This is a genomic window from Jeotgalibaca porci (assembly GCF_011299095.1).
GTDB classification, from domain to species: domain Bacteria; phylum Bacillota; class Bacilli; order Lactobacillales; family Aerococcaceae; genus Jeotgalibaca; species Jeotgalibaca porci.
This window is the reverse complement of sequence record NZ_CP049889.1, coordinates 983,529-1,040,486: the sequence shown is the minus strand read 5'-3', so window position 1 is coordinate 1,040,486 and position 56,958 is coordinate 983,529. Positions and strand designations below refer to the sequence as shown.

At 40.9% G+C, this 56,958-nt stretch carries 65 protein-coding genes and 1 riboswitch (1 of these 66 cut by a window edge); of the genes, 45 read left to right on the top strand and 20 right to left on the bottom strand.

Annotated features, from left to right (window positions below; translation table 11 throughout):
* From glmS to G7058_RS05280, 6 genes are all read left to right on the top strand, one after another.
* Nucleotides 1-567, top strand: the final stretch of a protein-coding gene (glmS, locus tag G7058_RS05305; RefSeq protein WP_166062582.1) for a glutamine--fructose-6-phosphate transaminase (isomerizing). The gene continues 1,230 nt to the left of window position 1, outside the view; the window shows 567 of its 1,797 coding nt (coding positions 1,231-1,797); its start codon lies off the left edge, out of view; its stop codon occupies nt 565-567.
* Nucleotides 568-704: 137 nt separating this feature from the next.
* Nucleotides 705-1,433: an alpha/beta hydrolase gene (locus G7058_RS05300; protein ID WP_227004505.1), complete on the top strand. Its 729-nt coding sequence runs from the start codon at nt 705-707 to the stop codon at nt 1,431-1,433.
* 15 nt (nt 1,434-1,448) lie between these two features.
* Entirely contained in the window at nt 1,449-1,799 is a 351-nt protein-coding gene (locus tag G7058_RS05295; RefSeq protein ID WP_166062581.1) for a DUF2200 domain-containing protein, read from the top strand.
* A gap of 18 nt (nt 1,800-1,817) precedes the next feature.
* On the top strand, nt 1,818-2,585 hold the full coding sequence (locus G7058_RS05290) for a tryptophan-rich sensory protein (RefSeq protein WP_166062580.1): 768 nt from the start codon (nt 1,818-1,820) through the stop codon (nt 2,583-2,585).
* Between the two features lie 78 nt (nt 2,586-2,663).
* Nucleotides 2,664-3,203, top strand: a complete 540-nt coding sequence (locus G7058_RS05285; protein WP_166062579.1) for a cysteine hydrolase family protein — start codon at nt 2,664-2,666, stop codon at nt 3,201-3,203.
* Between the two features lie 11 nt (nt 3,204-3,214).
* Entirely contained in the window at nt 3,215-4,138 is a 924-nt protein-coding gene (locus G7058_RS05280) for an alpha/beta hydrolase (protein WP_166062578.1), read from the top strand.
* Here G7058_RS05280 and G7058_RS05275 read toward each other — a convergent pair.
* Nucleotides 4,135-4,731 carry a trimeric intracellular cation channel family protein gene (locus G7058_RS05275; protein WP_166062577.1) on the bottom strand — a complete coding sequence of 199 codons (597 nt, stop codon included), beginning with the start codon at nt 4,729-4,731 and terminating at the stop codon, nt 4,135-4,137. The genes G7058_RS05280 and G7058_RS05275 overlap by 4 nt on opposite strands.
* Nucleotides 4,721-5,215, bottom strand: a complete 495-nt coding sequence (locus tag G7058_RS05270) for a GNAT family N-acetyltransferase (protein ID WP_166062576.1) — start codon at nt 5,213-5,215, stop codon at nt 4,721-4,723. The genes G7058_RS05275 and G7058_RS05270 overlap by 11 nt, the downstream gene beginning before the upstream one ends.
* 74 nt (nt 5,216-5,289) lie before the next feature.
* Between G7058_RS05270 and G7058_RS05265 the strand changes: the two genes are divergently transcribed.
* The 4 genes from G7058_RS05265 to G7058_RS05250 all read left to right on the top strand — a co-directional run bounded on the left by G7058_RS05265 (nt 5,290) and on the right by G7058_RS05250 (nt 9,445).
* On the top strand, nt 5,290-5,724 hold the full coding sequence (locus G7058_RS05265; protein WP_166062575.1) for a VOC family protein: 435 nt from the start codon (nt 5,290-5,292) through the stop codon (nt 5,722-5,724).
* A 27-nt stretch (nt 5,725-5,751) separates the two neighbouring features.
* Nucleotides 5,752-6,726 carry a diaminopimelate dehydrogenase gene (locus G7058_RS05260; protein WP_166062574.1) on the top strand — a complete coding sequence of 325 codons (975 nt, stop codon included), beginning with the start codon at nt 5,752-5,754 and terminating at the stop codon, nt 6,724-6,726.
* Nucleotides 6,727-7,124: 398 nt separating this feature from the next.
* Nucleotides 7,125-7,880: an NAD-dependent protein deacylase gene (locus G7058_RS05255; RefSeq protein WP_166062573.1), complete on the top strand. Its 756-nt coding sequence runs from the start codon at nt 7,125-7,127 to the stop codon at nt 7,878-7,880.
* Between the two features lie 128 nt (nt 7,881-8,008).
* A complete protein-coding gene (locus G7058_RS05250; RefSeq protein WP_166062572.1) occupies nt 8,009-9,445 on the top strand; it encodes an FAD/NAD(P)-binding protein in 1,437 nt (478 codons plus the stop codon).
* 35 nt (nt 9,446-9,480) lie between these two features.
* On the opposite strand, the gene G7058_RS05245 is transcribed toward G7058_RS05250, so the two are convergent.
* Complete coding sequence (locus G7058_RS05245) at nt 9,481-10,317, bottom strand: AraC family transcriptional regulator (RefSeq protein ID WP_166062571.1); 837 nt, start codon at nt 10,315-10,317, stop codon at nt 9,481-9,483.
* A 489-nt stretch (nt 10,318-10,806) separates the two neighbouring features.
* On the opposite strand from G7058_RS05245, the gene G7058_RS05240 reads away from it, so the two are divergent.
* The 10 genes from G7058_RS05240 to G7058_RS05195 all read left to right on the top strand — a co-directional run bounded on the left by G7058_RS05240 (nt 10,807) and on the right by G7058_RS05195 (nt 21,715).
* A complete protein-coding gene (locus G7058_RS05240; protein WP_166062570.1) occupies nt 10,807-12,552 on the top strand; it encodes a DUF4153 domain-containing protein in 1,746 nt (581 codons plus the stop codon).
* Between the two features lie 98 nt (nt 12,553-12,650).
* Nucleotides 12,651-13,469, top strand: coding sequence for an undecaprenyl-diphosphate phosphatase (locus G7058_RS05235; RefSeq protein WP_166062569.1), 819 nt, complete (start codon nt 12,651-12,653; stop codon nt 13,467-13,469).
* Between the two features lie 47 nt (nt 13,470-13,516).
* A complete protein-coding gene (locus tag G7058_RS05230; protein ID WP_166062568.1) occupies nt 13,517-14,236 on the top strand; it encodes a glycosyltransferase family 2 protein in 720 nt (239 codons plus the stop codon).
* 12 nt (nt 14,237-14,248) lie between these two features.
* Nucleotides 14,249-14,950 (top strand): lysophospholipid acyltransferase family protein, encoded by a 702-nt coding sequence (locus tag G7058_RS05225; protein WP_166062567.1) that lies wholly within the window; start codon nt 14,249-14,251, stop codon nt 14,948-14,950.
* Nucleotides 14,951-15,282: 332 nt separating this feature from the next.
* Nucleotides 15,283-15,864 carry a CDP-archaeol synthase gene (locus tag G7058_RS05220; protein ID WP_405002863.1) on the top strand — a complete coding sequence of 194 codons (582 nt, stop codon included), beginning with the start codon at nt 15,283-15,285 and terminating at the stop codon, nt 15,862-15,864.
* 18 nt (nt 15,865-15,882) lie between these two features.
* Nucleotides 15,883-16,488 carry a CDP-alcohol phosphatidyltransferase family protein gene (locus tag G7058_RS05215; protein WP_166062566.1) on the top strand — a complete coding sequence of 202 codons (606 nt, stop codon included), beginning with the start codon at nt 15,883-15,885 and terminating at the stop codon, nt 16,486-16,488.
* Between the two features lie 2 nt (nt 16,489-16,490).
* The gene (locus G7058_RS05210) at nt 16,491-17,357 is read left to right on the top strand and encodes a phosphatidylserine decarboxylase (protein ID WP_166062565.1); all 867 of its coding nucleotides are present in this window, start codon (nt 16,491-16,493) and stop codon (nt 17,355-17,357) included.
* Entirely contained in the window at nt 17,350-18,234 is an 885-nt protein-coding gene (locus G7058_RS05205; RefSeq protein WP_166062564.1) for a UbiA family prenyltransferase, read from the top strand. The genes G7058_RS05210 and G7058_RS05205 overlap by 8 nt, the downstream gene beginning before the upstream one ends.
* A gap of 15 nt (nt 18,235-18,249) precedes the next feature.
* Nucleotides 18,250-20,649: a PEP/pyruvate-binding domain-containing protein gene (locus tag G7058_RS05200; protein ID WP_166062563.1), complete on the top strand. Its 2,400-nt coding sequence runs from the start codon at nt 18,250-18,252 to the stop codon at nt 20,647-20,649.
* Nucleotides 20,639-21,715: a hypothetical protein gene (locus tag G7058_RS05195; RefSeq protein WP_166062562.1), complete on the top strand. Its 1,077-nt coding sequence runs from the start codon at nt 20,639-20,641 to the stop codon at nt 21,713-21,715. The genes G7058_RS05200 and G7058_RS05195 overlap by 11 nt, the downstream gene beginning before the upstream one ends.
* 113 nt (nt 21,716-21,828) lie before the next feature.
* On the opposite strand, the gene G7058_RS05190 is transcribed toward G7058_RS05195, so the two are convergent.
* Nucleotides 21,829-22,734 (bottom strand): exonuclease domain-containing protein, encoded by a 906-nt coding sequence (locus G7058_RS05190; RefSeq protein WP_166062561.1) that lies wholly within the window; start codon nt 22,732-22,734, stop codon nt 21,829-21,831.
* A 148-nt stretch (nt 22,735-22,882) separates the two neighbouring features.
* On the opposite strand from G7058_RS05190, the gene G7058_RS05185 reads away from it, so the two are divergent.
* The 3 genes from G7058_RS05185 to G7058_RS05175 all read left to right on the top strand — a co-directional run bounded on the left by G7058_RS05185 (nt 22,883) and on the right by G7058_RS05175 (nt 25,150).
* Complete coding sequence (locus G7058_RS05185; RefSeq protein ID WP_166062560.1) at nt 22,883-23,506, top strand: flavin reductase family protein; 624 nt, start codon at nt 22,883-22,885, stop codon at nt 23,504-23,506.
* Between the two features lie 85 nt (nt 23,507-23,591).
* Complete coding sequence (locus tag G7058_RS05180; RefSeq protein ID WP_166062311.1) at nt 23,592-24,302, top strand: helix-turn-helix domain-containing protein; 711 nt, start codon at nt 23,592-23,594, stop codon at nt 24,300-24,302.
* Complete coding sequence (locus G7058_RS05175; RefSeq protein WP_227004395.1) at nt 24,209-25,150, top strand: IS3 family transposase; 942 nt, start codon at nt 24,209-24,211, stop codon at nt 25,148-25,150. Before G7058_RS05180 ends, G7058_RS05175 begins: the two co-directional genes overlap by 94 nt.
* A 109-nt stretch (nt 25,151-25,259) precedes the next feature.
* Here G7058_RS05175 and G7058_RS05170 read toward each other — a convergent pair whose 3' ends face one another.
* Together G7058_RS05170 and G7058_RS05165 are read right to left on the bottom strand one after the other, a co-directional pair.
* Complete coding sequence (locus tag G7058_RS05170; protein ID WP_166062559.1) at nt 25,260-25,745, bottom strand: LURP-one-related/scramblase family protein; 486 nt, start codon at nt 25,743-25,745, stop codon at nt 25,260-25,262.
* A 6-nt stretch (nt 25,746-25,751) separates the two neighbouring features.
* A complete protein-coding gene (locus tag G7058_RS05165) occupies nt 25,752-26,444 on the bottom strand; it encodes a YjjG family noncanonical pyrimidine nucleotidase (RefSeq protein WP_166062558.1) in 693 nt (230 codons plus the stop codon).
* Nucleotides 26,445-26,569: 125 nt separating this feature from the next.
* Between G7058_RS05165 and G7058_RS05160 the strand changes: the two genes are divergently transcribed.
* Nucleotides 26,570-27,037, top strand: coding sequence for an S-ribosylhomocysteine lyase (locus G7058_RS05160; protein WP_166062557.1), 468 nt, complete (start codon nt 26,570-26,572; stop codon nt 27,035-27,037).
* 51 nt (nt 27,038-27,088) lie between these two features.
* Here G7058_RS05160 and G7058_RS05155 read toward each other — a convergent pair whose 3' ends face one another.
* Nucleotides 27,089-27,529 carry a VanZ family protein gene (locus G7058_RS05155; protein ID WP_166062556.1) on the bottom strand — a complete coding sequence of 147 codons (441 nt, stop codon included), beginning with the start codon at nt 27,527-27,529 and terminating at the stop codon, nt 27,089-27,091.
* Between the two features lie 64 nt (nt 27,530-27,593).
* Here G7058_RS05155 and G7058_RS05150 point away from each other — a divergent pair, with 64 nt between their 5' ends.
* The 4 genes from G7058_RS05150 (at nt 27,594) to G7058_RS05135 (ending at nt 29,385) form a co-directional block, all read left to right on the top strand.
* A complete protein-coding gene (locus tag G7058_RS05150; RefSeq protein ID WP_166062555.1) occupies nt 27,594-27,923 on the top strand; it encodes a thioredoxin family protein in 330 nt (109 codons plus the stop codon).
* A 13-nt stretch (nt 27,924-27,936) separates the two neighbouring features.
* Nucleotides 27,937-28,191 (top strand): DUF6718 family protein, encoded by a 255-nt coding sequence (locus G7058_RS05145; RefSeq protein ID WP_166062554.1) that lies wholly within the window; start codon nt 27,937-27,939, stop codon nt 28,189-28,191.
* A 50-nt stretch (nt 28,192-28,241) separates the two neighbouring features.
* A riboswitch (adenosylcobalamin (AdoCbl) riboswitch) is annotated at nt 28,242-28,392 on the top strand.
* A gap of 67 nt (nt 28,393-28,459) precedes the next feature.
* Nucleotides 28,460-28,837, top strand: a complete 378-nt coding sequence (locus G7058_RS05140) for a DUF4430 domain-containing protein (protein WP_166062553.1) — start codon at nt 28,460-28,462, stop codon at nt 28,835-28,837.
* A 2-nt stretch (nt 28,838-28,839) separates the two neighbouring features.
* On the top strand, nt 28,840-29,385 hold the full coding sequence (locus tag G7058_RS05135; protein WP_166062552.1) for an ECF transporter S component: 546 nt from the start codon (nt 28,840-28,842) through the stop codon (nt 29,383-29,385).
* Nucleotides 29,386-29,412: 27 nt separating this feature from the next.
* Here the strand turns inward: G7058_RS05135 and G7058_RS05130 are convergent, their stop codons facing one another.
* Nucleotides 29,413-30,603, bottom strand: a complete 1,191-nt coding sequence (locus G7058_RS05130; RefSeq protein WP_166062551.1) for a coenzyme F420-0:L-glutamate ligase — start codon at nt 30,601-30,603, stop codon at nt 29,413-29,415.
* Nucleotides 30,604-31,024: 421 nt separating this feature from the next.
* Nucleotides 31,025-31,654, bottom strand: coding sequence for a YczE/YyaS/YitT family protein (locus G7058_RS05125; RefSeq protein WP_166062550.1), 630 nt, complete (start codon nt 31,652-31,654; stop codon nt 31,025-31,027).
* 134 nt (nt 31,655-31,788) lie between these two features.
* Here G7058_RS05125 and G7058_RS05120 point away from each other — a divergent pair, with 134 nt between their 5' ends.
* Together G7058_RS05120 and G7058_RS05115 are read left to right on the top strand one after the other, a co-directional pair.
* Nucleotides 31,789-33,141 (top strand): MATE family efflux transporter, encoded by a 1,353-nt coding sequence (locus tag G7058_RS05120; protein ID WP_166062549.1) that lies wholly within the window; start codon nt 31,789-31,791, stop codon nt 33,139-33,141.
* Nucleotides 33,142-33,212: 71 nt separating this feature from the next.
* A complete protein-coding gene (locus G7058_RS05115; RefSeq protein ID WP_227004503.1) occupies nt 33,213-33,986 on the top strand; it encodes a helix-turn-helix domain-containing protein in 774 nt (257 codons plus the stop codon).
* Between the two features lie 49 nt (nt 33,987-34,035).
* Here the strand turns inward: G7058_RS05115 and G7058_RS05110 are convergent, their stop codons facing one another.
* On the bottom strand, nt 34,036-35,079 hold the full coding sequence (locus G7058_RS05110; RefSeq protein ID WP_227004502.1) for an aldose epimerase family protein: 1,044 nt from the start codon (nt 35,077-35,079) through the stop codon (nt 34,036-34,038).
* Nucleotides 35,080-35,154: 75 nt separating this feature from the next.
* Nucleotides 35,155-35,340: a DUF4083 domain-containing protein gene (locus G7058_RS05105; RefSeq protein ID WP_166062547.1), complete on the bottom strand. Its 186-nt coding sequence runs from the start codon at nt 35,338-35,340 to the stop codon at nt 35,155-35,157.
* 141 nt (nt 35,341-35,481) lie between these two features.
* Here G7058_RS05105 and G7058_RS05100 point away from each other — a divergent pair, with 141 nt between their 5' ends.
* From G7058_RS05100 to G7058_RS05085, 4 genes are all read left to right on the top strand, one after another.
* Nucleotides 35,482-36,390, top strand: a complete 909-nt coding sequence (locus G7058_RS05100; protein ID WP_166063717.1) for a Gfo/Idh/MocA family protein — start codon at nt 35,482-35,484, stop codon at nt 36,388-36,390.
* A 62-nt stretch (nt 36,391-36,452) separates the two neighbouring features.
* A complete protein-coding gene (tkt, locus tag G7058_RS05095; RefSeq protein WP_166062546.1) occupies nt 36,453-38,456 on the top strand; it encodes a transketolase in 2,004 nt (667 codons plus the stop codon).
* 308 nt (nt 38,457-38,764) lie between these two features.
* Nucleotides 38,765-39,133 carry a YccF domain-containing protein gene (locus tag G7058_RS05090; protein ID WP_166062545.1) on the top strand — a complete coding sequence of 123 codons (369 nt, stop codon included), beginning with the start codon at nt 38,765-38,767 and terminating at the stop codon, nt 39,131-39,133.
* Between the two features lie 70 nt (nt 39,134-39,203).
* The gene (locus G7058_RS05085) at nt 39,204-39,842 is read left to right on the top strand and encodes an SGNH/GDSL hydrolase family protein (RefSeq protein ID WP_166062544.1); all 639 of its coding nucleotides are present in this window, start codon (nt 39,204-39,206) and stop codon (nt 39,840-39,842) included.
* A 71-nt stretch (nt 39,843-39,913) separates the two neighbouring features.
* Here the strand turns inward: G7058_RS05085 and G7058_RS05080 are convergent, their stop codons facing one another.
* Together G7058_RS05080 and G7058_RS05075 are read right to left on the bottom strand one after the other, a co-directional pair.
* Entirely contained in the window at nt 39,914-40,774 is an 861-nt protein-coding gene (locus G7058_RS05080; protein WP_166062543.1) for a DegV family protein, read from the bottom strand.
* On the bottom strand, nt 40,761-41,327 hold the full coding sequence (locus tag G7058_RS05075) for a DUF1836 domain-containing protein (RefSeq protein ID WP_166062542.1): 567 nt from the start codon (nt 41,325-41,327) through the stop codon (nt 40,761-40,763). The genes G7058_RS05080 and G7058_RS05075 overlap by 14 nt, the downstream gene beginning before the upstream one ends.
* Nucleotides 41,328-41,455: 128 nt before the next feature.
* Here G7058_RS05075 and G7058_RS05070 point away from each other — a divergent pair, with 128 nt between their 5' ends.
* Nucleotides 41,456-41,731 (top strand): DUF503 domain-containing protein, encoded by a 276-nt coding sequence (locus G7058_RS05070; protein ID WP_166062541.1) that lies wholly within the window; start codon nt 41,456-41,458, stop codon nt 41,729-41,731.
* A gap of 70 nt (nt 41,732-41,801) precedes the next feature.
* Here G7058_RS05070 and G7058_RS05065 read toward each other — a convergent pair whose 3' ends face one another.
* Entirely contained in the window at nt 41,802-42,233 is a 432-nt protein-coding gene (locus tag G7058_RS05065; protein ID WP_166062539.1) for a universal stress protein, read from the bottom strand.
* Between the two features lie 163 nt (nt 42,234-42,396).
* On the opposite strand from G7058_RS05065, the gene G7058_RS05060 reads away from it, so the two are divergent.
* Nucleotides 42,397-42,852: a hypothetical protein gene (locus G7058_RS05060; RefSeq protein WP_166062538.1), complete on the top strand. Its 456-nt coding sequence runs from the start codon at nt 42,397-42,399 to the stop codon at nt 42,850-42,852.
* 315 nt (nt 42,853-43,167) lie between these two features.
* Nucleotides 43,168-44,607, top strand: a complete 1,440-nt coding sequence (gene proS, locus G7058_RS05055; protein ID WP_193567971.1) for a proline--tRNA ligase — start codon at nt 43,168-43,170, stop codon at nt 44,605-44,607.
* A 303-nt stretch (nt 44,608-44,910) separates the two neighbouring features.
* Here proS and G7058_RS05050 read toward each other — a convergent pair whose 3' ends face one another.
* Both G7058_RS05050 and G7058_RS05045 read right to left on the bottom strand, forming a co-directional pair.
* Complete coding sequence (locus G7058_RS05050) at nt 44,911-45,213, bottom strand: DUF896 domain-containing protein (RefSeq protein WP_166062536.1); 303 nt, start codon at nt 45,211-45,213, stop codon at nt 44,911-44,913.
* A 57-nt stretch (nt 45,214-45,270) separates the two neighbouring features.
* Nucleotides 45,271-45,882, bottom strand: coding sequence for an alpha/beta hydrolase (locus tag G7058_RS05045; protein ID WP_166062535.1), 612 nt, complete (start codon nt 45,880-45,882; stop codon nt 45,271-45,273).
* 148 nt (nt 45,883-46,030) lie between these two features.
* Between G7058_RS05045 and G7058_RS05040 the strand changes: the two genes are divergently transcribed.
* On the top strand, nt 46,031-47,509 hold the full coding sequence (locus G7058_RS05040) for a UDP-glucose--hexose-1-phosphate uridylyltransferase (protein WP_166062534.1): 1,479 nt from the start codon (nt 46,031-46,033) through the stop codon (nt 47,507-47,509).
* A gap of 56 nt (nt 47,510-47,565) precedes the next feature.
* Here the strand turns inward: G7058_RS05040 and G7058_RS05035 are convergent, their stop codons facing one another.
* A complete protein-coding gene (locus G7058_RS05035) occupies nt 47,566-47,769 on the bottom strand; it encodes a CsbD family protein (RefSeq protein ID WP_166062533.1) in 204 nt (67 codons plus the stop codon).
* Nucleotides 47,770-47,947: 178 nt separating this feature from the next.
* Between G7058_RS05035 and tsaB the strand changes: the two genes are divergently transcribed.
* From tsaB to tsaD, 4 genes are read left to right on the top strand one after another with little or no spacing between them, the layout of a single operon-like run.
* On the top strand, nt 47,948-48,673 hold the full coding sequence (tsaB, locus tag G7058_RS05030) for a tRNA (adenosine(37)-N6)-threonylcarbamoyltransferase complex dimerization subunit type 1 TsaB (protein ID WP_166062532.1): 726 nt from the start codon (nt 47,948-47,950) through the stop codon (nt 48,671-48,673).
* The gene (rimI, locus tag G7058_RS05025) at nt 48,657-49,247 is read left to right on the top strand and encodes a ribosomal protein S18-alanine N-acetyltransferase (protein WP_166062531.1); all 591 of its coding nucleotides are present in this window, start codon (nt 48,657-48,659) and stop codon (nt 49,245-49,247) included. Before tsaB ends, rimI (G7058_RS05025) begins: the two co-directional genes overlap by 17 nt.
* Nucleotides 49,247-49,705, top strand: a complete 459-nt coding sequence (rimI, locus tag G7058_RS05020) for a ribosomal protein S18-alanine N-acetyltransferase (RefSeq protein ID WP_166062530.1) — start codon at nt 49,247-49,249, stop codon at nt 49,703-49,705. The genes rimI (G7058_RS05025) and rimI (G7058_RS05020) overlap by 1 nt, the downstream gene beginning before the upstream one ends.
* A 4-nt stretch (nt 49,706-49,709) precedes the next feature.
* A complete protein-coding gene (gene tsaD / locus G7058_RS05015; protein WP_166062529.1) occupies nt 49,710-50,726 on the top strand; it encodes a tRNA (adenosine(37)-N6)-threonylcarbamoyltransferase complex transferase subunit TsaD in 1,017 nt (338 codons plus the stop codon).
* A 248-nt stretch (nt 50,727-50,974) separates the two neighbouring features.
* On the opposite strand, the gene G7058_RS05010 is transcribed toward tsaD, so the two are convergent.
* The gene (locus G7058_RS05010; protein WP_166062528.1) at nt 50,975-52,921 is read right to left on the bottom strand and encodes an ABC-F family ATP-binding cassette domain-containing protein; all 1,947 of its coding nucleotides are present in this window, start codon (nt 52,919-52,921) and stop codon (nt 50,975-50,977) included.
* Nucleotides 52,922-53,224: 303 nt separating this feature from the next.
* On the opposite strand from G7058_RS05010, the gene G7058_RS05005 reads away from it, so the two are divergent.
* A complete protein-coding gene (locus tag G7058_RS05005; RefSeq protein ID WP_166062527.1) occupies nt 53,225-53,860 on the top strand; it encodes a redox-sensing transcriptional repressor Rex in 636 nt (211 codons plus the stop codon).
* 51 nt (nt 53,861-53,911) lie between these two features.
* On the opposite strand, the gene G7058_RS05000 is transcribed toward G7058_RS05005, so the two are convergent.
* Together G7058_RS05000 and G7058_RS04995 are read right to left on the bottom strand one after the other, a co-directional pair.
* Nucleotides 53,912-54,115: a YdiK family protein gene (locus tag G7058_RS05000; RefSeq protein ID WP_166062526.1), complete on the bottom strand. Its 204-nt coding sequence runs from the start codon at nt 54,113-54,115 to the stop codon at nt 53,912-53,914.
* Nucleotides 54,116-54,139: 24 nt separating this feature from the next.
* Nucleotides 54,140-54,811 carry a CPBP family intramembrane glutamic endopeptidase gene (locus G7058_RS04995; RefSeq protein ID WP_166062525.1) on the bottom strand — a complete coding sequence of 224 codons (672 nt, stop codon included), beginning with the start codon at nt 54,809-54,811 and terminating at the stop codon, nt 54,140-54,142.
* A gap of 178 nt (nt 54,812-54,989) precedes the next feature.
* Between G7058_RS04995 and groES the strand changes: the two genes are divergently transcribed.
* Entirely contained in the window at nt 54,990-55,274 is a 285-nt protein-coding gene (groES, locus tag G7058_RS04990) for a co-chaperone GroES (RefSeq protein WP_166062524.1), read from the top strand.
* 33 nt (nt 55,275-55,307) lie between these two features.
* The gene (gene groL / locus G7058_RS04985) at nt 55,308-56,924 is read left to right on the top strand and encodes a chaperonin GroEL (protein WP_166062523.1); all 1,617 of its coding nucleotides are present in this window, start codon (nt 55,308-55,310) and stop codon (nt 56,922-56,924) included.
* The last annotated feature ends 34 nt before the right edge of the window (nt 56,925-56,958 follow it).

Here is a 56,958-nt window from a genome sequence, read left to right as displayed (position 1 = left end):
TTGGCAATTCTTGCGGCGACTCTTTCTGAAGAAAAGGACTTTGCTCTTATCCATGAACTTGGGATTGTAGCGAATGCCATGGATAGCATCATTGCTGAAAAAGAGCAGATTGCAGAACTGGCGGAAGCGTATCTGACTGACAAACGCAGTGCCTTTTATATTGGCCGCGGGTTGGATTACTATGTTTCGATGGAAGCTGCTTTGAAACTGAAAGAAATTTCTTATGTTCAAACGGAAGGATTTGCTGCCGGCGAATTGAAGCATGGAACCATTGCCTTGATTGAAGAAGGTACGCCGGTTATTGCGCTTATTACGCAAGCTGAAAATGCGAGCCATACCCGGGGAAATATTGAGGAGGTCCGTTCGCGCGGTGCGCATACTTGTGTATGTGTAATGGAAGGGTTACAGCAAGAAAGTGACCAATTAGTGTTGCCGGCGGTACATCCAATGCTGACACCATTATTGGCTGTTGTACCAACACAGCTTTTGGCTTACTATGCCACACTTCAACGTGGGTTTGACGTTGATAAGCCCCGTAATTTAGCAAAATCAGTGACAGTTGAATAAAATAGAGATTATGTAGTAGAGCAGACAAGCTGGGAAAAGATTTCCAGCCTATCTGCTCTATTTTTCGTACTGAGAGTGCGCGCAACTATATGTTTTATCGTTCGATAGGTATAATAGAAATAAGGGAGGTGTACGTAGTGAGTAAAACCCAAAAAGTAATCAGCTTTCTGACGATGCTCGTACTCGTTGTGATAGGTGCATTCTTAATTTATGTGAATGATGATTACGATGCAAATAATCAAGCGTTGGAAGCTATGAAGTCGGACGATAAGGTTCAAGTGACGGGTGATGATCCGCTTTATTTTTATCCCATCGACCGTACAGAGAATCAAACAGGTATTATTTTCTATCCCGGTGGAAAAGTAGAATATGAAAGCTATGCGCCGTTGATGCGTCAGATTGCGGAAGAAGGCTATGCAACATTTTTATTAGATGTACCTTTTGGCTTAGCTGTCTTTGATATTAACGCTGCTGAAAAGATAATGGCCGCAAATCCTGATATTTCAGAATGGTATGTAGCGGGGCACTCTTTGGGCGGTTCGATGGCGGCAATTTATGCTGAGGGTGCAAATGAACAGCTTTCTGGTTTAATTCTATTAGCTGCGTACTCAACAGCAGATTTATCTGGAACGGATTTGAATGTCTTGAGTATTTATGGCAGTGAAGATGGCGTGTTAAATACTGAAAGTGTACAAGAAAACCGCTCGTTACTGCCAGATAATCACAAAGAAATCATTATTGAGGGCGGGAACCATGCCCAATTCGGAAATTACGGCGAACAGGCAGGCGACGGAGATGCAACTGTTTCAACCGAGGAACAGCAAAAGCTAACGGTAGAAGCAATTACTGATTTGTTAGCGGAATGAAAAGGAGCGTAGCGCATGGGTAGACAGCATATTTACGAGATGACGATGGCACGCATCTATCCGCTTTATATTACTAAAGCGGAAAGGAAAAATCGGACAAAAGAAGAAGTCGATACGATTATTCAATGGCTGACCGGCCATGATGCGCCGAGCTTTAGCTTGGTTTTAGAAAATGAAGTGACGTTGAAAGATTTTTTTGCAGAAGCACCACAGCTAAATCCCGCCCGGCACTTGATTAAAGGGGTAGTATGCGGCGTGCGCGTAGAAGAAATCGAAGAGCCATTGATGCAAGAAATTCGTTATATGGATAAATTAATTGATGAATTAGCTAAAGGAAAGAAGATGGAAAAGATACTTAGGGCTTAAAGGATTGGGGCGTTTGAGATGCAAACAAAGAAAAAAGCGTGGATAAATTTAATCGTTTTGATTGCGACACTAGTTGTGAACGGCTTGGGAGGAACGGGATTAATTAATGATTCGTCTCAAAGTGAGGTTTCCGGTGAATTCCAAACGTTAATCACGCCGGCGGGATTTGCTTTTAGCATTTGGAGTCTTATTTACGGGCTATTGGTAATCAGTATGATTGTCATGATTGTAAAAAGTGAGGATGGCTATTATCGAAAAGCAATTGAAAAAATCACACCTCTCTTTTGGTTAAGTTCGGTGTTAAATATGGCTTGGATTGTCGCTTTTTCTTACTATCAAATTGGGCTCTCAACCCTTTTTATTTTTGGTTATCTGTTAAGTCTGACACGTATCGTCCAAATTTTGTTGGCCATGCATGAACCGAAACGCTGGCTCTTACCAGTGACGTTTGGCCTGAATGCTGGCTGGTTATTCATCGCAACGGTTGTAAATATCTCTGCTTTCTTGGTTCAGATCGAATGGAATGGCTTTGGTATCGCGGATACAACGTGGGCTATCTTGATGTTAGTCATTTCGGTGGCTCTCTGCGCGTTTGTTTTGTGGCACTTGAAAAACGCAGCCTTTCCGTTACCAATCGCATGGGCTTACTTTGCGATATTCAGTGAAAGAATGAATGCGGGGAATGCAAGCGCAGTTGGCTACGTATCCATTGGGGGCATGGTTGTCTTATTGTTGTTAGCTGGTCTTACCTACAAAAAAAACAATCATTCTCTGTTTCCAGAATAGTTTATTGAACCGCAACTTCGTGTTGTGGTTCTTTTTTTTATTGAGGTATAATAGGGAAAAAGTTGGAGGTGTTGAAAATTGAATGAAGCACTACTGATAGTAGATATGAGTAATGATTTTGTAGCAGATACGGGTACCTTAACTGTTGGAAAACCGGCACAGGACATTATTCCGTATATTATTAAAATGGCGAATCAGTTTCTGGAAAGTGGTCAATTGGTTGTGATCGGGATGGATGCGCATGAAGAAAATGATCCGCATTTTGACTTATGGCCTGCTCATAACGTAAAAGGCACAGAAGGCCAACAATTATACGGTGACTTGGGGAAATGGTACGAGGCGAATAAGTCGCATGACCAGGTTCTTTACGTGCCGAAAACAAACTATAATTCCTTCTTCAAAACGGATCTAGCAGACACCTTACGTGCTAAAGGAATTGAAAAAGTTCATGTGGTTGGTGTCACAACCGACATTTGTGACTTCTTAACCGTTGCAGGTGCAGATGCAGAAGGATTCAAAACAGCCATTCATAAACGTGGTGTAGCCACATTTACAAACTTAGGCGATACCATGTTAGATCATATGTTTCGGTGTTTCCATACAGAAATTATTGCATAAGGGAGTCCGCTATGAAAAAGAAAATGCTAGCTATAGCAACCGTTTCAAGTTTAGCAACTGCTGCTTACTTGGCGATTGGCAATTATTTTTATGAATACGCATTGAAATCCAAACGAAAACAAGGAACAGTACAAGAAATAATGGATATGAGTCATACAGATGATGACTTTTTGGCGAAAAATCCGTCCAAAGAAAAATATATAGATTCTACTGACGTCCCTACATTGAAATTACATGCAGAAGCCTATCTTCATCCTGAAGCAGGACATAAATGGGTAGTGGCTGTGCACGGTTATACGAGCCATAGTCGGGAAATGACGCAGTGGGTACGTGGTTTTTATGAAAAAGGCCTTAACGTTTTGACGCCCGATTTAAGAGGGCATGGTTTGAGTGAAGGGGAGTATATCGGTATGGGTTGGCATGACCGTTTAGACGTCTTGGCTTGGGTCAACGCGTTAATTGCCGAGGATCCTGAAGCGGAAATTGTCCTGTTTGGGCTGTCCATGGGCGGCGCAACGGTTATGATGTTAGCAGGAGAAGACTTGCCAGACAATGTTAAGGTTGTTGTTGAAGACTGTGGTTTTGCTAGTGCACGTTCTATTCTATCTTACCAACTAAAGGAACGTTTTCAGTTACCGGCATTCCCCGCTCTTCAAGCTGCCAATACTGTGGCAAAACTTCGCGCAGGTTACGGAATTTTTGAAGCTTCCGCTGTAAAGCAACTGGCTAAAGCAACGGTGCCTATTCTTTTTATTCACGGTGAGGCTGATACGTTTGTTCCTTTTGAAATGATAGAAGAGGTATATGCAGCTACAAATACGGAAAAGAAAAAATTGACGATTCCTAGTGCAGAACATACCGAATCCATCAACGTGAATCCTGAATTATACTGGAAGACTGTCTGGGAATTTGTAGGCAGATTTATGGCAGTTTAACGCCGTCTGCGTGGCAATCGCCAATTATAGTGAGCGGAAATAAGTCGCAGAAAAACAATAGCGGCAAATAATATTCCTGCTTGAGCCAAGCTGTTAATCCATTCTAAACCAATGATTAACCCACCCAGGGCAGCCCAAAGCGCATAAATATCTGAATGCAGAATCATCGGTTCTTTACGCGCAAGGATGTCACGAATGACCCCGCCGCCAGAACCGGTTAAAGTGGCTGCCACAATAATTCCTGCTAAAGGTATTCCAGCGTTTAGGGCAGCGAAAGCTCCTTGAATAGCGAAAACAGCTAATCCAATCGCATCAAAGAAAACAGCACCACGGTCCCAACGATTGATCCATTGTTTCGGGATGAAAAAAACCAATGTAATAGTTATAAACGCTGCAATAAAGTGCGCATTTTGCGACCAAATCAGTTGAATCGGCGTACCGATTAATAAGTTTCGAATCGTACCCCCGCCAAATGATGTGATGAAGCCCAGAACATAAAAACCTAAAATATCATAATCTTCGTCCAAAGCCGTAATGGCACCACTCGCAGCGAATGCAATAATTCCGACGATATTAAATAATTCAATAACCATGGAGAGCCTCCTTTTCTTGGAGTTCTAATAAGTACCAGGCATCCATCGCGGTATGCTCGGACCCGGGTAAAGGGTGGTCCAATAAGGCAAACCCACATTTTTCATAGAGGCGACAAGCTGCAGAGAGTTCTTTCAAAGTTTCCAAATAGCAGGCTTGGTAATGGAGAGCCGCAAAAGTCAACGCATGCGTCATCAAAAGCTTGCCGTAACCGTGCCCGTGAGCGGAATCTTTTAAGTAAAGTTTTTGTAACTCACAGACGTTGTCTTTCCAAGGCGCAATACCGACGCCGCCGACTATCTCGTCGTTTATTTCCAATACCCAATAAGCAGCATTGGGAATAGTGGTATAGTAGGAAGTTAAGTCATTCAGCTGCGGGTCGAAGTATGCTGTTCCTGGCAGATCAAAGCCGCGTGATTTCAATGATTGTTGGATAATCTGCTTCACTGCCAAATTGTCCGGATGGGAAATAGTTCGTATCAGCATGTCACGCCTCCTTTTTTCATCAGTCTAACCAAATGATTCTTGGAGGTCAAACTTATTAGATTGGAGGAGCTCAAATGAATCGTATTAACTTAATTGCTTTAGGTGTCCGGGATATGGAAAAGTCACTCGCGTTCTTTCGTACGCTTGGTTTTCAGACAAAAACAGAGGAGAAAAACCCCGGGATTGTTTTCTTCAATAACGAAGGTTCGAAATTAGAGTTATTTCCCTTGGAAGAGTTAGCCAAGGATATTAATTTCGAAAAGCCACCTGCCTTGCCGCAAGGTGGCTTTCCAGGGATGACACTCGCTTGCAACATGAAATCACGTGAAGAGGTCGACCACACGATGAAAAAGGCAGTGGCGGCCGGCGCAACACTAGCTAAAGAACCCCAAGAACTCTCGTGGGGCGGTTACGGCGGCTACTTTATCGACCTTGATGGTTATTATTGGGAAGTTGCCTATGGTCCAGATTGGAAATTTGATGAGCAAAATATGTTAGTGATTGAATAAATGTAATGTTAGGAAAAGGGGGATTTTATGTCGAAAATTAAGTTAGGTATCATAGGCTACGGAAATTTGGGGAAAGGTGTTGAAGAACAACTTCAATTTAATACTGACATTGAATTGATTGGTGTTTTTTCACGACGTGATCCTAAAACAGTTAGTGCGTCTTGTCCGGTTTTTCATATGGATGATTTAGTCGGAATGAAAAAGGACCTTGATGTCGTTCTTCTTTGCGGTGGTTCGGCGACCGATATTCCCGAGCAGGCGCCTGTTTTACAAGAACATTTTACGACTGTAAATGCATATGATAATCACGCGGCAATTCCCGCACACTTTAACAGTTTGGATGAAATTGCACGTCGTCAGAAAAATGTTGCGATTGTAGCGACAGGATGGGATCCGGGGCTTTTTTCCCTAAACCGTCTCATTGCCGAAGCGATTTTGCCAAAAGGTGAAACCTACACATTTTGGGGAAAAGGTGTCAGTCAGGGGCACAGTGATGCAATTCGCCGTGTTGCGGGCGTGAAACGTGGGGTACAATATACAATCCCGAACGAAGCGTTGATTCAAAAAATTCGAGATGGTAAAGAAGTTGTGTATACTAAAACCGCTTCGCATAAACGCGTGTGTTATGTGGTTGCAGATGAGGGAGCAGATGAGGCTGCTATTACCCACACTATTTCCACTATGAAAGATTACTTTGCAGATTATGAAACAGAGGTTCATTTTATTGATGAGGCAACGTTTGATCGCGATCATAGCGGTATTCCGCATGGTGGACATGTTTTACGCCGCGGCTATACAGGAGAAGATACGCAGGCTGTGTATGAATTGAATGTGAATCTAGGAAGTAACCCCGGCTTTACGGCCGCTGTCATGGTGGCGTATGCGCGAGCAGCATTCCGCTTGGCAAGAGAAGGAAATTATGGAGCGAAATCAGTATTTGATGTGGCTCCGAGCTACTTATCTCCAAAAACACCAGAAGAATTACGGAAAGAGTTGCTTTAAAAAATGATAAGTGACGATGGGACTGTTACGTTACAGTCTCACGTCTTTTTTTTCAGAAAAACGCTGACTCAGCCGTCAATTTCGATTTGAGCCGTCGTTATTCCCGCAAAACGCTGACTCAGCCGTCAAATTCAATTTGGGCCGTCGTTATTCCCGCAAAACGCTGACTCAGCTGTCAAATTTGGTTTGAGCCGTCGTTATTCCCGCAAAACGCTGACTCAGCCGTCAATTTCGATTTGAGTCGTCGTTATTCTCGCAAAACGCTGACTCAGCTGTCAAATTCAGTTTGAGTCGTCGTTATTTAATTTATAACAAACCGTAGCTGGTGATTGGTGATATTCCTACGTGATGGTATAATTATATTGAATAAATAAGCTTCGTAACAAGGAGGATGAGCTGTGGAACAAAAGGCGAAAGAATTAGCGATGATTATTGAGCAAGCGCAAAACATTGTGGCTTTTACGGGCGCCGGAATTAGTACGGGCAGTGGTATTCCTGACTTCCGCTCTTCGGGAGGCGTTTTTGATCAAATTAGCGGGCGACATTATTCAGGAGAAGAAGCCTTAAGTGCACCATTCTTTGAACGCAATCCGGCTTTATTTTATAAAAACTTTTCTGAAACACTTTCTTTTCCTGATGCGAAACCGAATTTCAGTCACTCTTTTTTCTATGAACTAGAGAAAATGGGGAAAAATGTGACTATTGTTACTCAGAATGTGGATGGGTTGCATGAAATGGCGGGAAATTCCCGTGTCTTAGATTTACATGGGAGTGCGACCAGATGGCTGAGGGTGGCAGATAAACAAGAAGTAGCATTTGAAACGATTCATACAGATGATAAAGGAATCATGGTGGATGCGACGGGTGAGCGCGTGCGACCGGACATTGTTTTGTATGGGGAACAATTGGATTATAACGTCATCACGGACTCAATTCGGGCTATTTCAGAAGCGGATTTATTAATTGTAGTGGGGACGAGCTTACAGGTGTCGCCGGCAAATACATTTGTTGAAACATTCCGTGGTAAACATGCAGTTTTAATTAATCGTACGAAAGTACCAATGATGGATCGTTTTACCCTGATTGCTCAAACTGACAGCGATACATTTTTGAAAGAAGTATGGAACGTGCTTGAAAAAGGAGCGCGGGCATAAAGATTCGGAAAGCCAAGGAAGAGGGGCTTCGTTTTGGGAGAAGCGAGTAGCGATGAAGCAATAGAGGAAACGCAATACCGAATGATTTGGAAAAAGAACAAAAGTGAGACAGAGAAAGAGGGAAGTACGTGAAAAGGATTGCGATAATTGGGATGGGAGCAGCCGGCGTCAGCGTTTTGAATGCTATGGCGAAATTCCCGGAATATACCCAAATGGAGATTATGCTATACAGTGACAGCGAGACGTTCGGAACAGGCCTGCCTTATCAAGCGGATGATACGAGCCTGTTGTTGAATCAAACTGCTGATACGATGAGTATCGATCCCGAAGATCCAAACGATTTCGTGAGCTGGATAAGTGAAAAGAAAGCAATTGAAGGTGCGAAAAAAATGCACTTCCCGAGAACGTGGTATGGTGAATATTTACAGGATGTATTAGAAGAGGCCTTAGCGTTTTTGAATCCCAAAGTAATAAAAGCAGAAGTAACGGACTTATCTATTCAAGCAGATGGGAAGATTCTTTTGGCCTCTGCTCAAGGTGAGGAGGTTGTGGATGCGGTTCATCTCTGCATGGGTCATTTGGCTTATCAGGATCCGTATCATTTGAAAGGGAATCCGGATTATATTTACCATCCTTATCCGACATATAAAAAATTAGACCAAATCAAAAACGACTCGCGGGTAGGTATCATCGGCACAGGTTTGACCGGCATTGACATGATGCGTTACCTCGTTCGCAAACGTACCGGTGTCCAGATTCATTTCTTTTCAGATAGGGGGACCTTCAGTTCTGTTCGTGGCGTTGAACCACAACTTCAACTACAGTATTTAACACGGGAACACTTGGAAAAGGAACGCTTGAATAGTAGCGGCTTTGTTTCACTTTCAAAAATGATTGACTGGTTTCGGTTGGAATGTCAGGAGCACGGAGTTGATTTAGACAAACTCTTGACAACCTATCCCGAAGGAACAAAAGAGGAACTGGAAATGCAATTGGAAGACCCCGGCGACTTGGAGAAGCTACAAAGTATTATTCATGCCATGGATTTTGATTTACCGGAGTACTGGCTGGCTTTAAACGAGGCCGATAAGACACGCTATGTCCATGAATACCGTTCGCTGTTCGAGCGCTTTCGCAGCCCGATGCCACGCGAAACCGTTACGGAACTACTGGAATTGTCGGCATCAGGTGAGGTTCGTACCCATCAGGAGATTAAAGCCATCAATGGCGCCCAACCTGGCTTTTACGTATCTTTGGAAAATGGGAAAGATGTAGCCGTGGATTATATCATCAATGCGACCGGCCAGAATAAACGGGTAGAAGTTTCGTATTTGAATAGCCCTTTGTTAAACAATTTATTGAATAAACGTATCCTGCAGCCGGAAGTATCCGGAGGTATTCAAGTTATTTGGCCGACATCGGAAGCTGTGAGTCAACGCTATGGCATTCTAAGTAATTTGCGTGTACATGGACAACTCATTACCGGGATTCAATATGGAAATAATACAGTGGGGCTCATTCAGAAGCATGCTTACAAAGTTGTGGATGAGATGCGGAAGCAATAAAAAAAAGAGCTTCCGCTTCGGAAACTCTTTAGATCTTAATATGTTTGTGGTGGTGTTGGTGGCATGTTGCCTTGACGACGGTATTGAGAAGGTGTCATATTAGATAACTCACGGAACGTTTTTGAGAAGTGCGAAGGTGATTGGAAACCAACCAAGTGGGCGATGTCGGCAATAGCAATATTTGTATTGCGTAACATTTTTTGTGCTTCATCGATACGAACGTGGATCAAGTAGTCAATAGGTGACATACCCACTTCTTGTTTGAAAATACGGATTAAGTAGAATTTATTGATGTGAATCAGTTCTACTAAGTCATCCAACGTAATATTTTTATGATAGTTTACCTTCATAAAGTTCTTAACTGTTTGGATTTCTTTGTGGTTTTTCTTGTTCAGTGAATTGCGAATAGAGAATTCTTCGTCACGAAGGAGATGAATCAAGATGATTTCGATGTAGCGTTTTGCTACTTCTTCATACCCAGATTTCTTTGCATCCATTTCTTTTGTAATGAATGTAATGAATTGATTGGTATCTGCTTCTTTTTCATCGTGGACGTAATAGGTGAATTCACCATCAGATTCGCTCACCGCGGAAAATTCCAAACCGTGAATACCTACTTCTGTGATATCAACGCTGGTATTATTTTCTAAATCCCAGTAATGTTCAACATTGGGATTAATTAAAATAATTTGGTTTTTCTTAACAGTCCTAGAAGCATCCTTAAATGTTAAAGTTGCTTCACCGTTATGGATGTAAACCATCTTAACGTGTGGTTGTTTTTGAAAAGAAGTTGTTAGATTAGTTGTAACAGTAGACTTTACTGCAGAAACGATTTTAAGTGACAGATTTTTAAAATTAGACATAGTGTACATAAATTGCCTCCTTTGAGCTTACTTGTATAATATCTATATAAATTTCATGTGAATTTTACCGACTACTATATATGATAATACAATATAATTATTTGTCTAGTAATTTATCTTATTTATAACAAAATAAAATAGTAAAATTGACAATAGTGTTAAAAAGTAATCTTTCACGCTTTCAACTTGTCTACTCTCTTTCAATATTGTACATGATAAAAATAAAAAAGGAAGTACAAAAAAGCGATTCTTGAAAAAATAAACTTTTGATTATTTCGATAGTCCAGTATAACATTATGAAATTAAATTGTCACTATTAATTCTCAGAAAAATGCTAGTTTCTATATTAGACGTTGTATTGACAAGGGATTCGCAAATAGGGCGGCGCCAAAATAAAAATAAACTTTTGTTTGACATTTTTAGAGAAGTGGATGTCTAGACAATTCGGCCGCAGGGTTGTTGTGACAAGGTCCATCCATATAAAAGGAGGTAAGGAAAATGCGTATATTAAACAACTTTAAGAGCAGTATGGCTGGTATTATGCTTTCATTAAGTCGTTATCCTATCGTTATAATCTGGCTAATGGCGGTAACGGTCATGAATGCTCTCCAAATTCATGAAGCCTTCGACTTGTACAGTCGGTTCCTATTTACCGGATTGACTGGGACAATGTTCGCATTGGTAGGGCAACATAGCTATGAACGTTTTACAAGCAAGGGCACGAATCACTGGTTATTGGCAATCGGTTCGCTTATTCTGGCAATATTATATTATTTCACGATGCCTGATAACAATGAATATGCACTCATCTATCCTATTCGGACGATTGTGCTACTTTTTTCATTGTTTATTGCTTTTATTTGGATTCCGACCATTAAAAGAGAACGGATACCGTTCCATGTAAATTTTTTAGCGATATTTAAAGCATTAATGACCACAATCTTAATGAGTATTGTATTGGCCGCTGGGGTAGCAGCGATATTAAGCAGTGTGGATTTTCTGCTATTTAGTATTGATTACCGGGTTACGCTTCAGGCCTTAAATATAATTGGTTTTCTTTTTGCGACGATTTACTTTTTAAGTCTTGTTCCGAATTATTCCCAAGAAAATCCGGAAGTCCTGGCGCGTGCTTCTGAAGTTCCGAGGTTTTTGGAAGTTCTGCTTGTCTTTATCATTATTCCAATCGTAGCCATCTACACATTCGTCTTAGCTGCGTATGTCGCAATCAATATCGGAGGCGATTTTTGGACGAATAATCTACTTGAGCCGTTATTAGTTTCTTATGCGATTATTGTCACGGTTGTCTACTTATTGGTCTGTAACGTTCAGCATAAATACAGCGAGCTGTTCCAGAAGATATTTCCAAAGATTATGTTGGCGGTTGTTTTATTCCAAACAGTTGCCAGTGTGTTACGGATTCAAGACTACGGCATCACGCACGGTCGCTACTATGTCATCCTGTTTGGGATATTTTCGACTATCACAGCGATCATCTTCAGCTTTTATCAAAAGAATAAGAGTGGGTTAATCGCTCCTATCCTTATCGTCCTTTCATTGCTTTCAGTGGCGCCTTTCGTCAATGCATTTACGGTTAGTCGCCATAGCCAAGAGAATATACTGGAAAAAACACTGATGGAAAATGGGATGGTGGTTGCCGGTGAAGTGGTTCCTAACGGTGAAATAACAATTGAAGATAAAGTTGCGATTACGCGAAGCGTTGAGTATTTGACGACGTGGACGGATGGTGAATCAATTCAGTACGTACCGGATAATTTCAATATTTATTCTGATTTTAATACGGTATATGGCTTTGGACCTGTGTACTACATTACGGATGGAGAAAATCCGCAAGAACCAGTCGGTAATTATGTGTACTTGGATTGGGAGGCAACGCCGATTATTCCTTTAGATGGTGCGGATTACTTGTTGAAAGTTAATTTTTATTCAGAAGAAGAAGTGACCTATCCTATAACCGAAGCGGTCACATTAACCTTGGTAGATTCCGCTTTGCTTATTCTGGAAGATAATTCTAAGGAAGAATTCCTTCGTTTTGATTTGACCGACTTATTTGAAAAAGCATTCGCAGAGTCAGGCGAAGTGCAAAAAGGCGCACCTGCCGCTCTTACAGCGCTGATGGAAACAAAAGAAAATGAACAAGCTAAAATGACAGTCATTGTGACACAGCTGGATAAATATGAAGAAGAAATCAGTGGAGAAGTCTTCATTGCAATTACGCTGAAGTAGAAACAGCCCATTAACAAACACTTAATAATTTACTTGTTCATAATTGTGAGTTGTTTTAGTAGAATGGGAGTATTGTGAAAAAGGAGGATATAAAGTAAATGATAGAAGTTTTGAAAGCTATAATACTTGGGATTGTAGAAGGAATTACCGAATGGTTACCAATCTCAAGTACAGGCCATATGATTTTGGTCGAAGAATTTATCCAGTTAGATACAACAGCTGCGTTTAAAGAAATGTTTTTCGTGGTGATTCAATTGGGGGCCATTTTAGCAGTTGTGGCCCTGTATTTTCACAAACTGAACCCCTTTTCTCCTAAGAAATCGCGTCAGGAGAAGAAAGACACAATGGCAATTTGGTTCAAGGTTGTTGTAGGTATTCTGCCAGCCGGCGTCTTGGGGCTTTTGTTTGATGATTGGTTGAATGATAATTTCTACAACTATTTCGTCGTTGCCATTATGTTGATTGTTTATGGGGTTCTGTTTATCTTTATCGAAAATCGAAATAAAGATAAAAAAGCGACAATTACTAGTTTTGCCGAATTGTCATATAAGACAGCTTTAATGATTGGTCTTTTCCAATGTTTGGCTTTGATTCCAGGAACGTCCCGTTCGGGCGCAACCATTTTGGGTGCGATTATTGTCGGCACATCCCGCTACGTTGCTGCTGAGTACTCATTCTTCTTATCTATCCCTATTATGTTCGGGGCTAGTGCTCTGAAGTTAGTTAAATTTGGTTTTGATTTTACAAGTATGGAATTGACAATATTAGTTACCGGAATGGTTGTTGCGTTCTTTGTTTCAATCGTTGCGATTAAGTTCTTAATGAAATACATCCAAAATAATGACTTCAAGGCATTTGGCTGGTACCGCATTATTTTGGGTCTGCTCGTAATCGGATATTTCTTCTATTTCGGATAAAGATGCTATCATAGGTGTAACAACGAGTGAGAGAAGAGGTCTGTGAATTGAAAAAGTCTATAGTAGTCATTCCAACTTACAATCCTGATCAAAAGTTTATACCCTATGTGGAAGAATTAATTGCAGCTGGCATCGCAACGATTATTATCGTCGATGATGGAAGTAGTGAAGAAACACAACACATCTTCCGAAATATCGAAGCTGTACCGGCATGTACACTCCTTGTTCACGAAACGAATCGAGGGAAAGGTGCGGGATTGAAGACGGCTTTCCGTCATATTCAAGCAACGTTTGTTGAAGAAACAGCCATTGTAACAGCAGATGCGGACGGTCAACATGCGGTACAAGACGTTGTTCGCCTGTTAGAAGAACTAAAAAAAGAGGCCCATGGTATTGTGTTAGGTGTCCGTGATTTCGACTTGGAGCATGTTCCGAGGAAGAATGCGTTTGGAAACAAGTTGACGAGTCGGGTGTTTAAATGGTTATTTGGCACCTATATTTCCGATACCCAAACAGGTTTGCGCGGCTTTCACAGTTTAGACATTCCGTGGTTAGTGGCTATTAAGGGCGAACGCTTTGAATATGAAATGAACATGCTGATGGTGGCGGTTCATGACGACATGCAGCTTGTTGAAGTGCCCATTCAAACCCTCTATTTTGGTGAAGAGCGCGTAACGCATTACAAAACATTTCGTGACTCAGGGCGTATTGCCAAACAACTCTTTGTTGGGCTGACCATGAAAAAAAAGTTAGTCGAACATAACTAGGAGGGATGAGAAGTGCCGACTGATTATGGAAATTTTTATAAGTTCATAAGAGGGTTGTTGCGTCTATCATCCAAACGAGCGACTGTTCGGACGTTCCCCAAGACTGTTGCGGGCCCTGTTGTATATGTTTCGCACCACCGTAATATGTACGGACCGGTAACTATTTTAAAATGGCATCCGGAATTTGTTCGCACGTGGATTTTTAGTGCTTTCATGGATTATCGAACGTGCTACGATCATTATGTGGCGTACACGTTGACTGAAAGACTCGGACTCTCGAAAGGGGTTGCTAAGGTAGTGGCAGCACCGCTGGCTTGGTTCATGACAACGTTAACCAAATCTGCTCGCGGAATACCGGTTTATCGACAGTCGCGTAAAGTCATTGAAACGATGCAGCAATCGGTAGAAACACTCGAACAGGGGACAAGCCTACTGATTTTCCCCGATGTTGATTACAGCGATGACAGTGTTGAAGTAAAAGAAATCTATGACGGTTTTTTATACATCGATAAATACTATTATCGCAAAACAAAAAAGCATATTCCCTTCGTTCCCGTTGTGGCTGTAAAAGAAACGCAGTCCTTTCGGGTGGGGGAACCGATTTATTTTAGCGGAGAAGGCAACTTTATCAATCAAAGAAAAATTGTCGCCGCTGAAATTCAGCAATCATTAAATGCCTTGTCACAAGAAGGCTCTATTATATCGATAAGTTAAAGAAGGAAAGAGAGTGGGAAAAAAGGCGTTTAGATCCGAATCACTGGAACGAATAAGCACAGGATGGACGCAGACCATCCGCGCATTATTTTAGGATCACTGTGGGCTGAAGCCCAAGTGTATCATGTTTGTAAGCTGCTAAAGCAGCAACAAGCATGACAAAGTGGATGTCGGAGCTGCCTTTTTGAGCACGTTTATGCCACAATTATTCGTTAATAGTAAGGGGCCGGGAGTTTTTCCCCGGCCCCTTTCCTTATTTTCACGTATAGGTTATCAGTCAGGTTTTCCGTGCTCCTGTGCTATACTTTTGTCAATTGAAGGAGGTGGCGTGGTTGATTTTAAGTATGTATATTACATTGATGCCGGTCGTTCTGGCAGGCATCGCCAACATGAAAGTGTTGAAATCATCTTGGTTGAAAACGTGGCAAACGCCGATTGATAATGGGCGAGTGTGGCGTGATGGCCGACCATTTTTCGGAGCAAATAAAACATGGCGCGGTGCAGTCGGAATGGTCATTTGCAGTGTGGCAGCCATGGTTCTGTGGGGAGGAATCTGTCGTATTTTCCCTTATTTGGAACAACGTAATCAATTCTATATCTTCAATCGAAATACCGTACTTTTTAATAGCTTTGTCGGTGCATTATTGGGTGTTGCCTATATTTTATTTGAGCTTCCCAATAGCTTTATCAAAAGAAGAATGAATATATCCCCCGGAAAGGCCGCTTATGTAACTAATCCTTGGAAATACATGTGGCTCGACCAAATGGATTCACTCTTTGGTTGTGCTTTAGTTTTATGGTTCTTTTATCCACTCAGTTTCGGACAGTATTTAGGTTATGTATTTCTGGGTGCGGCCACACATTTAGGCATCAATGTTATCTTAGTCAAAATCGGTTGGAAAAAAGCGATTTAAGAAAGGAGCCATCCATCTATGTATAAACGTATCCCAGTTTTTCACGTAGCGAATACAGTAAGTCTCATGGGCTTATTTTTCTCGCTATGGTCCATCAGAAGTCTCTTTGAGGGAAACACTGACTTTGCCATTATTTTATTTGTTCTCTCCGGGCTATGTGATCTTTTTGATGGGAAATTTGCCCGTCTCTTCAAGCGTGACGCTTTCCAACAACAAATGGGGGAGTATATTGACTCATTCGTGGATATGGTCTCGTTTGTTGCATTGCCGGTTATATTTTTATTTCATTTCGTTTCCGGGATGACGTTGCCTCTCGTTTTGGCGGTGTTCTATGCCATTTGTGGCATTCACCGATTGGGTTATTTTCATATTATAAAAGAGGATGACTTCATTGGCGTACCACTCACATACATAACGCTTGCTTTAACAGTGACGTATACGTTCTTTAGTCTGTTTAGTGCAACAGGAACGGCGTTATTCCGAGCAGCGATTGTTTTATTATTTATCTTGCTGCCGCTTGGATTCGTCTGGAATCGTCCTGTTAGACGACCAAGTGGTAAAATGTATCTCCTCTTTATTGGTTTGGCCATCTTTGTTTTGGTAGTTATTGGAAGTAGGTTATAAATATGACGCTCATCTATGATCGCAAACTAAAGGAAACCTATACGGAAGCGGAAGTTGGCGGCAGAGTAGTTACGTTCTTGTATGAGACAGCTCTTGGCCGCTTCCTGTTGAAACCCTTACTTTATCCGGCTTTTTCAAATTTTAAAGCAGCGCGAAATAATACGAAGCGTTCAGTCCGGAAAATAAAACCATTCGTCGAAAAATACCACATTAATTTAGATGAAGCAGAACAGACGACCTTTCAGTCGTTTAATGATTTTTTCACCCGACGTTTACGACCTGATGCTCGTCCCATTTCAGAAGCAAAAACGACTGTGATTGCGGTCGCTGACAGCAAGTTGATGACGTATTCGATTTCGGAATCGGGTGTTTTCCAGATAAAAAGCCGAAGCTATACTTTAAACGAACTGATTCGCGATACCCGTGTTGCGGAACAATTTATAGGAGGGACGTGCCTGGTTTTTCGATTAGCCATCGATGATTACCATCGTTATTGTTATCCGGACGCAGGTAAGAAATTAGCTGCACGTATGATTCCGGGTATGCTTCATTCTGTTCGACCGCTCGCACACGCACATGCGCGAGTCTTCTCGGAAAATACGCGTCACTGGCAACTCTTTGAGACTGAAAATTTTGGGCGTGTTCTCTTTATGGAAGTCGGTGCTTTATTGGTTGGAAGGATTCATGATCATGGTGCGACAGTATTCACTAAAGGCCAGGAAAAAGGCTATTTTTCTTATGGCGGATCTAGCATTGTCGTGTGTTACCAAAAAAATCAAGTGAAAATAGCTGAAGACATTGCGGCAGCTAATCGAGAAGGATTGGAAGTCCGTGTTTCTTATGGAGAGAAGGTGGGAAGCCATGCTTAAACGTTTAAGTATTTATGCAAGAGAAATGTATCCGATTATTCCGCGCTTGGGGATTAGTTTTTTAATGGTTGCCGTTCAGATTCTGGGGGTGCTGGCATTTGCACGCACGCAACCACGTTATCAGTTTAACTGGGAAGATTTAGGCATCATCTATACAGTCTTTGCATTTTTATTTTTACTCCGCATCGCAGATGAGTTTAAGGACTTGGAAAATGACCGGATCAATTATCCTGAACGCCCCCTTCCTTCTGGACGGTTGTTCAAGAAAGACTTATGGTATTTAGGAACCGTCCTTTTTGTGACAATGGTAGGCCTTAATATCCTGTTGCCGCAACCTATTTGGCCTTTTATTCTGGTTGTATTTTACGGTTTTTTAATGACTGTTTGGTTTTTCCAACGGGCTAAAATTGAGCCGAGTTTGGTTTTGGCACTTGTCACCCATAATCCGGTTCAATTGCTGTTAAGTTTGTATGTGATTCATTACGTGACAGTGCAATATGAGCTGCCATTATGGACCAAAGAGAACGTTTTGTTGGCATTTGTATTGTATATTCCTGCTTTATTGTGGGAAGTTTCCCGTAAGATAAAAGCACCGGCTGATGAGAACCAGTATGTGACGTATTCACAAGTATGGGGATTCCGAGGCTCACTATACGCTGTTAGTGGAATTGCTGCTGTTGGTGTCATTGCGGCTTGGGTATTGGTTGCTGAGTTAACCGCATCTCTTTTATTAATGGTTAGTTTTATTGGATTGCTTTATACCCTGTACCGCTTTTATCAAAATCCCGACGGTAAAAACTTAAAAACTTCCGTTCCTGCGTATTTAATTGCGCATCTATCTGTATTTTTGTTGCTTGTCACATTGCTATATATTTAAAGGAGTCGTTACTTCATGAACAATTGGCTCACGTATGAACAGATGACGCGCGAAAATAGTGGTGGAAAAGCAGCCGAATTGGCGAGCATGAAAAAACGAGGCTTAAATGTCCCGCCCTTCATCGCGTTGTCCCTTGCCACAGCGAAGCGTATTCGTGGCACTGGTGAGATAGAACCAACCTTAACCGAATTATATCCCATGCTGGACGAAAGAAAGCTCTATGCCGTTCGTTCTTCCGCAAATATGGAAGACGGATCAGAAACGTCATTTGCGGGTTTATTTGAAACGTATCTCAATGTTTCACCAACACATATAGCGGATAAAATTTCGGCTTGTTTGGCAGCAGGCGGTAAGAATCATATTCACGCTTATGCCGATTATCATACTTTGAAAGCGTCAGATATTGTTGTAACGGTTATTGTACAGGAAATGATTCCGGCTGAACGTTCAGGGGTTTTATTCACGGCGAATCCGCAAGGATTGCTGAATGAGAGTGTTTTGGTAATTGGGAATGGCTTGGGCGAGGGGATTGTCAATGCAGAAGTCCCCGTTACAACTTACTATCTAAAGCGCGATGAGGATTTTGTCTACTTTGAACGTGAAGAGGATAGTCCCTTAATGACGGAAAAGGAAAGAGCAGATTTGTTGCAGCAAGTGGACGGTTTAACGTCTAAACAGTTGGATGTTGAGTTTGCGATTGCGGATGGCAGTGTCTATGTTTTGCAGTCCCGACCGATTACAACGTTCCCGACTGGTGCGATGACCGTATTAAATAATAGTAACTTAGTGGAAAGTTACCCGGGGTTGACGCAACCGCTGACGGAAAGCTTTATCACTTTTGCTTATGAACAAGTTTTTAAAGGCGTAGCTTGGCGCTTTTCGCGTTCCCAAGCATTGTTGGACCATTATGCTTCAGCGTTCCAAGAACTCGTTGTCCGGGTCAATGGACGCATGTATTATAATATGAATCACTTGTACGGGTTATTGCAATTCTTGCCGTTCCCTAAGTTGCTTTTGCCAATATGGCAAGAGATGATGGGTTTTACTCAGAAGGAAATCGTTATTCCGCCAGCCTTGGCGAAGCAGACATCATTGTGGGACAGCTTGCTGATTTCGAGTCGAATTATTAAAGAACTCGTAACGACTCCGAAGCAGATGACTGCATTAGACCGTGCGTTCCAAGATACAACAACGTTCTTTCGTGCCTCTTATAAAACCGATATGTCTGCGGCAGAAGTGAAAAATCTATATCACGCTTTAGAAGAGCGTATTTTGAAAAAATGGGACATCACGCTTGTGAATGACTTATATGCCTTTACTTATACGGGTTTATTGAAGCGTGTTTTACGTCGATGGGGAAAGGATCCAGATAGCAATGAATGGCATCAGTGGTTCGCCGGTATTCCGATGATATCCAGTATGGAACCGGTGCATGAAATGCAAAAAATGGCTGCCTTTGCCCGAGACCATCAGTTGACCGAAGCCATCCGAAACATCACAACGCCAAACGCATTAACACTGTTCTTGGAGGAGAACCCGCATTTTAAGAGCCTCTTTACTTCCTATGTCGAGCGTTACGGCGACCGGGGGCTGGAAGAACTGAAACTAGAAACACAGACATTTCGCAGCCATCCTTTAAAGGCTTTGCAACAACTCAGTGACTTCTTGGACATGCCGCCTCGAAAAGAAAGCGTGCATGTGGAAAAGGAACGTATTCCGTTCACAGGTTGGCGTAAGCGTGTCTTTCATTTCTTAAGTAAACGGGCGCGGCTGGGTATTCAGCACCGCGAAACGTCACGACTCAATCGCAGCCGTATTTACGGGATGGTTCGGACTTTGTTCCGGCGTTTAGGAGTGATTGCGGAGGCGGAAGGTTATATTGAACACCACGAAGATATCTTTTGGTTATCAGTGGATGAGGCGTTTGATCTGAAAGACTACCGGGCATTAATTGCGCAACGGAAAGAGGCACAGCAAGGGTTTGCTTCTTTGCCGGCCTATGGTTATTTGGTATTTAAAGGACATCCTTACGATAAAGCGATTCGAATAGTTGAGAATGGGAGGAGTGCGATCTCGTCCCATCAGTTACAAGGCACGCCAACGTCCAATGGCATTGTGGAGGGGGAAGTGTTAGTCGTTCACCATCCAAGCGAAGTGCGAGAGGGCGCCAAAGACAAAATATTAGTGACGCAAATGACAGATCCAGGATGGGTTTTCCTATTGACCCAAGCCAAAGGGATTATTGCTGAAAAAGGATCACTGCTATCACATACGGCCATTATTTCCCGTGAATTGGGTATCCCAGCCGTGGTCGGAATTAAGCAGGCAACGACGCACTTAAAAACAGGTGATAGAGTGATTTTGGATGGAAATAGTGGAAAGGTCACACGGAAGGAGGCACGCAATGAAAGTTGAACGTTTGAATGAAGCAGACGTGGGAGCGTTTCTAGATTTTTCAGATAGCCTTTATGCACCGGCATTTCGCACAGAGAATAAACGCGAGTTGCGGGAAGTGTTGGAAGGAAAGCACCCACTGAGCCATTACTTCAGGGTGACACCCCTCGTAGTCAAGGATGCCGGTCAAATCATATGCCGTGCCGTTGTGACGTGCTATCCGGATGATTCGGCAGCGTATCTGGGTTATTTCGAATCAGAGAACAATCAGCAAGCAGCAACTTTATTGATTGATTATGCTGCTCACGTCGCCTATCTCTATGGGAAAGAAACAATCGAAGGCCCAATGAATGCTAGCTTTTGGCTGGGATACCGCTTGAAAGTGAATCATTTTGATAAGGAACCGTATTTTTCTGAGCTCTACCATCGCGATTACTACCAAACTTTGTGGGAAGCGAGTGGCTTTAAAAGACGCGAAACGTATTATTCTAACTTTTATGCGCCTGTCGATGAAAGTATTAAGCAAGAAAAATATCAGAAACGCTACCAACAATTTACTGAGAAAGGCTACCAAATTATCAGTCCAACAAAGAAATCACTGGATAAGGACTTTTTGGCGGTCTCGCAAATGCTGCAAGAACGTTTTCGAACCTTTCCCGTTTTTAAAGGCATCACTGATGAGGAATTTATGGATATATTTGAGAATTTAAAGCTGATTCTTAACTTGCGTTACACGAAGTTAGCTTATGATTCGTTGGGGAACTTTGTTGGGTTCCTCATCGCTACTCCTGATTACGGGACACAATTAACGAAGGAAAAACTGTCGAAGAAAGAAGTGCTGAAAGTGTTACTGACGAAGCAGGTGACACAGAAGTACGTCATTATGTATATGGCTGTCCAAGAGCATCATGAAGGCTTGGGATCGGCATTGGTGTATGCGTTGATTCAGGAATTTAAGCGGTATCGTATACAGAGTATTTCAAGTTATATTCATGAAGGAAAAGTTTCGGGGACCTATGTTATTTCCAGCATCCTTGATCAAAATGAGTATGCTTATTATCAGCGAAAAACGAGTGTGGTTGTTTAAGAAAGTCATTATTTCGGAACTAGAACGCAAAAAAAGTACTTCTAGTTCCGAGCAAATCAAAAAAGTCGGAACTAGGACGCGTAATACGTCATTCTAGTTCCGACTTTTTCAAATTAAAACAACCGTAAGAAATCATTTTCTGAAAGGATGGTAATGTTACGGCCCATACCTTGCAGTTGACGGACTTGTTCAATTTTGCTGCTTTCTAGAGATGTGCCAATTTTATCCCATTCACGGTTGGCAACGACAATATAAGTCGTTTCGTAGGCCAGTTTCGGATCGAAGTAGCCACCCGCATTAACGACCATTTGCGCTGCCTCTTGTCGTTTTATCTTGGACAAACGTCCAGTAAAGCACACGTGTTGTTTGTAGAAGGGATGGTTAGGATCGAACGCAACAAGTGCCGGCTTCAAAGCTATTTTCTTACTGCTCGCAGCTTTTTTGGCACTACGCATAGGACCAAAGCGATGCGAAAATAGTTGCCCCATTTGGTACTGATGTTCATCTAAAAAGCCGGCGATTTCGTAATCATACGGGCGCAATAGTTTGCTGGCGATTTGTCCGCAAGCTATCGCGTCATCAAGAGCGTTATGGTGGTTCTCAATTCCTAATCCATAATAGTCCAGTACATTTACCAAGCTATTACTTCGTAAAGTTAGGAGTTTCTTGGCTAATACGCACGAACAAAAGTAGGCATTCTCCATCTTGGGTAAACGGTATGTTTCAATTGTCGTTTGCAGACAGTTAATATCGAATTGGGCAAAATGTGCCACCAAGGGATCATCGCCAACGAAGGCACGTATTTCAGGATACAACTCATCAAAACGTTTCGCATCGTGGACATCATCCGGATAGATTCCATGCACCTGAATGTTTGAGGCGCTGAAACTTTGTAACGGATTGATTAAGCTGTAAAAGCGATCGACTTCTTTGCCTTTGGAAAAACGACTCATGCCGATTGAACAGATACTGTCTCCACGATTATTTGCTGTTTCGAAATCAATAGCGATATAATCCAAACAATTCCCTACTTCCTTGTTTTAGTCTCCTAATTATACCCGGTTTAAATCGGATAAACCAGAAGGGGGCTTCTGTAAGCACGCCCGAACCATTAGTAACGAAACATATGCTATACTGAAAATAAAATGAGACGAAAAGAGTGAAGGCATGTACCATTACACAACTGGTGACTTAGATAAAAAAACAATGTATAAATTTATATCCGGCAGCATCATCCCGCGTGCAATTGGCTGGATAACAACTCTCGATGAAAAAACGGAAGTAGTGAACGCCGCACCGTTCAGCTTTACAAGCGGTGTTTCAAATCAAGTGCCACTATTATCGATGGCCATTTTAAGAGGGGCGAACGGAGAACCGAAAGATTCCGCCCGCAACTTACTCGAATATAAGCACGGGGTTGTTCATATCGTTAGCGAAGACGTCGTGGATGCGATGAACGATACATCTGCGCCATTACCTGCTGACGAGAGCGAAGTTGTTTTCGCCGGTCTTCATTTGACTGATAGTAAAACGGTTAAAACACCCGGCATTAAAGAAGCGAAAATTCGGATGGAAGTGAAAGTTTACGATTACCATCCCGTAAAAAGTCCGGACGGAGATGTTGTCACCGACTTCTTTTTCTTAGAAGTAACAGATTTCTATTTCGATGAGACTATTTTTGATAAAGAAAAAGAGTACATTGATGTAGCAGCATTGAAGCCAGTAGCGCGTTTGGCAGGCCCTTACTATGCAACTTTGGATGAAATCTATCGTAAAGACCGCCCGAACTAATAGAAAAGAGACCCGGAAATAATGATAAGCTCCCTTCAAAGTAGACACTGAAAAAAACAAACTACTTTGAAGGGGGTTTTTTTCTATGACTAGAAAACATACCGATCCAGAACTGTTACATTTAATTGATTTACACCTAAGGGGTGTTTCTTATCGAACGCTTGTTGATCAGCACCATCTCAAACTATCTGATACCACTTTTATGAATTATGTCCATCGGTACCAGGACCATGGCATGGAAGGGATCCGCTCCCAGAAGAATTACCGCAGTTACTCGAAAGAATTCAAGCAGAAAATTGTAGCTGAATACCTACAGACGGGTTACGGCTTTTCATACTTAGCCGCTAAATATAACATTCCATCTAAAACAACGGTAAACAAATGGGTAATTCGATATACTGAAGGAAAAGAGAATGAGACATATTCTCCGAAATCTGAGGTGTACAACATGACGGGTGTTAAAAAATCATATGAAGAAAAATTAAAAATCGTAGAAGATTACATAGCCAATCGCCTGACTTATCTGGAAGCAGCGGAGAAAAACCATGTAAGTTACAGTAACATTTATTCCTGGGTGAATAAATACAAAAAGCATGGACCGATAGGTCTGGAAGACAACCGGGGCCGCGGGAAGCCCACGGAAATTCAAACAACGGAAGAACGTTTAAACGCAGAAGTAGAGACACTCAAAGCCCGGAATAAATGGCTAGAAATGGAGAACGATGCGTTAAAAAAGCGCCGAAAAATCGCTGGGAATCACAAATCACAGGGGTTAGACAAGAAGTGGAATATTTAACTATTGAAGAATTAAAGCATAAATATCCCGTTATCCATCTTTGTGACATACTGGGTATCGCCAAATCCAGCTACTATAAGTGGTTAAAACGGGAACCCTCAGAAACAGAATTAAAACGCCTGAAACTGATGCGGGCGATCAAAGGAATCCACGAGGCATTCGGTGGGATTTACGGCTACCGAAGAATGACCATCTTTCTCAACTTTTTTAGAAGAGCGAAAGTGAATCATAAGTGTGTACACCGCCTCATGAGAATCATGGGGATCACAGCCGTCATCCGTCGCAAAAGAAGGAACTACGTGCCACACAAAGCCGCACATGTGGCTGAAAACATCTTAAACCGTGATTTCCACGCTGAAAGACCCATGGAAAAGTTATTGACGGATGTCACGGAATTCCGGTTGACCAATGGGACAAAACGTTACCTGAGCGCTATTTATGACCTCGGGTCAAAGAAAATCGTGGCTTATAAAACCAGTCACCGCAATGACAACCCGTTAGTACTGGATACACTAAAGCAGATTTTGGGTGATGTAAAGCCTGAAACCACACTGATTCATAGCGACCGCGGTTCCCAGTACACCTCCCATGCCTTTAACAAGATGATTAAAGATCACCAGATAATCCATAGTATGTCACGCGTCTCGAAATGTATTGACAACGGCCCTATGGAAGGCTTTTGGGGTACCCTCAAGGTGGAGATGTTTAACCTGGATACGTTTGACAGACCAGCGTACTTAGACCGGAAAATCAAGGCATACATCGCGTTCTTCAACAATGAACGCGTTACTTTGGATATGGGATTAGCGATTCCTACGGAAGAGAAGATTCTACAAATGATTGCATAAACGCTACAAAAAAAGACCACACATTTTTACATGCATGGTCTAAAATACTTTGTTTTTTACCTGTCTACTTGACAGGGGGCAGTTCATAATAAGCCAGGTCTCTTTTTTATTAACTTGAACTTGCAGCAGCTTGGGCAGCGATGACGCAGTCAATCGTTACGATAATCCCCAAAGCTAAAAGTGTATGGGCATCGTCTTCAATATCCAACTCATAAGAGTCGCCCCACGTAAACCATTCTTTTGAAATCGTTGCGATTAAAGAACCATTTTCTCTAATTTGATAGTCATGTTCCCAGAAATTTCCTTCAACGTCCCAATTTGGACCATGGATACTGTATCGTGGTTTTAAAAAAGTAAGTTCTTTTTTAACAGTCGCAACTTCTTGATCGTGCATATATAGCGTGTAGTTCGGCAACCAGTTCCAAATATTTTGTTTAATATAAAGGATAGGCTTCCCAGATGTATCTATCATATTTAGCTTTTTTCCCCACGAGAATAATTCTCCTTCGACGAAATAAACATCCTGGCCATGCTCATCTTTAATTGTAAAGCTGTCGCGCCAAGAAAATACTTTTTGCTTCATGTAGTATTTCATTTTTTATCATTCCTTTTCTAATAGAACTTGTAATTCAGCTAAAGACGCTATTTCGTACGTCGGCTTGATATGCGTAAAAGGATTTGGTGATTGATTCGGGTTAAACCAGCACGTGTCAATCCCAGCATTGATCCCGCCTAAAATATCAGAGGTAAGTGAATCACCAATAATTAAGGTTTCTTTTGGAGAGAAGTTTGGAATGCGGGCAAACACATAATGGAAGTATTCTTTCGTTGGTTTTTGATACCCTGTTTCCTCCGATACAAAAATATCTTGAAAATAATGAATGAGACCTGAATCCTTAATCCGACGGTGTTGGGTGCGTGCAACGCCATTTGTCGTTGCATATAGGCTATATATAGGTTTGAGTGCGTCCAATAGTGGGATAGTACCAGGGATGAAATGATGACTTTGTTCTAAATAATTACGGAATTTTCCATCCATTTCGCTTCCATTAACAGTTAAATTGTGAAGTGCGAAGAACGTTTCAAAACGTCTGGCAACAAGAACATCTTTTGCGATGAGTCCTTTTTCAAATTCTTCCCAGTAACCTTGATTAATCCGGGAATAGGTTTGCACGTTCGTCTCGCTTACTTCAACAGAGAGTTCTGCCATTAAAGTAGAGATGGCAAAATGTTCAGCTGCTTTGAAATCAAGCAGCGTATCGTCAATATCGAATAGTAGTGTCGTATAGGGCATAAGGGTCTCCTTTAATGTTTGTTAGTAAGATTTTCACGCTTTCATGCCGAAATGTCAACCAGCGTCTCTTTCATTTTCGTACGCTTTCGTGTAGGATAAAAAATGAGAATAAAGGAGGAATGACAATGGCAAAAGTAGAAAGTTTTGAATTAGACCATACAATTGTAAAAGCACCCTATGTCCGTATTGCCGGAACTGAAACAAATGAAGGGGCAACAATCCAAAAAATTGATTTGCGCTTCTTACAACCTAATAAAGATACGTTCCCAACAGGAGCGGTCCATACTCTGGAGCATTTGTTAGCGACTTATATGCGTGATTATCTACCCGGAATCATCGATATTTCACCAATGGGATGCCGGACAGGTTTTTATTGCATCAAATGGAATGAATCAACGGCAGAAGAAATTGCAGTTGCTTTGGAAAAAACGTTGGAAAAAGTTCTGGAAACAGAAGTGATTCCAGCCGTAACAGCGAAAGAGTGCGGGAACTACCGTGACCACAGTCTGTTCTCTGCAAAAGAATACGCACGTGAAGTATTAGAAAATGGTATCAGCCGCGATCCATTCGAGCGTGTTTTACCAGCAAAATAGTATGAAAGAGAGACTGAGTTTTTTCTCAGTCTCTTTGTGTATGTGCGAACTTTACTTCCTTTTAACCCAAGCATATATAAAAGTCCCCACCGCAGACCCAGTCGTATCCAGGAGCACGTCCCAAGCGCTTGGTCCCCGATTTGGGACATAAGCCTGGTGTAGTTCATCGCTGACTGCGTATAAGCAGCAAATAACGATGGTTACTAATACGTGTTTCTTATCGATTTGTAGCGATTTGGAAAGCGCGTGCGCAACCAAAAGTCCGAGTATAAAATAGACGGTGAAGTGCGCACCTTTTCGAATAATAAAGTGCAAGGTATCTGCCTCTAGAGAAACAGCAGGAAAAAGCGCATGCCACATTTGTAAAAGTGATTCAACAATCGAGCCGCTTAGAGCACCGGAATCCGAACCGGGTTGTGCTGAAAAAGAAAAAATTAATCCCATCCAAGCTACAACGCCTCCCCACGTAAACCATTTGTTTTTCAGTGCCATATCGGCCCTCCTTTTTTAGAATAAGTATATCATGTTATAATAAGGGAAAAGGGTGAGAAGTGAAATGATTGCATACAGAGAAGCTACGACGCTAAATGATATACAGGCTTTTATCACCGCGAATAAATTTTCATTTGTTTATATTTCGCGGCAAGATTGTGGCGTCTGTCACGCTGTTCTTCCCCAAGTCAGAGACATGCTGACTGCCTACCCGGAAGTACATTTAATAAAAGTGGATGCCGACAAGATTCCAGCCGTTGCCGGTGCTTTCAGTGTCTTCACTGTCCCGGCCTTACTTCTTTTTGTCGAAGGCAAGGAAATGGTGCGGAAAGCGCGTTTTGTCGTCATGAATGAACTGGAACAGCAAATAGCACAACTTGTTGAGAACTATTAACCCAGGAGGATGTATGAGAAATAAATATTTAATCGCCAAAACATTTAAGAAAAAAGGAAGTGCAGCAATTAATCTGGAATATGCGTCAGATTTTTTAAGTTATATTCCGCAATTGGAAGATCGATTCAAGCGTTCCGCTGAATTTTTAATTATCAGTTGTGAAGAAGGACTGACTTTAGATGAAGGTTGGCCGGAGTACGCCCCGGTCCAAATCGAAACAACTAAAGAAGCATTTGAAAATACAACCCTAGAAAAAGCAAGTCGCTAAGGCGCTACTTGCTAAATGCGTGTGTCTTGGATACAATTAGTACAGATTAAACCCAAATACAAAGACTCCACGGATATGGAAGTTGGTGAAATTCCAACACGGTCCCGCCACTGTAAGAGCATCTCTGATGCTCAAGTCAGATCTTTATCCTTGGATGCTCATACGCACGCATACTATTTCGAGGTAAAATGGTATTGTATTTTTTGGTCTATGTGTCAGGGCGCATAGGCTTTTTTTCTTGCCTATGAACAAAAAAGGAGTGGAAAGAATGAAAAAATGGTTTTTATTGTTATTTGCAGGTGCGACGCTAACAGCTTGTGGGACGACAACAGAGACGGATACAGTCGAAAGTACAGATACGATTGAAGTAACTTTAAATGTCACAGTCGAAGGCGAACTGATTGAAGAGGGATCTATTACAACGGAAGTAGATCCGGATGAATTCTTGTTGGAAATCATGCAACGTGAATTTGACGTTGAGGACGAGAATAAATTCATTACATCTATTAACGGACATGAGCAGGATGTTGCAAACAATGAATACTGGTTATTTGATTTAAACGGTGAAATGGCGCCAGTAGGAGCTCATGAACTGAAATTGTCTGATGGAGATGTTGTGGACTTTAACTTGGCAGGACTTGAGTAATTATGTCCACAAAACGATTTGATGCCAAGCATATTGCATTGCTGTCAATTCTTGTTGCTTTGAATTATGTCGGACGTGTCGTATTTCAATTTTTGCCCAATGTTCAACCAATGACGGCTATCTTATTGATACTGACACTCTACTTGGGTGTGTGGGACGGCCTCATTGTGGCTACGCTCTCTTTGATTTTATCAAATATGATTTTAGGGATGGGACCCTGGACATTTGCGCAGCTCTTTAGTTACGCGGTTATTATTTTGTTCACCGGCTTCATTTTACGTCCCATTCATAGTAGAAGGACGAAGTGGATCTTTGTTATATTTGCTTTATTATCCGGTTTTTTCTATGGATTTGTTATCTCCTTAGTCTCGTATCGGACATATGGCATGACAAATTTTTGGGTCTACTATTCAGTGGGATTGCCGTTTGATTTCGCTCACGCACTGGGGAACGCCGGCTTTTATATCATTTTGGAGCCGATTTTACGACCTCTATTTGAAAAGTTATTAAAAGAAAGAACGCCAAACAAAAAAGAAGCGGGGATTTAATACATCCGCGCTTCTTTTTGTTTGTAATTAAATTGTATAGTTATCGAAGTAACCTTGGATATAGATAAATGGTGTTCCTTTATCTCCACTACCTGATGTTAAGTCAGCTAATGATCCGATTAAATCTGTCAATTGACGTGGTGTTGTACCTTGGGACTCCATTGCGCCAACTAAATCTGTTTCTTTGTTTTTAATGAACTCAGAAATAGCAGAGCGTAATTCTTCACCTTGTAACTCAGCAAAGTTGTTATCAGCCAGGTATTTCAATTTGATTTCGCTTGGAACACCGTCAAGTCCTGGTGTATAAGCAGGTGAAACAACTGGATCAGCCAGTTCCCAAATTTTTCCAACAGGATCTTTGAACGCGCCATCGCCATAAACCATGACTTCAACTGTTTTACCAGTTGCTTCTTTGATACGGTTTTGGATATTATCAACGATTGGTTGTGCGTTACGTGGGAATAGTTTAACACTGTCGTCGGTTGCTTTGTTTGCACCTAGCAAACCGTAAGATTCGTTAAAACCACTGCCGTTGACAGATTCAACAAGGATGTTATCCAAACTGAATACTTTCTCAGCGCCATTTTCTTTCAATTGTTTTTTCGTTCTGAAACGTGAATGGATGTCACAGTTTAAAACACTCTTTGTGTAATCTAGAATAGATTTTGCAGTGTTTGAGAAGATAACTTCACATTCAATTCCATGTTCTTCTACGATTGATTTATAGTAATCAATGTAGTCAATTCCAGTAAAGGTATGTTTTTGATATCCGAAATGTTGACGGAATTCCGCTTCAGACAACGTATCTGTCCATGGATTCACGCCTTTTTCATCAAGCGATTCTAAATCTACTAAATGATTACCAACCTCATCAGCAGGGTAGCTTAGCATCAGCACGATTTTTTTTGCACCTTTTGCGATACCGTGTAGACATGTTGAAAAACGGTTACGGCTTAAAATCGGGAAAATAACGCCGATTGTGTCGTCCCCAAATTTTGCAGCAATATCTGTTGCGATGTCATCGATAGATGCATAATTTCCTTGAGCGCGTGCTACGATTGATTCTGTTACAGAAACGATATCACGGTCATTAATTTCAAACCCTTCAACCTTTGCTGCATTCAGTACAGTGTCGACAACGATTTGTTCTAAGTCATCGCCTTTATTAATAATTGGACCACGAAGACCTCTAACGACAGTTCCTACTACTCTCTCCACTTAAATCTCTCCCTAAATATTCAGTCAATCCTTATTCTACTACAAATAATTAGATTTAGAGCTGAAAATTATTAACTAATGGTAGTACTGGACAATTATATGCTTATTGAATGATTTTTACAATATTTTTTTTGAAAGTCTGTAAATACTTCTTTTCAAGCGTAATAAAGAAGGGGCTGGGAAAAAACTCCCAGCCCCTCTACTATTAACGAATAATTGTGGCGTAAACGTGCTTAAAAAGGCAGATCCGATAGCCACTTTGTCATGGTTGTTGCTGCTTTAGCAGCTTACAAAAATGATACACTTGGGCTTCAGCCCACTGTGCTCCTGAAATAATGCGCGGATGATCTTCACCCATCCTGTGCTTATTCGCTCCAGTGATTCGGATCTAAACGCCTTTTTTCCCACTCTCTTCTTTTTGCTAAATTGCTCTTTCTAAATTTTGAAGTAACGTAAACAATCTGACGCGGAAAAATTGTAGTAACGGACCCATTAAGAAGGCCGTTACAAGCGTCATGACACCAACTTGCGCTCCTAATAAGAAGCCAATACCTACTGCTGTAAAATCCAGTACGACACGCGCATATTGGAAACGTATTTTTCCTTTTCCAAGTGTTTCTGCTACGAGAGGCAAAGCATCATAGGGAGAAACTCCCAAGTTTGCAACAATATTCATCGCGGCACCAATTGCCAAAATAACCATTCCTAAAGCAGCAAACGTAGTTTTTAGCCAAAGCGATTCAGCCGAGCCGAAAGTATCGGTAAAAATATTTACAAAAATGTCAGAGATATTTCCTACAAACAGAAGGTTTAAGAGAGAACCTAAACCAATGAGACGTCTGTCGACGAATAAAATGAAGATAGTGGCAACTATATTCGTAAACATACTTGTCAGACCATAGCGATAGCCTGTAGCAGCGGTAAACCCTAGATTGATAGTAGTGAAGGGATCGGTTCCCAATGCGGCAATGCGTACAAAGCCTACTGCAAATCCAATTAAAATAATTCCTAATACGGTATAAATCAGTCGAATTGTTAAGTTTTTATTCATGATTTCCTCCTATTTCAATTCAGCTAATATTATATATAAAATGTTCGGAAATAACCATCTTTAATTATCTGAAAATTGTAGTAAAATGAATCCGCAGACTAAAAATAAAATAAATCCAGCTTGGAGAATGATAAATGACAGACATGACCGTAGGAAAGCCACTGACGCTCCTCGTAAAGTTCACTATCCCTTTAATTATAGGGAATTTATTTCAGCAGCTGTATAGTTTAATCGACACCATCATTGTAGGAAGGGCATTAGGGTTGAGTTCGTTAGGTGCGATTGGTGCCGTCGCGAGCTTAACATTCTTCTTACAAGGCTTTCTTCAAGGTATCGCATCCGGGCTTTCTTTGGTTTTGGCCCAGCGACTCGGTACGAAGGATGCGTCGCGGATTCGTAGTAGCTTCATCGCAAGTCTTTATCTTTCTTTATTTTTCATTTTATTGATTAGCATTTTAGGGCTTTTATTTTCCGATTATTTATTAGGAATGATGCAAATACCGGTGGCGTTATATCCGGAGAGCAAAACATATTTTATTTTTTCAATCATTGGTTTAGCAGGAATGATGGTTTTTCACGTCATGATTAACTCGTTACGTTCATTAGGAAGTACACGCCAACTTTTGTACTACATGATTCTTTCACAAGTACTCAATATTCTTTTCGATGTTCTTTTTGTTATTTTGATACCTTTGGGTGTGGCGGGGGTTGCATTGGCAATGGCTTTATCGCAAGCATTGGTAGGTATCATTTGTTATTTTTATTTATCACGCAAAATTAGTTACTTCCGAATTAAAAAAGAAGATCTATTGTTTGAATTCAGAGAAATTAACTTGCATACGAAGCTGAGCCTTCCGATTGGTGTACAGTCTGCCATTATAACGTTGGGGTCTATTATCTTGCAGTTAAAGGTGAATACATTGGGATCTTCGCCCGTCGAAGCACATGCGATCGGTCAAAGAATTGAAGCCATGATAGTTATGCCACTCATCTCTTTTGGTGTTGCAATGGCTACTTTTACTGCACAAAACGCAGGAGCAGGACTCATGGAACGCGTGTGGAAAGGTATCCGAGGCAGTTTGGCGATTTCGTTAAGCTATAGCTTGCTTATTGGTGTGTTGTTATTTTTTTATGGCACAACATTGTCTCGGATATTGTTCGGAGCTGAAAATCCAGAGACACTGCTTTTTATTGAACGTTATTTACGCTTTACCACGCCTTTTTATATGGTGCTTTCTATTCTGTTTGTTATTCGTTACACGTTGCATGGACTGGGTAAAGCAGTTGCGCCAACCTTGGCAGGGCTCATGGAAATGACTATGCGCGTCATTATTCCCATTACTTTCACGGGTATTTGGGGCTTCTCGGGTATCGTTATGAGCCATCCGCTTGCCTGGATTGGCTCGACCGTCATTTTAGTGTATGCGCTGTTCCTTGTGAAGAATAACGATGTGAGTACGCGAATTAAACGCTTCATGACTGGATGAAATGTAAACGGAATTTTGTAGTTCTGGCTTATTTCGAGTATAATAAGAGAAAAATGTTTGGGGTGAAATGGGTGGCCGAAAACTTTAAAAGTTCCACGAACCTTTATGATTTACTTTCAGAGGATGGTATTGATAACCAAGGGAATTCCATCAACTTTATCGAAAAATCTATGGAGCGCGATAAATTACTTATACAAGCTATTCAAAGCGGGAACCGGGATATGTTGGAGGACGTTACAAAAATAGCCGGACTCGAGCAGAATAAAGGCTATTATTACGGAAATCCTATCTTAAAAGGCGAACCGTTGCGAACACGTAAGAACGGTATGATTATCCGAAATACGTTATGTCGGGTAGCAGGTGAACTGGGTGGGGTAGCCGCCATTTATTTGCATTTAGTATTTGAAAAGTACGCGATTCAAATTGAACAGGCGACGACAACGGATTATTTGGAGCACGTGGTTACACCGAATATGTTCGCTGAGTATTGTGATTTAGTAGCAAACTACTCAACACTGAAGTACTCGCCTTTAATAAAAGAAATTGTTATTTTTATCGGGAATCATTTACGTGAAGAACTAAATGTTTCCAATTTGGCTGCGACATTCCATGTCAACAGTTCGCATTTGGCGCGGAAGTTCAAAAAAGAAACAGGGTATACAATCAGTGAGTATGTAAACCATCAAAAGATTGAAGCGGCAAAGCTGCTGTTTCAAGGTGGAGAGGTTACGGTTGGAGAAGTTTCAGAGAAATTGGGCTATAATAGCAATTCTTATTTCAGTAAAATATTCAAAAAAATAACTGGAAAGTCTCCGGTTGTTTATCTAAAATCCTTGCACAATTAAAAAAAGAGCCGCAACTGTTTTTTTCGTAAACAGTTGTGGCTTTTTATTTTTACTCAACGCTGAATTTATAAACGGTTTCTGAAAGATATGTTTCACCAGGATTTAGAATTGTGTTCCCGAAATTGTCATGGTTAATGGCATCCGGATAACCTTGTGATTCCAAAGTAATACCTACATATGCCGGGAAGTTCTTCCCTTTATATTCAAAACCGCTTGGACCATTGTGCATAAACACAACCACGATTGGTTCTGTTGTTGTCATCTCAATGCGACGGCCGCTCTTTTGATCAGAGATAGAAGCACTGATATCATTTTCTCCTGCATTCAATACGAATGGGTGATCCAATCCGGAAACGGCTTTTGTTTGAGGATGGTCTGATTCTGTTGCTTGTTTCGTTTGCGTTGGTGTGCGGAAATCAAATGGCGTTCCATCTACCGCTACTTTATTCCCTGTTGGAATGGTATTGGCATTCAACTCGACAAATTTTTCGGCATTTACATAGAGATCATGCTCCAAAATTGTTCCTTCCATGTCACCATTCAAGTTAAAGTAAACATGGTTGGTAGGGTTGTAAAGTGTTGACGCATCGGTTGTTGCTTTGTAAGTAATCTTCCACTCGTTCTCATCGTTAAACGTATAGATGACTGTAACCGAGAGAGCGCCAGGATAGTCATTTGACTCTGCTGGGTCTTCGTAGGTGAAGATAATACGCGCCTCAGTTTCTTCCTCTTCAACTTTGTAATCCCACACTTTTGTGTCTAAGCCGTCAACGCCACCGTGCAAATGATTCCCGTTATTATTTTGTGCGAGTTGGTATTTTTTTCCATTCAACTCGAACTTACCATCTGCAATTCGACCAGCAACGCGACCAATAGTTGCACCATAGAAGGGACGGTTATTCACGTAATCATCCAAGTTGTCCAAACCAATGGTAATGTTTGCGAAGTTACCATTTTTGTCAGGAGCAGACCATTCCAAAAGAGTTGCCCCAAAAGTCGTTGCGGTGATGGAAGCACCTGATTTATTTTCCAAGGTAATCGCCATAACATCTTTGTCGTTCAATTTTCCAAAAACACGTTCTGTAATTTTCAAATTAATATCTCCTTTCAAAGCTCATTGCTCATATTGTAACAGTTTTCATTGCGTATAGGAAACGCAAAATGTAGACTAGTTGAGAGGTGTTTTCCCATCTAATTGAGTGATTAGATAATCAATTTTATCTTCGATTCGTTCGAGTTGTTCGGCACGTTTCCGGTTAGAACGAAAAAACGAAACGATTAAAAATACAATAAGGACAATGAAACTAAGGTTAAACAATTGCCAAAAAACTGTAAAAAAACCTAATGCATCCATAGAAAAATCCCTCCAATAACCATTTTTTTGTATTATATTTACATCTTAGCATATATACATGTTGTATTCGTACAAGAAAACAGACTGTTGTTCTGGAAAAGAATGATACAATAAAACAAAAAAAGGATGTGATAAGTGAGTATGTTAAAAATAGCAGTTATCGGTATTGGTAACATCGCACAAAAAGCTTATTTGCCAGTAATGGCGCAGATGCGTAAAGATATTGAGTGGCATCTGGTTACACGAAATGAAAACGTGCGTCAGGAAGTAAGCCAAGCTTACGGATTTTTGAATACGCATGAGAATATAACCGCGCTGAAAGGTCAGGGAATCGAAGCAGCCTTTGTACACAATGCGACGCACGTCCATTATGAAACAATAAAGTTTTTATTGAATAACGGCATCCATGTTTATGTGGATAAGCCAGTCAGTGAAGATTTAGAGGAAACAAAAGAGTTACTCGCTTTGGCAAAAGAGAAAAATCTCTTATTGACGGTTGGCTTTAATCGCCGCTTTGCACCCATGGTTGAGAAACTAAAAGCAATTCCGGATAAAAAAATGATTTTTATTCAAAAGGATCGCGTTAACAATGACGAAGAAGTGCGTTTTGCCATTTATGATTTATTTATTCATATTCTGGATACGGCGTTGTTCTTGTTAGACGACCCGATTGTGTCATCACACTCACACATTGTTCAGGATGATGGCAAATTAAAACGCATTTGGCTTAATCTAGAAACAAAGAACACTTCTGCTATTGTTTCGATGAACTACGAAGCAGGAGCTAAGCAAGAGAAAATCGAAGTACAATCGTTGGCCGGCATTCACCGTGTCACTGATTTGACAGAGTTAGAAATCTTAAATCGCATGCATACGACGGTTGAAAGCTTTGGCGATTGGGAAGGCACATTGGAAAAACGCGGATTTGCTCCGTTAATCGCGCAATTTATTTCGGGCATCGTTTCTGGTGAAAACCCTGTCAGTTTAGCCAGTTCTGAAGCGACGCATGAACTCTGTGAAAAAATTATACAAGAGAATCATGCATTTTGAGTATCATTCAGATGCTTTTTAGGGTAAAATAATAGACAGTATGAGTATCAAGGAGGAAAACTATGTTTGACAAGATTGATGCATTAGCAGTTAATACCGTCCGTACGTTAAGTATCGACGCTGTCCAAAAAGCGAATTCAGGACATCCAGGATTACCGATGGGTGCCGCACCGATGGCATACACACTTTGGACAAAGCACTTAAAAACGAACCCAAAGAACAGTTTATGGGTAGACCGTGATCGTTTCGTACTTTCTGCAGGACACGGTTCCGCGTTACTGTACAGCTTACTTCACTTAGCAGGTTACGATGTAAGCATGGAAGATTTGAAAAACTTCCGTCAATACGAAAGTAAAACACCTGGACATCCAGAAGTACATTACACAGATGGTGTTGAAGCAACAACCGGTCCTTTAGGCCAAGGTTTTGCAAACGCTGTCGGTATGGCGATGGCTGAGGCTCACTTAGCAGCAACATATAATCGCGACAACTTTGACGTTGTTGACCACCATACATACTTCTTATGTGGTGACGGCGATTTGATGGAAGGTATCTCACACGAATCAGCAAGTTTGGCTGGTCACTTAAAATTAGGTAAACTCATTGGTTTATATGATTCAAACGACATTTCTTTAGATGGTCCACTGGACAAATCATTTAGTGAAGATGTAAAAGGCCGTTTCGAAGCATACGGCTGGCAACATATTCTCGTTGAAGATGGTAACGACTTAGGCGCTATCAACGATGCGATTGAAGAAGCTAAAAAAGAAACAGACAAACCAACCTTAATCGAGATTAAAACAGTTATCGGTTTTGGAGCAGAAAACGCTGGAACAAGTAAAGTGCATGGCGCACCACTTGGAGAAGAAGGCGTAATGTTCGCAAAACAAAACTACCAATGGGAGCATGAATCATTTACAGTTCCTGCTGAAGTTGCAGAACGTTTTGCTACAACTATTCAAGACAATGGTCAAAAGCAAGAAGACGCATGGAAAGCATTGTTCGAAGAATACCGTGCAGCTCATCCTGAACTAGCACAACAATTTGAAGATGCATATGCTGGCAAATTACCAGAAAACTGGCAAGAAGCTTTACCAGTTTACGAAGTAGGCGACGCTGAAAAAGCAACGCGTGTAACAAGCCAAGAAGCAATCCAAGCCATCGGTAAAACATTGCCGAACTTCTGGGGAGGCTCTGCTGACCTTTCATCATCAAACAACACAATGAACAAAGAAGCTGAAGATTTCGACGCAACAAACTACGCAGGACGTAACATTTGGTACGGAGTGCGTGAGTTCGCGATGGCAGCAGCAATGAACGGTATTGCCTTACATGGTGGTACAACGACTTATGCTGGTACATTCTTCGTATTCTCAGATTACTTGCGTGCAGCGATTCGTCTAGCAGCTATATCTGAATTGCCAACAATTTATGTTCTAACACATGACTCTGTTGCAGTTGGAGAAGATGGCCCGACACACGAACCTGTAGAGCATTTATCAAGCTACCGTGGTATGCCAAATACAAACGTTATCCGTCCAGCTGATGGAAACGAAGTATCGGCTGCATGGAAAGTTGCGGTTGAGTCTAAAGACACACCAACATTATTAGTATTGAGCCGCCAAAACTTGGCTGTTCTAGAAGGTACAAAAGAAAATGCACACGACGGCGTTCGTAAAGGTGCATATGTGCTTTCACCACAACAAGGTGAAAAACCTGAAGGTATCTTGATTGCAACAGGTTCTGAAGTTTCCTTAGCAATCGAAGCACAAAAACAATTGAAAGAAAAAGGCATTGATGTTTCAGTAGTTTCTATGCCAAACATGCATGCATTTGAACAACAAGATGCAGCATATAAAGAGTCTGTCTTACCAAACGATGTGCGTACACGTATGTCTATCGAGATGGCAGCGACATTTGGCTGGGAACGTTACGTAGGCTTGGATGGTTTTGCTTACGGAATCGATCGTTGGGGAGCAAGTGGTCCTGGCGGAACTGTAACATCTAAACTAGGCTTCACAGCTGATCAAGTTGTCGATGCTTACGTTGCAAAATTCCAAAAATAATTAAACGAAAAGCACAAAACTAGTTTTCTGGTTTTGTGCTTTTTTTGTATTTAGCAAGAAGTGTGGAAAGTCTGCACAACTTTGGGAAAATCTCTTGTTTTGTGCAGAGTATTGGCAATAGTCTGCACAAGTTTGGAAAAAATCCCGTTCTTGTGCGGACTATTCAATAAAGTCTGCACAAACTTGAAGAAAACCCACAAGGTTGTGCAGACTAGCTAAATTCGGTTGAATTTTCAAAATCAGTATTAAGACGGATGATACTTAAACTGGCATAGCCTATAATGAATCTATAAAGAAAGGTGATGGCTATGACTTTTTTAGGAAATATTATTTGGTTTGTATTAGGTGGCTTCATTAGTTGGATTTCATGGATGGTCGTAGGCGTTCTATGGTCAATCACGATTGTAGGCCTGCCTATTGGAATACAGTGTTTCAAATTTGCAAAAATGGGAGCAGCTCCGTTCGGAAAAGAAATACGTTTTAGCAATTCAGGTGTCTCGCTCGTTATAAATGTTATTTGGATGCTTTTGGGTGGGCTGATTATGGCTACCGAGGAAGCGATAATGGGAATCATATTCTGTTTAACAATTGTCGGAATTCCTTTTGGACTTCAACATTTCAAACACGCGAAGTTGGCATTAATGCCTTTTGGAGCAGAAATCTACCGCATAAAGTAACAGGCTGAATATTCCTTCGGCCTGCTTTTTTGTTTATAATAAAACTAAAAATGTAAATAGGTGATGGGAAATGCTATTAAGTGAGTCAGACCGCATTTTATTTATTGGCGACAGTGTGACGGATGCGGGTCGCAAACGGCGATGTTCATATGATTTGGGGAATGGTTATCCAAAAATGGTGGCGGGAATGCTCGAAGCACTTTACCCCGAACTGAAGCTAACAGTGTTAAACCGTGGTATTAGTGGAAATAAGATTCATAATTTAGAAGAGAGATGGCAAAAAGATTGTATCAATCTAAAACCGGATATCGTATCCATACTGATTGGTATTAATGATACATGGCACCGAGTAGGGACGCCAAGTTTTGGCGATGAAGAAGTGCTTCGACGATTTGAAGCGAGATACCGTAAGATTCTTGAGCAAACCAAAGAACAGACGCATGCTCAAATCGTTATCTTGGAACCCTTTGTTCTCCATTATCCAATCGATCGCAAAGACTGGCGCTATGATTTAGATTTACGACGCAGAATTATCGAAAGATTAGCCCATGAATTCGCTGTTGACTATATTCGATTAGATACCTTACTGAATCAACAGGCGAAGGATGTTGGAGAGCAAACATTGACTGGAACAGACGGTGTTCATCCGACTCCGGCAGGACACAGAGCAATTGCAAAAGCCTGGGTTTCAATGGTTGAAAACAACTAATATTCACTGTAGAAAAGAAAAATCCCTCACGCTGCCCGTATCTTCATACAAACAGTGCGAGGGATTATTTATTAGTCTTCTAAAATCATGACGCCAATTCCCAGTAGCCCAGGTCCAGTATGGACACCAAGAACAGGGGAAATTTGTCCTTCAGAATAAATTTTGGCGTTGGAAATAAGATCCTTCAATTCTTCTTTCATTTGCAACATCTCATCCAAAGCATCACCATGGCACAAAGCGATATAGTAATTCTTGTGATTGCCAACTTTAGCGCGTGCGATTTCCATCATCTTATTAATGCTCTGTTTACGTCCGCGTACTTTTGCGATTGTATCGTAAATACCATCTGTGTTACAGGAAATAATAGGTTTGATCTTCAACGCGCTTCCTAAAATACCGGAGACTTTTCCAATACGTCCGCCTTTCATTAGGTATTCGAGGGTCTCTAAACCAAAGATAACGGATGAATTGGAAACTGCCTCACGAGTTTTGTCGACAACAGTATCGAAATCCAAACCTTGTTCCAATAGTTCCGCTGCATAAATCCCAACGAATCCGGAGCCAATACCGATGTTTAAGGTATTAATTACTTCGATATTTAAATCATCACGATCATCCGCAATCAAATGCATGGATTGGTACGTGCCACTTAGACCACTGGAAATAATGGATGCAATAATATTGTCATAACCATCTGCCTTAATTTGGTCAAGTAAAGCATCAATGTCACTTCGTAAAGGAAGGCTTGTTTTAGGGATTTCAACCTTAAAAGAATCATAAACTTCTTGAGGTGTGATGTCTACGCGATCTTTATAAGAACGGTCTTTATAGTTGATAACCAATGGCATAGTGTAAAAGCCATATTTCTGTGTTAATTCTTCGGAGATATCGTTACAAGAATCGACTAATATTGCGACTTTATTGTTTTTCATTCGAATCGTTCCCTTCGTTTTTTATCATATTACTAACACCGTTATATGAAAGAATGAGTTGTGTGAACAGCTTCGAGACAACCGATAAAGTAACCATACTTAAAGCTAGATTGTCTGGATGCATGTTGCTGAAATGAGGCTGTTCATTCTGATCTTTTCGAATCGTTGCTACGAGTTGCAATGATTCCTCGAGCGTTTCACAAAAAGTGTCATAGGCTCTTTCAACGCCTTGTAATTCAATTTGTAATTCGATTCCTTTTTGAATATCGCTGAGCGGCAAAACTTGTTTGAGTATCGAAATAACGATAAGCTTAGCAATATGAGGCTTATAGTATTTCCTTTTAATCGGACGGTCTAGAATACCATTTTTTACATAATTATTAATCATTGCGGGCGTAATAGACAGTTCATTTTCCGGCAAATGCAAGAAAGAGAGCTGCGTTTCCACGATAGTGAGCACTTGGTCACTATAAATTCCAAAGTCAGGTAAATCATCCCAACGGAGGAACTTCACTTCTAATAAATCTTGTCGAATCTGTAAAAGGTCTTTCATTTCCAGAGAAATCACCTCTTTCGGCTATCTGGTTTCAATAACTAGATGAAACGTTCTTCGTTACTAGATAACTGTAACAACACTTAAAGAAAAGGTCAATTATAAATAATCAGAATGGAGCAAATTAAATGTTTTTTATTAATCGTGTACTTTCATTTAAAATCTACGACTCTTACTCTTTAAAAGATAAACGCAGCACAGTTAAATCACTTATCAAACGAATTCATAACCGTTATAACGTCAGTATTGCGGAAGTGGGCGAGCAAGATATGTTGAATGTTTCCAAAATTGGAATTGCTATTACGAGCAGTTCTCAACTTATTGCCCAACAGACGCTGGATGCTGTTATTGAAGAAATCGAAGCACGTTATGAAATTGAAATCTTTGATATTCAAGAACATTGAAACGCTATTAAATGTCAAAAAGAGGGCCGGAAAAATTCCCGACCCTTAATTATTTACATATTTTACTTGTTTAGCGCGCCACCAAAACGTCACATGGTGCATGCTTCACGACATACTGCGAGACGGATCCCACTAATGCACGTGTAATAGCGCCTTTACCCGTAGCACCTACAATAATGAGGTCGATGTCATACTCTTTAGGGAAAGCTTCTGCGATTAACGTTAAAGGGTTTCCGTTTGTGATTGTTTCTTGCGTTTCCACACCTGCTTCAGTTGCATATTTGACCATTTCTTGGACGAATTGTTTTTCAACGTGATCTGTCATGCCAGTAGTAACAGGTTGATATTCAGGGGATAGGCTTACGTTTCGAGTGTCCAGCACATATAAAATATGCAGTTTTGCATTATTACGTTTTGCAATTTCTACCGCTGTTTTAAAAGATTGCTCTGCTTGTTCAGACCCATCCACCGGCACCAAAATGTTTTTGTAATCGCTTCTCATACTCTCCAACTCCCTTTCTTTTTGTGAAAATTAGCTGTTGACCTACTTTGATTTTAACGTAAACACTTGAGAAATGAAAGTGTTTTCTCTTTTGGCAGGGGTTATCTTTCGCAATTTTTTGATGATTTTAGTACACTTGAAAAAAGAATAGGGGGCGAGGAAAATGGGTTTAATATTAAAAATCGAAGAAGTTCACGAACATTTAGCAGCTTTTAACCTCCTGACTCCTGAGTTGCAAGAGACACTCGTGTACGCACAGGTTATGCCTTCAACGGGGCAATTTTTGTTATTCGGCGCTTATGCAACGCTGATAAATGGCGCTTATTATGTGATGGGGTTAGAAAAAGAGCGTGTGGTCTTAGTACCACTGAATAAATTAACAGGAAAAATAGATAAAAAAATAGAACCTATCTTTATTCCGCATGGGGAACTAGTGGATGTGCAGTGTAAGAAAGGCCGGATGATGAATAGTGTAACTTTCACCGGAGATGAGCAAGAGTTGACAGTCAAGATAAGTAAAGTAGCTATGGGAATGCGTTGGCACAAAGACAATATCCCAGCTTTTATGGACGGGGCAATGGCACTGGAAGCAAAAGTCGCAACCAAAACAATCGAATAAACACGGAAAGCTCTTGAAAGTAAGGTTGAATTCAAGAGCTTTTTCCCTTACAATAGGAATGCATACAAACTGGACTAGTAAATAAGAACAGGGTTAAAGAGAGCTTTTCCGTGGCTGTGAGAAAAGTACCTGCTGTTATATTGAACCTACCATCGGGATTATCCGCAGTATGATCGGCTATCTGCCGTTATCAAGATAGAGTGGGGCTTTCATTTTAAAGCCAAACAAGGTGGTACCGCGGAATAAAGTGTATTTCGTCCTTATTAGAAGGATGAGTATGCTTATTTTTTTTAGAAAAAAAGAAGGAGAATGATTATGAGTAACTTACAAAAAGAAGATTTTTCGGCTTGGTATATCCAAACGATTAAGCAAGCGGACTTGATGGATTATTCACCAGTTCGTGGCTGTATGATTTTTAAGCCGGACGGTTATGAGATTTGGGAGCATATCCAAGAAGCATTTAACGGCAAATTTAAAGAAGAGGGCATTCGAAATGCTTATTTCCCAATGCTAATTCCAGAGTCATTTTTCACGAAAGAAAAAGACCATATCGAAGGTTTCTCACCAGAATTGCCATGGGTAACAGAAGCGGCTGGCGAAAAACTAGAAGAACGTTTGGCATTGCGCCCAACTTCTGAAACGATGATTGGGACAGCATTTAGTGACTGGATTAATTCTTACCGTGACCTGCCAATGGAAATTAACCAATGGGCGAACGTCTTCCGTTGGGAAAAGAAAACATTACCATTCTTGCGTACATCAGAGTTCCTATGGCAAGAAGGCCATACGGCACATGAAGATGAAGAATCCGCACGTGAACGGACAATGAAAATGTTGAACGTTTATAAAGAAGTAATCGAGAGTGTCTTGGCAGTTCCTGTTTATGAAGGTCAAAAAACGCCATCTGAACGTTTTGCCGGAGCAGTAGATACATACTCTGTTGAAGCAATGATGAAAGATGGAAAAGCTGTGCAAGCAGGTACTTCTCATTACATGGGCACAAAATTCGCGGAAGCTTTTGATATTAAATATTTGAACCGCGACAATGAACATGTTCTGGCTCATACAACATCATGGGGTGTTTCTACACGTCTAATCGGTGCAACAATCATGGTTCACGGTGACGAGCAAGGGCTTGTATTGCCTCCAGCAGTTGCAGCCAACCAAGTTGTTTTAGTCCCAGTTGGTCCATGGAAGAAAAAACCAGAAATTGTTGAGCGTTTGGAAGTATTATTGAAAGATTTACGCAAAGCAGGCATTCGTGCATTGATTGATGATAGCGATAACTCACCAGGATTCAAGTTCAATGAGTGGGAACTTCGTGGCGTTCCAATGCGTGTTGAATTCGGACCGCGTGATATGGAAAATAACCAAGTGATGGTTAAAATGCGTGATTTGGATGACAAAGAACCAATTAGTTTAGATGGTATTGTTGAATACGTGCAAACCGCGTTAGCTGAAATGCAAGTACGTCTACTTGAAACAGCTCGCAGTAACCGTAAAGAACATGAATACACACATATCGACACATTGGATGAATTGAAAGAGCATATTGCAACAAAACGTGCTGCAGGCGAGACACCTGGATTTGTTCTAGCTGGTTGGGATGGTACCGAAGAAACAGAAGCGAAAATTAAAGAAGAAACAGGATTCACAACACGTAACATTCCTTTCAACCCAGAAGTTGAAAAAACAACATGTATCGTGACTGGAAAACCTGCCAAACATACCGTTTGGTTAGCACGCGCTTACTAAGAGAGTGTGAAAAAAAGCGTTAAGACCCGAATCACTGGAACATAAAAGCGCAAGGTGGCAACAAGCCACCGCGCTTTTTATGTGAAGTGACTTTGGGTCTGCTTTTTTGAACAGGTTTAAAAGAGAGTGTGAAAAAAAGCGTTAAGACCCGAATCACTGGAACATAAAAGCGCAAGGTGGCTGCAAGCCGCCGCGCCTTTATGTGAAGTGACTTTGGGTCTGCTTTTTTGAGAAAGCATATCAAGTCTAAAATAACATCAAAAAAGCAGCGTCGGAATTTTCCGCGCTGCTTTTTGTATCGGTTTAGTCTTCTTTTCTAGCAATCGTTCCATCTTCTAGAAAGGTTATGTTACGGCTAGCCAAGATTTCTTGTGCTTTCTCCAGGTTCGCTTGACGTTGCACTTTTTTCAGTTTTTCGGGCGTTACGTCCGTTCCTTCTGGGTCATAAACAGTCGAGTTCAATAGAATCTCGTTGAATGTGCCGCGGAAGTTTTGGATGTATTGTTGGCGCAAGTCTTTTTGTTCTGCTTTTTCTTCCGCCGTTAAGCCGATTTCTGTTTTTGATTTTCTAGCTAATTCATTAATACGTTGTAGTAGTTTATCCATTAAGTATGTTCCTTTCATTCTATAATATAGGTTGGAGAAAGGAAGTGAGTAGTTGGTCTAGCTAAATTGTTTATTGTACCAATTTTTGGCAGCGTCCAACTCGTTTTGAGTCAAGGAATGACCTGCGTTACCCCATTCGGTAGTAACATTACTTCCAACATTCTCCAATTGAGAAATTAGTAAACGTGTATTTTCCGGTGGACAGATTGGGTCATTGTTACCAGCGCCAATAAAAACAGGTAAAGCATCGCTTGTTTTCATTTCACGCTCTTCAAACGGTGTCATCGGATGGTGAAGAATAGCCCCTTTAAAGGCATCTTCGTAGAAGTATAACATACTCGCCGCGATGTTTGCACCATTTGAATATCCTAAAGCAATGACATTCGTTTTGTCAAATTTGTAGTTTTCGCTCGCTGACTGCAAGAAATCATACAGCGTATGTGTGCGTTTTTCTAGATCTTCTTTATCAAAAATACCTTCAGCTAAACGTCGGAAAAAACGGTTCATACCGTTTTCCAAAACATCTCCTCGTACGCTTAAAATACCAGCTTTCGAATCAATATAATTTACTAAAGGCACAAGGTCTTTTTCTGTTCCGCCTGTACCATGTAAGACTAAGAAGGTCGGATGGCCGGGTTCCCCAGGTTTATATATGTGTTCATAGTTCATATTTGCGTACTCCTTTATACATTCAATTTGTATATTTCTAATTCGAACTAATTGTAACATTTATACGGAATAGAGTCAAATAACACAATATATGCTATTATATGAGAGACACTTATATTATAGATGAATCAAGAAATGAGGGTATTCTGTGAGCATAGATCAAATTATCCATGATTTCGTGACGAAAGCGTCAGCGAAACATCGTATTCATGTATTAGACTATTATTATGCAGTGAATCGTCTCTTGCACCTTTTACAATTGGATAAATTCGATACTGAGTTACTACCATCCCTGCCCCTGCCAAAGTTACTGGATTCTTTGGATCAGTTGGTGGCATACGCAGTTAAAGAAGAAATTATTGCGGATACTCCGCGTGCCAGAGATGAGTTTGAAGCGCAAATTATGGACGTGTTGACGCCATTGCCTTCAACCGTTAACAAAGAATTTTGGGAAAGCTATCAAGAAGCACCAATGCGTGCAACAGATGATTTCTATCACCTTTGTCGTGACAATGACTATATTAAAACACGTCAAATTGCTAAAAATGAAGAATATACTGTTTCATCGCCTTATGGAGATTTGTCGATTACGATTAATCTTTCTAAGCCCGAAAAGACGAGACAGGAGATTCTTGAGGCGCAAAAGGTTACGGACGAATATCCAAAATGCCAATTATGTGCAGAGAATGAAGGGTATCACGGCCGTCCAGGAATTGCCGGAAGAACCAATCATCGTGTTATTCGTATCCCTATTCATGGCGAAAATTGGGGTTTTCAGTATTCACCCTACGCTTACTATAATGAACACTGTATTATTTTTACAAAAAAACACATTCCGATGAATGTGGGTACGCATACGATTCATAACTTATTGGAGCTGGTAACGGTGTTACCACATTATTTTGTCGGATCAAATGCTGGGCTTCCAATTGTGGGCGGTTCGATGTTAGGTCATGAACATTATCAAGGTGGTCGTCATACCTTCCCAATGGAGTCGGCAAAAGTTTTGGATACGTGGCAATGGCAGACACAACCCGAAGTTACTGCAGAACGTCTATACTGGCCGATGTCGGTTGTGCGTTTGCGCAGTGATGATAAACAGGCGCTTATCCAAGCGGGAACGGAATTAATGCAAGCGTGGGAAAGTTACAGCAATGAAGCACTCGCGATTGTGGCTGCTACTGATACTGAAAAGCACAATGCTGTTACTTTGATTGCGCGACGCAAGGGCTCTGCTTACGAGTTGGACGTTGTATTAAGAAATAACCGGACGACAGAAGCATTTCCAGACGGGGTTTTCCATCCGCATCAAGATGTACAACATATCAAAAAAGAAAATATCGGCTTGATTGAAGTATTGGGACTGGCAATTTTACCGCCGCGCTTGAAAACTGAGTTAGCTGATGTTGAGAGCTATCTCGCAGGCGAAGAGGTAACAATCGCACCTTACCACCAGGATTGGGCTGATACGTTGAAACAACAAAAAGAGGCTGACACAGATGTTACGACAGTGGTACAAAATGCAGTTGGCCAAAAGTTCCAACGTGTTTTGGAAGACGCTGGTGTCTTCAAATATACAACAGAGGGGCAAGAAGCCTTCGACGTCTTCATGAACCAATTTAAATAAAAAAACTCCGGCTCATCATTCTCAGATGGGCCGGAGTTTTTATCTTCATAATAATATTATCTGTTTTTATCTTGCCAGTCATCAATCTTGTCGTGCGCTTTGTCTTTGCCTTCTTCAACTTTTTGAGTTATCTGACCTTTTGTTTTTTGAGCTTTCCCTTCAAGTTCTTTAGACTTGTCGTTCGTAGCGTCACCGTATTCTTCCTTTACTTTACCTACTACTTGATCTTTCAATCCTTTTAGTTTGTCATCTAATGCCATTGTTATAACCTCCTAAATATAATTGAGAGAACGGTTTCAAGCTCCCTTAACACTATTATTGAGCAAATTCCAAGATAACGCAAATAAAAACACTTAGGGTATATATCAAATTGCAGTGAGATTTTTAAGTCATAGTGAGCTATAATGTTAGTAATAAAACGTGGAAGGACGAAGTATTTTGAAAATTTTAGCCATCGAATCATCTAACCAGACGATGAGCGTCGCAACCGTTGAAAACGGGCTGGTCGTCTCTGAATATACGCGAAATGGTAATCTTCAACACAGTACCCAATTGATGCCGGCGGTGGAAACCGTGATAAATGCTTCGAACTGGCAGCCAGCCGATTTGGATCAAGTGGTCATTTCGAAAGGCCCTGGTTCTTATACGGGTGTTCGGATTGGCGCAACAATCGCTAAAACATTGGCTTGGACGTTGAAGAAGCCACTTATACCTGTCTCGAGTTTAAAACTCATCGCTTCGAATGCTCTTTCATTTGAAGGATTGATTATTCCGGTAATTGATGCAAGACGAAAAAATATTTATGCAGGTGTTTACCAAATAGAAGAGGGACAACTAACCTCTAAAACGGCGGACGTTCACGCTGAGAGCGAAGTGTTTTTTCAATCGTTGGAAAAGGAAACGGAGCCGCTTATGTTTATTGGACAAGATATTCCGCTTTATAAAGAACGTATTCAAGAAATATTCGGTAGTCGTGCTCACTTTGCTCCGGTACAAGATTGGTTACCAAGAGCTGGGAATCTAGCCTTTCTAGCGGAAACCGAAGTCGCGGTCGATGCGCATATCTTTACTCCAGAATATTTGAAGAAACCCGAAGCCGAAGAGAATTGGCAAAAAGCCCATGCGGGTGAGGAGAAAGGTGATTACGTTGAAAGAATTAATTAGTCATTTTCATTCTTTGATGGATACCATCCAAAAGGAAAGTCCGATTCTTAACAGTAAACATTCTTTCTCTAAACGAACAGATTATCTCCCGGAACGCTATGAGTTAGCAAACGGACAAGAAGTACACTTAGAGATTGGTCAAAGAGCACATATTTCTGACATTTTAGAAATTCAACGTCAAGGATATGAAGGGAAGACGCCTTGGGGATTTGTGGCTTTAGAGAATGATATTGTCAAATCACAAAAATCGTTATATTTATTAATCTATAATGGAACCGAACCGGTTGCGTTTTTGGGAAGTCGTTTTGAAATTACCGATATCCATATAACAAACATTGCTGTGGCGCCGGCTTGGCAAGGTAAGGGCGTAGGCTCATTATTGCTGGAACTTTTGACAGCAGTAGCGAAAGAAGAAAAAGTCTCCAGCATCACTTTGGAAGTTCGCATCTCGAATAGTAAAGCGCAGGCACTCTATAATAAGTTGGGCTTCAAAGCTATTCGGATTAAACGCAACTACTATCATGGCGACGGTGAAGATGCAGTCGATATGAAACTGAATTTGGCGAAAGTATGATGATTTCGGATAATATAAGAGTTTTAGCGTTAACGGATGCCGAGGCTATTTTAACCATCTGTTTGGATGCAAATGCCGGTGAAACGACTTGGAAGTTGTCTTCATTTGAAAGGGACTTGGAGAACATCTATAATGTCTACTTAGGTTATGAAGAAGCTGATACGTTAGTTGGTTTTATCGGCTGTAGCTTAATGTTTGAGACTTTGGCCATTAACAATTTCGCCGTTTTATCTTCTCATAAAAGACAGGGAATTGGTGAAAAATTACTGCAAGGCTTGTTGGCGTATGGCAAAGAGAAGGGTGTTGAAAATTTCATCCTCGAAGTCCGAGTGTCCAACGAAGCTGCAATCGCGCTTTATAAAAAGTATGGTTTTATCGAAATAGATATACGTAAAAATTATTATGAACAACCGGTGGAAGATGCTTATATTTTCCAACTGACTTTAGGAAAGGAGTGAGTGCGTGAACGAGACATTAATTTTAGCAATCGAAAGCAGTTGCGACGAAACGAGTGCGGCTGTAATCAAAAATGGTTCAGAGGTTCTTTCGAATATCGTCGCATCACAAATTAAAAGTCATATGCGCTTTGGCGGAGTTGTTCCCGAAGTGGCGAGCCGCCATCATGTGGAACAAATAACACAAATTATTGAGGCCGCACTCGAAACGGCCGGAATTGAAATGGCAGATGTTGCTGCTGTTTCAGTAACGGAAGGTCCGGGCTTGGTGGGATCATTACTTATTGGTGTAAGTGCGGCAAAGGCATTGGCCTATGCACACAATAAGCCATTAATTGCGACGAATCATATCGCAGGACATATCTATGCCAACCAATTATTAGGACCGATTCATTTTCCACTCTTGGCATTAGTTGTGAGCGGTGGACATACGGAATTAGTTTACATGCCAGCTGACGGCGAGTTCGAAATCGTGGGTGAAACACGAGACGATGCCGCGGGAGAAGCCTATGATAAAATCGGGCGCGTGTTGGGACTACCGTATCCTGGTGGGAAAGTGTTGGATGAAATGGCTCATAAAGGGAAAGATACTTACAACTTCCCACGGGCAATGATAAATGAAGACAACTTTGATTTCAGCTTCAGTGGTCTGAAGAGTGCCGTTATCAATGCAATTCATAATGCACGTCAAAAAGGTGACGATTTGGATCCTGAAAACGTAGCAGCAAGTTTCCAAGCAGCTGTTGTCGATGTGCTGGTCGCGAAAACCATTCGTGCTGCGAAAGAAAAAGGAATCAAGCAATTGTTGTTGGCAGGAGGCGTTGCTGCTAATAAAGGACTTCGCCAGGCATTGACAGATGCAGTTGCCAGTGAACTCCCTGATGTTGAATTAATTATTCCACCACTTTATTTATGCGGTGATAATGCAGCAATGATTGGTGCTGCTGCCTATACGCAATATAAAGCACAAGACTTCGCAAGTCTGAGTCTGAATGCAAGACCGGGCCTCATGCTCGAAAAATAAAAAACATCTAGTCTGTGAGATACGGACTAGATGTTTTTTTGTCATCAGTAATTGGAACGTTTTAATCGGAAATAAAGAGAGATATGTTCCAATCTACACTGATTGGAACGTTTGAACGAAAATAAAGTGACCAAATGTTCCAATAACTATTTATTGGAACGTTTTACTCAACTTACAACTCCAAAATGTTCCAATCGACAACACGACACAAAAAAACCGAGGCACAGGCCTCGGTTTATGTAGAAAAGTTATTCTAACCCTTCCAGTTCTAAATTCTTAGCTTCCCATTCGTGCATACAGACGTCTTGTTGGTCTTGCAGAGTAAGGAGGTCGTCATTATATTCTTGAACTTTTTCGTGATCTCCGAAAACTTCGGGTAAAGTCAGTTGGGTTTCAATCTCTTCGATTTTACTTTCAATTTCCTCCAACTTTTCTTCTAGAGAAGTGATTTCACGAGATAGTTTACGTTCTAATTTCGCTTTTTCTTTGCTCGCATGGTAAGTCGACTTTACAGGAGGAGCGACTTCATCAGTCAGTTGTTCCTCTTGTTCTTCAGCAAGGAGCGCAAGCAACTCCGCTTCTTCTTGTTTCTTTTCGATATAGTAATCGTAATCCCCGATGTAGAGTTTACTTCCATCGGCCGATAGTTCTAAGATGCTGGTTGCAATACGGTTAATGAAATAACGGTCATGCGATACGAACACTAACGTTCCATCATAATCAATCAAAGCATTTTCCAAGACTTCTTTACTGTCGATATCCAAGTGGTTCGTTGGTTCATCCAACATTAATAAGTTATTCCGTTCCAGTGCTAACTTACAAAGGGCAAGTCGCGCTTTCTCGCCACCGCTGAGTGAACTGATGGTTTTTTCAACGTCATTTCCGGTAAAGAGAAAACTACCCAAAATGCTGCGAACATCTTTTTCATTCATAGTAGGGTGCAAGTCCCAAATTTCCGCCAAAACTGTTTTATTTTTAGACAACTTCGATAGTTCTTGGTCATAGTAACCCAGGTCAACGTTCGTTCCGAATTTTACGCCACCCTCAATAAAAGGAATTTGATCAATAATGGATTTCAATAAAGTTGATTTTCCGATTCCGTTTGGGCCGACAATACCAATTGCCTGTTGTTTGCGCAAATCTAGATTGATGGGTTTTGCCAAAACTTCGCCATTGTAACCAACAGCAGCATTCTCAACGCCCATCACCACATTGCCGCTCTCACGCTTAATGTCAAAAGCAAAGCGTACGGAACGTTCATCGCCCATAGGTTTATCCATACGGTCCATTTTTTCCAATCGTTTCCGTCGGCTTTGGGCCATTTTAGTAGTAGATGCACGCACGATGTTTCGTGCAACATAATCCTCCAGTTTGGCAATTTCTTCTTGTTGTTTCTCATATTGCTTCATTTCTTGTTCTAAACGAGCCGCTTTTTCTTGTAAAAACCAAGAATAGTTCCCTTTATAATGGTGGATTTTATTGCGACTGATTTCATAAACGTTTGTTGCAATTTTATCCAAGAAATACCGGTCATGGGAAACGACTAAAAGCGTTCCGCGGTAACCAAGCAAGTAATTCTCCAACCAAGCCAATGTATCAATGTCCAAATGGTTCGTCGGCTCATCCAAAATCAACAGGTCATTCTTTTCCAATAGAATTTTTGCCATCGCCAAACGCGTTTTTTGACCGCCGGAGAGCTGGGAAATAGGACGATCCAAGTCTTCTTCGTAAAACTTAAATCCATGTAAAACCGAACGGATTTCAGATTCATACCCGTATGCATCTTGCTTGTGGATTTCTTGTTGCAATGTGTCGTATAATTTTAAAGCTGCTTCCATGGCATCGGGGTCATTAATGACAGCTTCGTCCGCCAAACGCGTAGCAGCCTGTTCTGCTTGTTTCATTAATAAAATGACAGGTGCAAAGACCGTCAGCATTTCGTCCCAGATTGTTTTAGTGGAATCGACAGCACTGTGTTGGTCAAGATAACCAATGGTCACTTCTTTTTTCTTCGCAACAGTCCCTGCATCTGTCGGTTCAATACCGGCCAATATTTTTAGTAATGTTGATTTCCCTGCACCATTTCGTCCCACGAGTGCAATGCGCTCATTGTCCTGGATCGTAATTTGAATATTCTCAAATAAAACGGTCGGACCGAAATAACGGGCTAGATTTTGTCCTTGTAAGAGTATCATTCAGTCGTTCCTCAACTTTCTATTATATGCATAATCATTTTATCATAGTTTTTTCGTTCTGGGCGCATCCAAAAGAAAGGATGATGAAAACGGTCTAACCTTTGTGAAACGTGCACCATTTTTTTTATAAAAGCGATAACAACAAAGTTCAAGTTGAGATACCCTTCACAAAAAAGTACAAATTAAAACAAAATACTAGATTTTTCACGAGTGCATGCTATAATTGCACTATGTATTGATGAGCACAAAACGTTTATAATAGATAATTTTACATACATAAATTTGAAGAAAGCGAGAGAAACTATGCCAGCTAATAATGAAATTCCAAAAGCTACTGCCCGTCGTCTTCCTATCTATCACCGTTACTTACGCTATTTGCACGATGCCGGAAAAACGAGAATCTCCTCAACAGAATTGAGCGAGGCCGTAAAGGTTGATAGTGCAACTATCCGTAGAGATTTTTCATACTTTGGTGCTCTTGGGAAAAGAGGCTATGGTTATGATGTCGAATACTTATTGGAATTCTTCAGTAAAACATTGAACCAAGATCGTTTGACCAACGTTGCATTAATCGGAGTTGGTAACTTGGGACATGCGTTACTAAACTATAACTTCCATTTAAGTAATAATGTACGGATCAGCGCTGCCTTTGATGTAAATGAAGATATCGTTGGGACAATTGTCAGTGGGGTTCCGGTCTATCCAATGGGGGAAATGATTGAACAACTGCGTATTCAACAAATTGACGTTGTCATTTTGACTGTTCCGCAAGAAGTAGCACAAAAAGCTGCTAATAATCTAGTGGAAGCAGGAATTCGGGGAATTATGAACTTTACACCAATTCGTCTATCTGTTCCAGAAAATGTCCGCGTTCAAAACGTTGACCTGACGAACGAACTTCAGACCTTGATTTATTTCTTAGATAACAACATCAGTTAAGCATAAAATAAAAAATCCCGCGTCCTTCAAATTGAAGAGTGCGGGATTTTTTTATTTATTCACTTTATCTTTTATCTTGAAATACATTACTAACATTTGAATCGCTGTAACAATGTTATTCGTTGCGAAAAAGATACTAATCCACGTTAGGAATCCCCAACCGGATACATTAATGCTATCCACTGCGAAATAAATAAAAAGACCAGCAAATGCAAATTTCATAACGATTTGAAGAACGATATTTTTTAAATTCATAGAAATCCTTTCTTTTTACAACACTTATTGGAATAATTCAGGGAAATAAATTGGGAGTGAAGCAAAAGCATTCATTAAACCATGAGCCAACATCGGTGTAAAAATGTTGTTTGTCTTATAGTATAAATAAGAGAACCACAATCCCAAACTACCATAAAGAAGGTAGTGACCATCGAAATGGATGAAAGCAAACAGCAAAGCACTGATTACAGCTGATCCATAAAGACCAACACGTGACATGTTCAATTGAGTAAAAATAGCTTTACGGAAAACAAATTCTTCCATTACAGGTGCAAATACAGTAATCATAAAAATGAGTAAAGGATAAGCTTTTGTCATTTCTCTTAAGTTTTCGGTATTCGCAGACTCAATCGGTACACCAAAAAGATATTGTTCGATTAGTGAGGCTACAATTTGAATGAGAATCGCAGCTATGAAGCCTAACACACCCCAAAGTAAAACTTTAGGAATTGGAGCAGATGATGCTTTAATAATTGGCGCTTCAGGCGTCCATTTTTCTTTATAGTTAATAACGATCATCGTAATAGTTCCTAGAAAGGCAAAAATAATGGCCAAGGTTAAACTCATCGCGATTTGTTTCTCTGCCGGAAATAGGAACGTAAGCGGAACAGGCAAGAGTTGAGCTGCTAGGTATACGAAAATGATACGCGTGGATGTTGTCATTTTTCTTTTCATGTATCTAAACCTTTCTTGTTTGTTATAATTGTCCTAAGTGAGAGTATATCACAAGAATGAAAAAAATTAGTGAATTTGCTTGCATTATCAAAAAAGTTTGATTATGATAGAAAAGTAAGTTAGCACTCTGGATAGATGAGTGCTAATAAAGAATAAATTAATTTGTGGAGGGATACTTGTGTTAAAACCATTAGGTAATCGCGTCATTATTGATGTTGCCAAAGAAGAGGAAAAAACTGCAGGAGGCTTTGTGTTGCCATCTTCCGCTAAAGAAAAATCGCAAACGGGTGTCGTTATCGCAACAGGTAACGGTCTTGTAACGGACAACGGAACAAAAGTTGAAATGACAGTTAAAATCGGTGACCATGTATTGTTCGAGAAATATGCAGGGACTGAAATTAAGTACGATGGTACAGATTACTTAGTAGTAAAAGAATCCGATATCGTAGCAATCGTAGAATAATTTTTACAATAATAAGTATGAGGTGAATTTAGAATGGCTAAAGATATTAAATTTTCTGAAGACGCACGTGCAGCCCTATTACGTGGGGTAGACATGTTAGCGAACACAGTTAAAGTAACATTAGGACCGAAAGGCCGTAACGTTGTTTTAGAAAGAGCATACGGTTCTCCTTTAATTACCAACGATGGCGTAACGATCGCTAAAGAAATCGAACTAGAAGACCATTTCGAAAACATGGGAGCAAAACTTGTATCTGAAGTTGCTTCTAAAACAAATGACATTGCGGGTGACGGAACAACAACAGCAACTGTATTGACACAAGCAATTGTTCGCGAAGGCTTGAAAAACGTTACTGCTGGCGCAAACCCAGTTGGCGTTCGTCGCGGGATTGAAATCGCGGCGAAAGAAGCAATTGCTGGCTTAGCTGAGATTTCTCAAATTGTAGATTCTAAAGAATCAATCGCACAAGTTGCAGCAGTATCATCTGGTTCTGAAGAAGTCGGAGCACTTATTGCAGAAGCAATGGAAAAAGTTGGTAACGACGGCGTTATCACAATCGAAGAGTCTAAAGGTATTGAAACAGAACTAGATGTTGTTGAAGGTATGCAATTTGATCGTGGTTACTTATCACAATATATGGTAACTGATAACGATAAGATGGAAGTAAACCTAGAAATGCCATACGTTCTGATTACAGATCGTAAAATCTCTAACATTCAAGATTTACTACCTTTATTGGAGCAAATTTTGAAAGAAGGCCGTCCATTATTAATTATTGCGGATGATGTCGATGGAGAAGCATTACCAACATTGGTATTGAACAAACTTCGTGGAACATTTAACGTTGCGGCAGTGAAAGCACCTGGATTTGGGGACCGTCGTAAAGAAATGTTACAAGATATCGCAGTACTAACAGGCGGAACAGTAATCGCAGAAGATTTAGGTTTAGAGCTGAAAGATGCATCTATTGAACATTTAGGTCGCGCTGGAAAAGTTGTTGTAACGAAAGACAGCACAACAATTGTAGAAGGTGCTGGCGAGAAAGAAGTAATCGAGCAACGTGTAGCGGTTATTCGTGCACAAGCTGCAGAAACAACTTCTGATTTTGATCGTGAAAAATTACAAGAGCGCTTGGCTAAATTAGCAGGTGGTGTAGGGGTAATCAAAGTTGGTGCCGCTACTGAAACAGAATTGAAAGAGCGTAAACTACGTATCGAAGATGCATTAAACGCGACACGTGCGGCAGTTGAAGAAGGTATTGTATCCGGTGGTGGTACAGCGTTAGTTAACGTACAAGCCCGTGTACAAGGACTTGACTTAAAAGGCGACGAAGCAACAGGAGCACGTATTGTTGCACGCGCATTGGAAGAACCAGTTCGTCAAATCGCAGAAAATGCTGGAATGGAAGGTTCTGTTATTGCGGCACGCATTAAGACAGAAGAAATCGGCATTGGTTACAACGCTGCAACTGATGAGTGGGTAAACATGATTGAAGCTGGAATTGTAGACCCAGCTAAAGTTGTCCGTTCAGCTCTACAAAACGCAGCAAGTGTTGCAGGACTAATCCTTTCAACTGAAGGTGTTGTTGCTGACAAGCCTGCTCCAGAACAAATGATGCCACAAGACCCAGGTATGGGCGGCATGATGTAATTCAATAATTAAAGTAGAAGCGATTGGGGAAACC

Coding starts and splice junctions, on each gene's coding strand:
- G7058_RS05260 (WP_166062574.1), top strand. CDS start 5,752: ATGTCGAAAATTAAGTTAGGTATCATAGGCTACGGAAATTTGGGGAAA.
- G7058_RS05150 (WP_166062555.1), top strand. CDS start 27,594: ATGATTGCATACAGAGAAGCTACGACGCTAAATGATATACAGGCTTTT.
- G7058_RS05090 (WP_166062545.1), top strand. CDS start 38,765: ATGACTTTTTTAGGAAATATTATTTGGTTTGTATTAGGTGGCTTCATT.
- G7058_RS05045 (WP_166062535.1), bottom strand. CDS start 45,882: ATGAACTATGAACACATATATAAACCTGGGGAACCCGGCCATCCGACC.
- G7058_RS05195 (WP_166062562.1), top strand. CDS start 20,639: ATGAAAGTTGAACGTTTGAATGAAGCAGACGTGGGAGCGTTTCTAGAT.
- rimI (WP_166062530.1), top strand. CDS start 49,247: ATGATTTCGGATAATATAAGAGTTTTAGCGTTAACGGATGCCGAGGCT.
- G7058_RS05125 (WP_166062550.1), bottom strand. CDS start 31,654: ATGAATAAAAACTTAACAATTCGACTGATTTATACCGTATTAGGAATT.
- G7058_RS05165 (WP_166062558.1), bottom strand. CDS start 26,444: ATGCCCTATACGACACTACTATTCGATATTGACGATACGCTGCTTGAT.
- G7058_RS05000 (WP_166062526.1), bottom strand. CDS start 54,115: ATGAATTTAAAAAATATCGTTCTTCAAATCGTTATGAAATTTGCATTT.
- G7058_RS05065 (WP_166062539.1), bottom strand. CDS start 42,233: ATGAGAAGCGATTACAAAAACATTTTGGTGCCGGTGGATGGGTCTGAA.
- G7058_RS05270 (WP_166062576.1), bottom strand. CDS start 5,215: ATGCTGATACGAACTATTTCCCATCCGGACAATTTGGCAGTGAAGCAG.
- G7058_RS05175 (WP_227004395.1), top strand. CDS start 24,209: ATGGCTAGAAATGGAGAACGATGCGTTAAAAAAGCGCCGAAAAATCGC.
- G7058_RS05180 (WP_166062311.1), top strand. CDS start 23,592: ATGACTAGAAAACATACCGATCCAGAACTGTTACATTTAATTGATTTA.
- G7058_RS05205 (WP_166062564.1), top strand. CDS start 17,350: ATGCTTAAACGTTTAAGTATTTATGCAAGAGAAATGTATCCGATTATT.
- G7058_RS05185 (WP_166062560.1), top strand. CDS start 22,883: ATGTACCATTACACAACTGGTGACTTAGATAAAAAAACAATGTATAAA.
- G7058_RS05215 (WP_166062566.1), top strand. CDS start 15,883: ATGTATAAACGTATCCCAGTTTTTCACGTAGCGAATACAGTAAGTCTC.
- G7058_RS05120 (WP_166062549.1), top strand. CDS start 31,789: ATGACAGACATGACCGTAGGAAAGCCACTGACGCTCCTCGTAAAGTTC.
- G7058_RS05280 (WP_166062578.1), top strand. CDS start 3,215: ATGAAAAAGAAAATGCTAGCTATAGCAACCGTTTCAAGTTTAGCAACT.
- G7058_RS05135 (WP_166062552.1), top strand. CDS start 28,840: ATGTCCACAAAACGATTTGATGCCAAGCATATTGCATTGCTGTCAATT.
- G7058_RS05210 (WP_166062565.1), top strand. CDS start 16,491: ATGACGCTCATCTATGATCGCAAACTAAAGGAAACCTATACGGAAGCG.
- proS (WP_193567971.1), top strand. CDS start 43,168: ATGAGTAACTTACAAAAAGAAGATTTTTCGGCTTGGTATATCCAAACG.
- G7058_RS05075 (WP_166062542.1), bottom strand. CDS start 41,327: ATGAAAGACCTTTTACAGATTCGACAAGATTTATTAGAAGTGAAGTTC.
- G7058_RS05060 (WP_166062538.1), top strand. CDS start 42,397: ATGGGTTTAATATTAAAAATCGAAGAAGTTCACGAACATTTAGCAGCT.
- G7058_RS05070 (WP_166062541.1), top strand. CDS start 41,456: ATGTTTTTTATTAATCGTGTACTTTCATTTAAAATCTACGACTCTTAC.
- G7058_RS05100 (WP_166063717.1), top strand. CDS start 35,482: ATGTTAAAAATAGCAGTTATCGGTATTGGTAACATCGCACAAAAAGCT.
- G7058_RS05005 (WP_166062527.1), top strand. CDS start 53,225: ATGCCAGCTAATAATGAAATTCCAAAAGCTACTGCCCGTCGTCTTCCT.
- G7058_RS05145 (WP_166062554.1), top strand. CDS start 27,937: ATGAGAAATAAATATTTAATCGCCAAAACATTTAAGAAAAAAGGAAGT.
- G7058_RS05245 (WP_166062571.1), bottom strand. CDS start 10,317: ATGTACACTATGTCTAATTTTAAAAATCTGTCACTTAAAATCGTTTCT.
- G7058_RS05275 (WP_166062577.1), bottom strand. CDS start 4,731: ATGGTTATTGAATTATTTAATATCGTCGGAATTATTGCATTCGCTGCG.
- G7058_RS05155 (WP_166062556.1), bottom strand. CDS start 27,529: ATGGCACTGAAAAACAAATGGTTTACGTGGGGAGGCGTTGTAGCTTGG.
- G7058_RS05085 (WP_166062544.1), top strand. CDS start 39,204: ATGCTATTAAGTGAGTCAGACCGCATTTTATTTATTGGCGACAGTGTG.
- G7058_RS05240 (WP_166062570.1), top strand. CDS start 10,807: ATGCGTATATTAAACAACTTTAAGAGCAGTATGGCTGGTATTATGCTT.
- G7058_RS05050 (WP_166062536.1), bottom strand. CDS start 45,213: ATGGATAAACTACTACAACGTATTAATGAATTAGCTAGAAAATCAAAA.
- G7058_RS05265 (WP_166062575.1), top strand. CDS start 5,290: ATGAATCGTATTAACTTAATTGCTTTAGGTGTCCGGGATATGGAAAAG.
- G7058_RS05035 (WP_166062533.1), bottom strand. CDS start 47,769: ATGGCATTAGATGACAAACTAAAAGGATTGAAAGATCAAGTAGTAGGT.
- G7058_RS05160 (WP_166062557.1), top strand. CDS start 26,570: ATGGCAAAAGTAGAAAGTTTTGAATTAGACCATACAATTGTAAAAGCA.
- tkt (WP_166062546.1), top strand. CDS start 36,453: ATGTTTGACAAGATTGATGCATTAGCAGTTAATACCGTCCGTACGTTA.
- G7058_RS05290 (WP_166062580.1), top strand. CDS start 1,818: ATGCAAACAAAGAAAAAAGCGTGGATAAATTTAATCGTTTTGATTGCG.
- G7058_RS04995 (WP_166062525.1), bottom strand. CDS start 54,811: ATGAAAAGAAAAATGACAACATCCACGCGTATCATTTTCGTATACCTA.
- G7058_RS05200 (WP_166062563.1), top strand. CDS start 18,250: ATGAACAATTGGCTCACGTATGAACAGATGACGCGCGAAAATAGTGGT.
- G7058_RS05140 (WP_166062553.1), top strand. CDS start 28,460: ATGAAAAAATGGTTTTTATTGTTATTTGCAGGTGCGACGCTAACAGCT.
- G7058_RS05080 (WP_166062543.1), bottom strand. CDS start 40,774: ATGAAAAACAATAAAGTCGCAATATTAGTCGATTCTTGTAACGATATC.
- G7058_RS05010 (WP_166062528.1), bottom strand. CDS start 52,921: ATGATACTCTTACAAGGACAAAATCTAGCCCGTTATTTCGGTCCGACC.
- G7058_RS05295 (WP_166062581.1), top strand. CDS start 1,449: ATGGGTAGACAGCATATTTACGAGATGACGATGGCACGCATCTATCCG.
- G7058_RS05105 (WP_166062547.1), bottom strand. CDS start 35,340: ATGGATGCATTAGGTTTTTTTACAGTTTTTTGGCAATTGTTTAACCTT.
- groL (WP_166062523.1), top strand. CDS start 55,308: ATGGCTAAAGATATTAAATTTTCTGAAGACGCACGTGCAGCCCTATTA.
- G7058_RS05235 (WP_166062569.1), top strand. CDS start 12,651: ATGATAGAAGTTTTGAAAGCTATAATACTTGGGATTGTAGAAGGAATT.
- G7058_RS05170 (WP_166062559.1), bottom strand. CDS start 25,745: ATGAAATACTACATGAAGCAAAAAGTATTTTCTTGGCGCGACAGCTTT.